The sequence below is a fragment of the Bacillus sp. GMa5/1 genome, assembly GCF_050172015.1.
In the GTDB taxonomy this organism is placed as follows: domain Bacteria; phylum Bacillota; class Bacilli; order Bacillales; family Bacillaceae_G; genus Bacillus_A; species Bacillus_A cereus.
This window is the reverse complement of the sequence record NZ_JBNLYC010000016.1, coordinates 1-56,053: the sequence shown is the minus strand read 5'-3', so window position 1 is coordinate 56,053 and position 56,053 is coordinate 1. Positions and strand designations below refer to the sequence as shown.

Genomic DNA, 56,053 nt, shown 5'->3' with positions numbered 1-56,053 from the left:
CAGAAATGAAGAGAAATAAAGATACATTATATAAAACTTTAGGAGGTTAATAGTTATGAATGTAGATAGAAAAATAGTAGGTGTTTTTAGAACAATTGATGATGCGGCACTCGTTATTAATGAATTAAATGAAAAAGGATACTCAGCAGATAACATTTCAGCTATTGCGAAAGATCAAAAGGAAATTGAACATCTGGAAGAAAAATCGGGTGAAAAAGTGAATAGCGAAACTGCACATAAAGCAGATATCTTTTCAGCGACAGGGCTTGTAGCTGGAGGAGTAGCAGGCGGACTCGGTGGTTTATTAACAGGTCTTGGTATACTTGCCGTTTCTGGAATGGGTCCAATTGTAGCAGCAGGACCAATCGCAGCAGCTATTGGAGGAGCTGGTATTGGCGGAGGAGCTGGAAGTTTAATAGGAGCATTTATCGGCTTAGGAATCCCTGAAGACCATGCTAAAAAGTATGAAGAATATATTTACGATGGAAATATATTAATTTTAGTAGATGCAAAATTAGATGATAAGTTAGAAATCTATAAAATATTTGATAAGCATAATGCCTATAACTCTGATTTCTTTAAATAAAATGTAAACAAAGTGAATATCGTTTTTGATCTTACAACTTTGGCGCGGCCGAGGAGTCGTATGACTATAAGAGAGGAAGGGCTTATAGTAAAAGATCAAGTCCTATTATGATATTGAGAAGGGAAGAGGTGTCTATTCGTGATTGTAAAAATATTAAAGGATAGTAGTAATAGTTTCCTTTGCACAGTTCAAAGTAAAAATGGAGATCGGTATGTGAAAAAATGGTTTAGTAAACATGAAAATAATAAAGAATTAGGGCGACCAACTTTTAAAGAAGTAGAAAAGGATTGGAAAGAAAATAGAGACTCGTTTATGTATCCCAATATTAAAGCGCTTTAGTGAACTACTCACAACTTAACGTCCTTACGGACTGTTTGAAGTGGGAGCTTCTTGGGAAGTAGATACTTTTATTAGCTATCTATATTTACCAAGCTATAAGGGTAGTACCTACCCCTAAAGAAAATACCAATTACATGGATAATTTTAGTAAGTTTATACTTGCATTTACATCTCTATCATGATGGCTATTGCATTCAGGGCAAGTCCACTCTCTAAGGCTTAGATTCTTGACTTCCTTATTTTTATAACCACAGCAAGAACACAATTGGCTACTCGCATAATTCTTAGGTGCGATTATCAAATCGCGACCTTTCCATATTGCTTTATAGTCAAGGAGCTCTCTGAATGTGGCCCAAGATACTTCACTGATTGCTTTTGCTAATTTGTAATTCTTTTGCATGTTCTTCACTTTCAAGTCCTCAATCACAATTACTTGGTTTTCGTTTGTGATTTCATTGCTTATCTTGTGAAGAAAATCATTGCGTTGATTCGCAATCTTCTCATGAAGTCTTGCAACTTGTAACCTGGCCTTGTTTCTATTGTTTGAACCTTTCTTTTTACGCGACAAAGAGCGCTGCAGAAGAGCTAATCTTCTTTCGGCTTTTCTCAACCATTTAGGGTTCTCATATTTCTTGCCATTAGACAATATTGCAAAGTCTTTTAGCCCAACATCAATACCAACTTTTGTATCAATTTTAGGAAACAATTGCTCATTTTCTTCTACTAAAATCGATACAAAGTATTTACCAGTAGGTGTTTGAGACACTGTAGTAGACTTAATTAACCCAAAGAATTGTCTGTGCTGTTTAATCTTTACTAAGGTCTTTAGTTTTGGCAGCTTGATATAACCACTCTCAATGTAAACCGTGCCTTTTTGGTTATTTGTTGTATAACTACGATGGTTATCTTTCTTACTTTTGAATTTCGGGAATCCAATAGATTTATCCCGGAAAAAGTTAGCGTATGCTTTATTCAAATTCATTTGAGCATTCGCCAACGCAAGACTATCAACTTCCTTTAGGAATGGAAATTCAGCCTTATATTGTGCGGGCGTAGGATATGTAACAGATATATCAAGTGTATCCTGTGATTCTTGATAAGATTTGATTCTATCTGCAAGCATCTTGTTGTATACAAATCGAACACATCCAAATGTTTTTGAGAAAAACATTTGTTGTTCTTTATTTGGATAGATACGATATTTGTATGATTTTAACATTTCCTACACCTCACTTTTTCCTTGATGTTCAATATATTTCTTTACTACATCTATCGGTGAACCACCCGTAGTAATCAAGCAAAAGCTTCTTGACCAAAACATTTCTTTCCAAAGTTTCTTTCTCACATGGGGAAAGTCTCTCTTGATTAGTCGAGAACTTGCACTTTTATAAGCATTAATGAACTTTGTCATTTCTGTATTCGGATGTGCCTTGAATAAGATATGCACATGGTCTACATCATGATTCCATTCAACTAATGTGATGTTATAGGTTTCAGATAGTCGGACAAAAATGTCTTTTGCATAGTCCGACATATCATCATCAAATACATTTCTTCTGTATTTCACGACCAATACAAGGTGACAATAAAAGGCAAAGCCTTTTGGCTACGCCAAACCGAAATTCATCTCCCACCTATCGTTGGGCTATTCCCTTCACACACTTGAGGAAGGAGAATTCTTACGGGGAATTCGTTAAATAGAATAGGCGTTTCATTCTTACAAAATTGTCACACTCCTGTAAGGTAATTCAATAGATTAGATATTTTTTCTGTGTCATAATAAAGACATAAGAAAGCGCATTAAAAAACTACAACTTATTAGGAGAGTGTCAGTCATGATTGTAACAACAACGTCTGGAATTCAAGGTAAAGAAATTATTGAGTATATCGATATTGTAAATGGTGAAGCTATTATGGGTGCAAATATTGTCCGCGATTTATTCGCTTCCGTTCGTGATGTTGTCGGTGGTCGTGCTGGTTCTTACGAAAGCAAGCTAAAAGAAGCTCGTGATATCGCAATGGATGAAATGAAAGAACTTGCAAAACAAAAAGGTGCGAACGCTATCGTTGGTATTGACGTAGATTACGAAGTTGTTCGTGATGGAATGTTAATGGTTGCTGTAAGTGGTACAGCTGTACGTATATAAGTAAATAAAAAACAGGCTCCCCCTTAAAGTTCATGCTTTGAGGGGATTTTTTTGTTTCATGATTAAAGTTAAAATGAAGAAGAGTTGATGGCGTATTATAAGTACAAAAAATAAGCAAAACGTTATTGTAAAAGATGCTAGGATTGGGGGTATTGCACGGGAATTTAGATACTAAGCAGACGCACCCGCTTATTTCAAATATAGTATATATCGTTTTCAAGGAGAAAAGTAAGAAATACAGCAATCTTTATATTTGTTTAACGAGAGTGTTAACTTTATGATAAATAAAAAATTTGTTATTTGAGGTAAGGGGAGAAATAATGGTATGAATAACGAGAGTGTATAGTTTATAGAAATAAACGATTGAGCATGTAAAGGGTTGTATTACATAAAATTTATAATGAATAGAGGCGGTTACATTATGTTTTGGTTAGGGTGTTTTTTAGGATATATTGTAGGTTCAGTTATTACATGTGCTCTACTTTACTATGGGTATAGATCCAATGAAAATAAAAAAGTGGATATACAAAAGAGGGAGGAGAGGAAAGTCAATAAAAAAGGTGTATAGGATGTGGAAGGTAAGGTGATAATGTTGATGCAACAATAAAGGACAGTACATATTTTATATGACGATTATGTACTGTTCCGCTTATTCTTTTTGGATTATGAAAAATTGTTGCCTGTCTTGCTATAAATTTCATAGGCGAAATAACCAAATAAATAGCCTATTCCAGACCCTAAACTAATGGAAAACAGTGAGAAATCTGGGGAAAACATACCGGAAATCAAACCAATCATACAGCCGACAAGCATTCCCATAGGTATGAAACTATCTAATAACAGTTGAGCTTTTTGAGATTTTTTCTTACCTAATTTTCCGTTCTTATATTTATGTTCCAATCTTTTAATTACAAATACTACAATTCCACCAACTATTACAACAGGCGCGATTGCCGTGATTAGCCACATGTGAAAATCTCCTTTCACCTTTTAATAGGGTTATACCAGATACTTACAATTAGGTGTTCCTAAACGTACTATCTAGTCTATTTAAATGGCCAATCAAAAAGACTCCTTCAATTGTAGTCAGTAACCCGTCAAAAAAACTTTCCCTTTCGTTTTCTCCGCAGATTGCACAACATCAACCGCCGTTTTCACATCCGCTAAGTCATATGTAGAATGTACTTTCATAAAACGTAATTGCTCATTTTCTACTAGACGAATTAAGTGACGAAACGTCTCCTGCCATTTATATGCTGACACATTTTTATTCCAATGTCGTAAATGAAATATGTTTGCGTGTACTTTTGCTTTTGTGACAATCTCGGCCCAGTTCACTTGTATTCCTGATAGAAGACCGATCGTTAAAAAATGCCCGTTTGGACGTAAGGAAAAAGCTAATTCATTTCCATCCGGTCCTCCGATAGAATCAATCGCAGCATCCGCACCAATCCCGTTTGTTAATTCCATAACAGTTTCATAAAGCGGGGCAGTGGAAGTATCAATTACATATGCAGCACCAAGGCGCAGTAATTCTTCTGTATGCTTATTATTTCTTGTAACGGCAATTAATCGGAAATTTAAAATTTGGGATAACTGCGCAAATAGATGTCCAATAGCGGACCCACAAGCATTCACTAATAAAACGTCATTACGCTGTAAGTTTAACGTTTCTGTACAAGTAACCCACGCCGTAAGGGGATTAATATACATTTGTGCCGCTGTGAAATCATCAATGGAATCAGGAATAGGGACTACAAAATCAGCTGATGTCTTCACATATTCTTGCCAAGTACCTTCCCCGCGTAAAGGTAACACTCGTTTACCGATAAGCTCTCGAGAAACAAAAGCGCCAACATTTTCTACAATACCAACACCTTCATAGCCAGGTATGTTAGGTAAAGGAATTCTATGAGCGTACGCTCCTGTGATGGGAATTAAGTCAGATGGATTAATAGGTCTAACTAGCATACGGACGAAAACTTCATTATCTTTCAGTGGTTCTATATTTTTATATTCAACTTGTAATACGTCTTTTGGATTGCCAAACTTATGAAATTGAATGCATGTTCCAAGCAAAGTAATTTGCCCCCTTAGTTTGATTGGGTTTATTATAGCATTTTTAGTTTGGTTGGTTACTTTGTTAGTGATAAATAGGGTTTTTAATTTACGAATTTATCAGAATTTTATAAAATGTGTATATAACTATAAAATGGGGGGATTTCTTCATGTGTACTAGTTTGACGTTACAAACTAAAAATTTCCAACATCTTTTTGCGAGAACAATGGATTTCACATTAGATATGAATCAGGAAGTAATAATCATTCCTCGGCGTTATCAGTGGAACAATATAACTGGTGAAACTATCCGAGCGAAAAAGGCTGTTGTCGGAATGGGAATTAATCATGAAGGAAGGGTCATTATGGCGGACGGAGTAAATGAAGCTGGTATGACGTGTGCCACTCTCTATTTCCCGGGATTCGCTACTTATAGTAACAGTATAGATAACTATAAAACGAATTTAGCGCCATTTGATTTTGTAGCTTGGAGCCTCACGCAATTTAATTCTGTTGAAGAGTTAAAAAAATCTGTTGATAACATTTCCCTTATAGATGTACCATTACCAATTTTAGGGATTACTCCGCCGCTACATTGGATTTTAGCAGATAAATGGGGAGATTGTATTGTACTTGAGCCGACAAATGATGGACTAAAAATGTATGACAATCCATTAGGAGTGATGACTAATAGTCCGGAGTTTAATTGGCATTTACAAAATTTAAGACAATATATTGGACTTAAATCGCAGCCATTTGCGCCAACGGAGTGGGGAGATGTACCATTAAGTGCTTTTGGCCAAGGTTCAGGAACGATGGGACTTCCTGGAGATTTTACCCCGCCATCAAGATTTGTGCGGGCAGCATATGGCAAACAAAACATTCAAGCTATAGAGAACGAAGAAGAGGGGATAGCGGCTATTTTTCATATCTTATCAAATTGTGAGGTCCCTAAAGGGGCAGTAATAACAGAAGAAGGAACATTAGATAATACCATCTATACGAGTGCGATGTGTATGGAGTCTGGAACATATTATTACCATACTTACGATTGTAGACAAATTATAGCCATTCATTTATTCCATGAAAATTTAGATACAGCTGAGATTAAAACTTATCCGTTTCAGCGGAAACAAAAAATATTTTATGAAAACTGAAGCGCCCCTGAAAAAGTGAAACTAATAAAAACACCTCCATTTAATTTGCATACTTAGTATGCGAATTTAGGAGGTGTTTTTTATCATTTATCAATATTCAGGTTTACTTCTTGCTATTCTATTAAGCCGAAGCTCTCTTCATTCTCTCAAGTAAACTAGATAACACATGCGTACGATAAGATTCTAGTTTTTTACCTTCATAAGTACGGATACCTAATTTTTTAAGTTCTTTTACATACCAACCTTTGCTTCCGAAATACATGTGATCGCTCCCCTTCAACTTTGTTTTATTTATTCTGATTGCATATGGAGGTACAGGTAATATAATGAAGGAAATGAATTTCGCGCGAAAATGGTTAACTTTGTTGCAAAAGACATATATACTAAGGATAGTATACAACGAGGTGGACAAGACGTGATTATAGAGAAGCACGAAATTCAAATTGACCAAATTACTAGCGGTAAAGTGAATATCTTTACTTTCTATCGAAATAGAAAGCAAATTGATGATCATTTTTTACGATTGCAAGAACCATCGCTTACAGCAAACTACTTCTTCCATTTTCATTTTGATGCAGAGAGCTTGCATCTACTGCAGAAAGAGTTTCCGAGCGTATATCCGTACGACGGTAGTGAAACGATTCACGACTGGACAGAAAAGATGAAAGCTGAATTGCAACATCAGATCCAAACAGGTAAATGGAATAAACGCGTACGTATCGGTAATCGCATTCTAGATGTGGTGTTTACGTGGTGTGACGAAGATATAGTAGAGTGAAAAAGAAGCGGATGACGCTTCTTTTTTTTAGCGCTGGAATAAAACGAGCTTACCTGCAGTAGATGTACAGCGATGTGTTTTTTCATACAGTCCTTTTTCTTGTAAGATAGATTCACCTTTTGCTTTTGCTTCTTTTTCAGTTGCCGCCTCGAATGATTCGTCTAATGCTTTTGAACCATCTTTTTCAAAGACTGTTAGAACGTATACTCCCATGAAAATTCCCTCCAATATTTAAAATCAGAATCTTATAATTATTTTGACATAAAATGCTACAATATGCAAAGAAATATATGACATTGCGTGGTAAAATAGAATGAAACTTTAATCATCGAGAATATTTTTATTCTCGATGATTATTAGTTTTCAGCGATTTAAATTTTGATAAAATGAAACTTTTGAAAGATAGAAAGGATCGTTATTTGTGAAACAAGTAAAGTTTATACATGCGGCTGATTTGCATTTGGATAGTCCGTTTAAAGGGATGGAGATGAATGTTACGCAGTCTGTGTGGGAGAGAATGAAGCAAAGTACGTTTGAATCATTTGAGCGTATTGTTGATAAAGCGATTCAAGAGCGCGTTGATTTCGTATTACTAGCTGGGGATTTGTATGATGCGGAGACGAGAAGTTTGAGGGCGCAAGTGTTTGTGCGTGAGCAAATGAAGAGACTTTCGCAATACGATATCCCTGTTTTTATTATTCACGGTAACCATGATCATTTAGGGGGAAGCTGGGCAGCAATTGAGTTTTCGGAAAATGTTCATGTATTTACTGAGCCTTATGTAGAAGAGAAATCATTTTATAAAAATGGTGAGCTATTAGCTTCTATTTATGGTTTTAGTTATTTGCAGCAAGCGGTAACGGATAATATGACAGCGCAGTATACGAAAATGAGTGATGCGCCTTTTCATATTGGTATGCTTCACGGAAGTGTGGAAGGAGATGCAGAGCATAATCGCTATGCACCGTTTCAAATTCGTGAGTTGAAAGAAAAACAGTTTGATTATTGGGCTCTTGGCCATATACATAAACGTGAAATTTTATCAGAAGAACCATACATTATTTATCCAGGGAACATACAAGGTCGTCATCGTAAGGAAACAGGCGAGAAGGGTGCGTACCTTATTGAACTTACGAAAAAAGGATCGCAGTGTTCATTTTTCCATACGGCAGATGTTGTATGGGACGAAATCGAGGTTGGTATTGATGGACTTGAAACTGTTGATGAACTTATGACAAGCATATCTACTGCGATGAATGAATGCCGAAGAGAAGAGGAAGGTACGCTATTAACTGTCGTATTTACAGGACAAGGCCCACTTTCACCTTATTTGCGCGACGAAAAGCGTGTGGAAGAGATTTTTCACATTTTAGCATCTGGAGAAGAGCGAAAAGATTTCGTATATGCAATGAAGTGGAAAAATGAGACGGTTTCTTTTGCGGAAATCGAACGTTTGAAAGCGGAAAATCATTTCGTCGGTAGTGTGCTAAAGGAGTTAGAAGCTTTCACTAATATGGACGGAGTATTGCGCACTATTTGGACATCTCCTGTAGCGCGTAATAGTATTGAATCTTTTACAGAAGAAGAGAAGAAAGAGATTCAAAAGGAAGCAGAAAATATTATTTTAGAACAATTATTCCAGCAAGAGAGGGATAAAAAATGAGAATTGAAAAACTCCATATTTATGGGTACGGAAAATTAGAAAATGTGGAAATGGATCTTTCTTTGCTGACAGTGTTATACGGTGAAAATGAAGCGGGGAAATCGACAATTCGCTCATTTATGAAAAGTATTTTATTCGGTTTTCCGACGAGAGGACAGCGCCGTTATGAGCCGAAAGAAGGCGGGAAGTATGGCGGTGCGATCACTGTGCAAACAGAGCAGTACGGTCGTTTGAAAATTGAGCGATTGCCAAAGACGGCAGCTGGCGAGGTGACCGTTTATTTTGAAGACGGGAAAACGGGCGGAGAAGAAATTTTAAACGATATATTAAGCGGGATGAATGAAAATTTATTTGAATCTGTCTTTTCATTTGATATGCATGGCCTTCAAAACATTCATCAGCTTGGCGAAGCAGATATTGGCAATTATTTATTTTCGGCAAGTGCAGTCGGAAGTGATGCGCTATTGCAGTTAGATAAAAAGCTAGAAAAAGAAATGGACCAGCGCTTCAAGCCGAGTGGTCGTAAACCAGAAATTAACGTGTCATTGCAAGAGATGAAGAAACTTGAAGAGAAGATGAAAGAGTGGCAAGGGAAAATTGGCACGTATGAAAAGCAAGTGGAGCAGTTAAAAGAAAGTGAAGAGAAACTTGCTTCTGTTCGCGTGGAAAAAGAGAATGCAGAAAAGCGGAAGCAAGATTATGAAATATTAGCAGCGCTTGAGCCTCTCGTTATTGAAAAGCGTGCGCACGAGAAAGTGTTAGAGAACGAGAGCGGGCAGTTTCCTGTAAACGGAATGGCGCGTTATGAAGCAATTAAGGCGAAGATGGAGCCGCTTCAATTACAAGTTGATTCGCTCCACAAGAAAATTGAGACAGTGCAATCGGAAATTGCCTCGATTCAAATAGATGAAGAGTTTTTACAAAAAGAAAGTTATGTAGAAGAACTTCGTATGCAGCATATGTCTTACGAAAATGCACGCCAAGAAATGCGTGATTTGACAGGAAGTATTACGAATATAAAAGAAGAACTGGCAGAACTAGAGCAACAAATTGGTGCTACTTTTGAAAAGGAAACAGTTCTGTCGTTTGATATGAGTTTGGCAACGAAAGAGTTAATTACGCAAACAGTGCAAAAGGCGCGTGAATTAGAAACGCAAAAAGCACAGCTTGATGATCGTTTTAAAGTAGCGCAGGAGCAATTAGAAGAACAAGAAGAGAATATAAGACAGATTAAGCAACAAATGTTAGCGGATGAAGAGCGAAATGCGTTAGCTGAGAAAGAGAAGTCGTTCCAAGATGCGGCGTTTATCGGTATGGGCGCAGAGAGAATGAAGCGCAAGTATGAGGAAAAAGCAGGAGCGGCTATGCAAAAGAAAAAGCAGTGGCAAAGAGTTTGTCTTCTGTTACTTCTTATTAACACAGGCATTTTATTCACAAGCTTATTTATAGACAATCGACCGCTCTTATTTATTAGTGTCATTGTTTTTGTAGGGATTGTTCTCGCCCTTGTTTTATATAAAGATCCATCAAGTGGATTACAAGAAGAGCTCCTTACACTTCAGCAAAGTGCTGGCGGGAGACAAAGTGAAGAAGCGATGTCTGTTCGTTATCAGTTAGAAAAAGATGAAGAGATTCGGAAGTTATTTGAGCGCGAGTCTTATAAGTTACAGCAGTTGGAACGAGCGTATGATAAAGTCGTTTCATCGTATGAGGAATGGGAGAGAGAAACGTTCCAGGCGGGAGAACAAGTCGATGCATATAAAACGCGCTATATGTTTCCTGAATTTTATACGTATGCACACATATTGCCGGCGTTTGAGCGTATTGAAAAAATGCAGCAATTATATCGAGAGTTAGAGAAGCAAGGTACGCGAAAATCTTCATTATATGAAATGATTTCGCAATTTGAACATAAACTAGAAACTGTTATCGGTAGTGCGGAGTATAGTAAGCTACACGAGGCACAAAGCCGTATGCAAAATGAGAAAGAGAAGCGCCAAACTTGTAAGCAGTTAAAAGAAAAACTGGCGGAATGGCAAGAAGAATATGAGTTTATGCAAGAACAATTAAAGCAATTACTAATAGAACGAGATGGTTTATGGCATATTGCAGAGTCTACAGATGAAGAGATGTTTTTAGAAGCAGGTAAACTGGCGGAAAAACGTGAGGATGCAGAGAAACAAGTGGGGCGTTTATTACCGCAAATTGATCTGTTGGAACAGCGTTTAACGAGTTTATCATTAGATGAACATTATGAAGCTGACGGGTATGAAGGAAAATTAAAGCAAGAAATTACAACTGTCCAAAACTGTCTTACGAAAGAGAAAGAACTGACAGAGCGTATTGCGAAACATCGTATGGAAATTGCGAATTTAGAAGAAGGTAGTACGTACGGCGATTTAATGCATGAATGGGAAATGAAAAAAGCGCAAGTGCGTGAACAAGTGAAGAAGTGGGCTGCTTATGCGGCCGCAAAGACAGTGTTAACGAAAACGAAGCACTATTATCATGAAGTTCATCTTCCTCGTATTTTACAAAAATCAGAAGAGTATTTCGTCTATTTAACAGGCGGACGCTATAGTAAAATCTTTTCACCGTCAGAGGCAGAACCGTTTATCGTTGAACGTAACGATGGTATGCGTTTTTACAGTCATGAACTAAGCCAAGCGACAGCGGAGCAGTTATATTTATCGCTGAGATTTGCACTCGCGAAAACATTCGAACATGATTATCCATTTATTATTGATGATAGTTTCGTGCATTTTGATGCGGTAAGGACGAATCGTACGATTGAACTTATAAAGGAAATTGCAAAGGATAGACAAGTCATATTCTTTACATGTCATGCGCATTTACTTGCGTATTTTCCAGAAAAACAGATTATAAAATTAACACATATGCGTAAAGAAAATGAGTTGTAGTGTGCTATACTAAAAGTAACTGATTTGGTGGAGGAATTCGAATGAAAAAGAAAATTGCAGAGTATGAAGTTGGTGAACAAGTCGATATTTTCTTGTTAATTAAAACAGCGACAAAAGGTATCGCAAGCAATGGAAAGCCATTTTTAACAGTAATCTTACAAGATCCAAGTGGAGATATTGAAGCGAAATTGTGGGACGTATCACCAGAAGTTGAGAAACAATATGTAGCGGAAACAATCGTGAAAGTAGCTGGTGATATTTTAAACTACAAAGGACGTATTCAATTACGTGTGAAACAAATTCGTGTTGCGAATGAAAATGAAGTAACAGACATCTCAGACTTCGTAGAAAAAGCACCAGTGAAAAAAGAAGATATGGTTGAGAAAATTACGCAATACATATTTGAAATGAGAAACCCGAACATTCAGCGTCTAACAAGACATTTATTAAATAAGCATCAAAACGAATTTTTAGACTATCCAGCAGCGACAAAGAACCATCACGAGTTCGTATCTGGACTAGCTTATCACGTCGTATCAATGCTTGATTTAGCGAAAGCTATTTCAAATCTATACCCATCTTTAGATAAAGACTTACTATATGCAGGCGTTATTTTACATGACCTTGGTAAAGTAATCGAACTATCTGGCCCAATTTCTACAACGTATACGTTAGAAGGAAATTTACTAGGCCACATTTCTATTATGGTGAACGAAATTGGTAAAGCAGCAGACGAATTGCAAATCGATGCAGAAGAAGTATTAATTCTTCAACACATCGTCCTTTCGCACCACGGAAAAGCGGAATGGGGTAGCCCAAAACCACCATTAGTAAAAGAAGCAGAAATTCTGCACTACATCGATAACTTAGATGCAAAAATGAACATGATGGACCGCGCATTAGGACGCACAAAACCAGGCGAATACACAGAGCGTGTCTTCGCACTTGATAATCGTTCGTTCTATAAGCCGACGTTCCATAATTAATAATGTGAATCAAATGGCCTCATTAAGTGGTAATAAGCTTAGTGGGGCTGTTGTATAATGATAATAAAGTTATTGAATTTTGATTATTAAAAAGCTAAGAGCCTTACTACATTCTACGTAGCAAGGCTCTTTAAAGTTGTTTCAAATTACATCCATCTGTTCGTTCAAGTGTAACTATTCGTAATTATTTGATATTATATAGGTGAATAGAAAGATACATTAAAAATTAGTTTCGTAGTTGTAAAAGGAGGTTATTTATATTATTCTTTTATAATTTTCCAAAAGGGAGAGTTTATGAAAAAGATTATTGTTTTTGTATTAACGATATTTATATTATTCTCAGGATTCGCAACACAAAGTTATGCGTTGTCAGATTCGCAATCTGCGGCAATACAAGCGTTGCTAGATGATGCCTGTCGTATATCAGGTGTGCCGGGAATGTCAATCTCAATACTTGCTGATGATGAAGTGTTCTACTTTTCTTCAGGGTATGCAGACCGTGAAAAGGGGTTGTCTGCAAGTGAAAATACACTCTATGAGTTAGCCTCGGTCAGTAAAGCTTTTACCGGTATGGGTATTATGCTATTGGAAGAGCAAGGGCTGCTCTCAATGACTGACCCTGTCCAAAAATATTTACCTTGGTTTACATTAAAGTATCAAGGGAAACCTGTTGATATGCAAAGTCTTACACTAAATAACTTTCTTCACCATACCAGTGGTCTAACAAATATTAGGCATACTCAAAATATTCCACAAGGCAATACACCGGATATGTTGCAAAAGACTGTGGAAATGCTCGTTGATGCTGAATTGGCGTTCCCTCCCGGTGAACAGTATAACTATGGAACCGTTAATTATGACGTATTGGGTTTGGTTATTGAGATTGTGTCGCGACAAAGCTACGAAGACTTTATGAAGGAACAGGTATTTCAGCCGTTAGGTCTTCACCAGACATATGTTTATAAAGAAGATGCTCAAGCCACTGGACAGTTGGCACAGGGCTACCGTTCTGCCTTTTTTATGACAACTCCATTTAAAGCTCCAGATTATGCTGGGAATAAACCCGCAGGCTACATCATTTCTAATACAAAAGATATGGCGCGTTGGATGGGCATACAGATGGGTATCGTGCAGGACATACCCGAAATATTTCACACGGTTATCGAAAAATCACATAGGGGTGATATGTCTGTTTCGGCTGTCAACGGTATGTATTATGCGGCAGGCTGGTCCGTAAACGCCGAACAAACGATTATAGAACACACTGGGGGCAATCCAAATTTCAGAACCGAAGTAGTCATACTGCTAAATGAACGAACAGCCGTCTCCTTGCTGAGCAACGGCGCAAATACCAATACAAACATGGTACTAAAAGTTAAAGATATATTAGAAGGCAATCTAACTCAGTCATATGAAATAAGCGGTACACAGCTTTTGGATATCATTTTGTCGTCTATCACAATTATTCTTTGTCTATTGGCCGTTTTGCTATTTCTCTTAGGATTACGCAGAAGGAAAACGAATGATCAGCAGCCAATGACAAAAAAGAGAATAACCGTAACAGTTATTTTCCTGACCGCTACGATTGCCCTGAGTATACTGTGCTGTGCTTTCGATTGGTCAACAATACTTATTTGGCAAACATATAGTGTTCTTACAGCTTTGATTTCGTCAGCATTATTAACAGCAAGCATTACATGGTTTGTGTACACTCACCGATAAAATACCTCGCTCCTAAGATAAGCATAATGTTAAGTCATTAAAGTCCGATTGGTGAGGGCTGATAATCAGTGGGGGGTGAAGAAAACCCCCACTGATTAAAGTTTCACTTTATTAAAAATGAAATAAAATAGTTAAGAAGTACGCATGGGTGTAACGAAGAACTAATAAAACATATCTTGCCACTAGAATGGGGGCATATCAACTTTTAAATTGAGTACCGCCAGCATTTCAGAAAAAATATGCTAAGCAAAAAATACAATAAGCTGTCCATATGGGCAGCTTATTTACATAATTCTCGATATTGGAAGTTGATTAATATCAGTTCATTTGTTTTTCGAAAGGAGTTATTTTGTTCGTTCAAAGATAATATCAAAGTAATTCGCGTACCCCATAGTTGGTGACGCAAATAGTTGATTTTATAGGGGGAAAACCTGTAACTAAAGCCTAACATAGGTGTTTTTGTTTAAATTTTGCTTAATTCTCACTAGTAATTAACTAAAAATTTAGAAATCGTTATATAATGAATTTAATTTAAAATTAGGAGTGATTAAATTGCCAGATATGATAAACCTCGTTCTTTTCATCATTATAGCGAGGTGTTAAAACTTCTAATAGAAAGCATATTCGATTAAGAAAGAAGGGGTAGTTATGAAAACTAGTGAAGAAACGCATTGGCAAAGGTTTAAACGTAAGAGTAAATCCCCGAAAGAGTGGTTAAAGAAAGTATACGAATTTTTTATTAATGAACACGTATGGGATGCTATCTTTAAAGTGTTCCTTAAACTAGTATGGGCAGTAAAAGGTATGGGGAAAAGCTTGAAACGGGTAATAGAAAACATATTCAATTAAATTCTATTCTTTCATAATTTCCTCATACGATCGATAATTTCCAATAAATTTGTTTTATATAATGGAGTGTGAATACGACAGTTGATACAGCAATGGCTATAATACCTATATGTGCGTAAAAATTGAAGTAATCATATTTCTGGAAGAAAAATTCAAGGACAGGAAATAAAAGAGTAAGACTAGCAATTAATATTAATTGTTCTTTTTTCATTATCATGCCTCCTTCTTTGTATAATTCAGCATTGATAGAAACAATTCCTATATGAATATCCTATACATGATCAGTTAACATAACGTCCTATTATCGGTAGCAAGGACAAGGAGGAACCCTGCTCTCACAAGGGAACCTCCTTTTTACGTTCTATGGATCTATGCAATTTTTTATACATTCCTATTCTGGTGCGGTTTTAGGGTGCTTGTCTGTTATTGGATTAACGAAAAAACTGTATAAAATCTCGCATACTCTTAGCGTGTTTTTTTCAAAAATGCTGGCGAAATCTCACATCCATCAACTTATGAATTTTATAATGTCCTCAAACCAAGAATTTCTCGTGTTTTTAGTCCAAAATGTTATTTAATAAAAAAATATCTCGAATTTGAGATAAATCACTTGCTTTTTAATCACTTGAGTTGTAAAGTGATAGTAACGAAAGCGATTGAGTCATATGAAAAACATATACTCAGTTGCTTTCGATTAAAAAAACGAAGTAACTTATTCAGTAAAAACTAAGATGAATTTACAAAAACATAATGAGAATAAATTGAAAAGCTAAGAAGCATATTATTTTTTAGGTATCACTTGACTAGTAAAATGAAACGGAGGAATTATCAATGTATGAAATTAAAGGGCATCATCACATTTCAATGGTTACAAAAAACGGAAGTGAGAATAACCATTTTTATAAAAACATGCTTGGTTTACGCCGTGTGAAAATGACGGTAAACCAAGATGATCCATCGATGTATCACTTATTTTACGGAGATAGAACAGGGAGCCCAGGTACGGAACTATCATTTTTTGAAATGCCTTTAGTAGGAAAAACGTACCGTGGTACGAATGCAATTACGCGAATTGGCTTACTCGTTCCGTCAGAGGAAAGTTTACATTACTGGAAAGAACGATTTGAGAAATTTGGTGTAAAACATAGTGAAATAACAACATATGCAAATCGTCCTGCTTTGCAATTTGAGGATGCGGAAGGTCTTCGTCTCGTGCTACTCGTTTCAAATGGAGAAAAAGTGGAGCACTGGGAAACGTGGGAGAAATCAGAAGTTCCTGCACAGCATCAAATTCAAGGAATGGGTTCAGTGGAAATGACAGTGTGTAGACTTGATAAACTGGCGAGTACATTAACAGATATATTTGGTTATACAGAAGTTAGCCGAAGTGACGAAGAAGCGATTTTCCAGTCTATTAAAGGAGAAGCCTTCGGAGAAATCGTTGTGAAATATTTGGATGGTCCTACTGAAAAGCCAGGCCGTGGTAGCATTCATCATTTAGCAATTCGTGTAAAAAACGATGCAGAGCTAGCTTATTGGGAAGAACAGGTGATACAAAAAGGTTTCCATTCTTCAGGGATTATCGACCGTTTCTACTTTAAAAGCTTATACTTCCGCGAATCAAACGGAATCCTATTTGAAATTGCGACAGATGGACCAGGATTTACAGTTGATGGCGATGTAGAGCATTTAGGAGAAAAACTGGATTTACCGCCGTTCTTAGAAGAAAAGCGAGCAGAAATTGAAGCGAAATTAGCACCTATTGAAGAGAAATAATAGAAGAAAAAATAAAACTTTAAAAACAACTGGAGGAATATAAAATGAACCAATTAAAAGGAATTCACCACGTTACAGCAATTACAAGTAGTGCAGAAAAGAACTATGAGTTTTTCACTCACGTTTTAGGAATGCGTTTAGTTAAGAAAACAGTAAACCAAGATGACATTCAAACGTATCATTTATTCTTTGCAGATGATAAAGGTAGTGCAGGAACAGATATGACATTCTTTGACTTCCCAGGTATTCCAAAAGGAGTACACGGTACGAATGAAATTTCAAAAACTTCATTCCGAGTGCCAACTGATGCAGCATTAGCATATTGGGTGAAACGTTTTGACCGTCTTGAAGTAGAACATACAGGAATTAAAGAGCAATTTGGTAAGAAAACTCTTTCTTTCGTTGACTTTGATGACCAACACTATCAATTAATCTCAGATGAACTTGATAAAGGGATCGAATCAGGTACACCGTGGCAAAACGGTCCAGTTCCATTAGAATATGCGATTACTGGCTTAGGACCTGTATTTATCCGCATTGCAAACTTTAGTTTCTTCAAAGAAGTGTTAGAAAAAGTTTTATTATTTAAAGAGGTTGCGCAAGAAGGAGAATTCTATTTATTTGAAGTGAATAAAGGTGGAAACGGTGCTTCTGTCATTGTAGAACATAATACGGTTCTTCCAGAAGCACGACAAGGTTTTGGTACGGTTCACCATGCTGCATTCCGCGTAGAAGATCGCGCTGTATTAGAAGAATGGATTGAGAGAATCAGTAGCGTTGGACTTCCTTCATCTGGTTATGTAGACCGTCATTTCTTTGAATCATTATACGCAAGAGTTGCACCACAAATCTTATTTGAATTTGCAACAGATGGCCCAGGATTTATGGGAGATGAGCCATACGAAACACTTGGCGAAAAATTATCTTTACCTCCATTCCTAGAGCCAAAACGTGAAGAAATTGAAAAATTAGTTCGTCCAATTGATACAGTGAGAAGTACGAAGGAATTCATTAAAGAGTAAAAATAGAAATAGTAAGTAGGAGAGCAAGTAGTTTTAGCGGAGTGCTGGAACTGCTTGCTCTTTTATTTGTCCTGTTAAGTTTTCTGACATTTTTTTCTCAAGTTATTAAAAAGGAAAAGTTTGGTATAATTAATTAAAATATTTAATTTTCTGATAATTATTTTTCAATACATAGAAAAGGAGTGGTAATATACAATTTTAATAATTGTATAAAAATCCTAATTTTGTAATTTTGGAGAAAAGGAGATGCGAGTGTATGGGAGCAGATGTAGTAACGCGGGAGCAAATGAGACACTTATTGGATGATTGGTATCATTCAATGTTAAAACAAGATGTGGTTAAAGCGAAAGTACTAAATGAGGAAATAGAGTCCAAGGTTATTTATATTAAAGAAGATCAGTATGCGGCATTTTATCACGCATTATTAAAATTCCGTTATCATGTGCTAATTGATAGTTTGAGTATTACAGAGAATAGTTTTGATGAAATTAATACCTTTATAATTCCTGATGACGCACTTTTAACACATTATTATCACTTATTTAAAGGTATTCATGCAATGTATATATCAAATTACATTGAGTCACAAAATCACTTTGAAGAGGCTGGGAAATTACTTAAATATATAACATCTTCGTTGGAACATGCTGAATTCAATTATAGATTTGCATATTTGTCTTATCAAACGTATAAACCATTGATGGCGATTGATCAAATACGTTTAGCAAAAGATGAATATGAAAAACATCCTGGCTATGAAGTTTGTATTGCTTTGTGTGAGAATATTTTTGCAATGGCTTGTATTGATTTAAAGCAATATGAACAAGCCGAAGAGAAGTTGAATTTGGCATTAGATGTATTTCAAAAGATAGATAATGAAAGATTTATTACAATGGTTCGTCATAATTTAGCATGGTTATATGCAAGTCAAAACCTTTCGAGTTTAGCAATTCGACATTTAGTAGAAGTAATAAAAAGTAATCCCAAACATTTCAAAGCAATGTTTGTATTAGCACGTGAATATTACAAAATTGGAAAAATCGATACTGCCGCTGAATTAATTGAAAAAGGATTAGATATATGTAATAAGATACAAAATAAAGAATTTCAGCACCGTTTTGTAATTTTAAAGGAAATGAATCAAAAGACGTCTAGTGTATTATTAGAATCCACTATTTTAAATGGGATTTTATATTTTGAGAAAGAAGGTTTGTTGGATTGTATTCAAGAATATACTGAGATTTTAGCTATGCAATTTTATAAAGAAGAAAACCATGTAAAGGCAAGTAAATATTTTTATATAAATAATCAAGCACAGAAAAAACATTTAGAAAAAGGGGCGTTGAAATAATGAAAAAAGTAGGCGTAATAGCAAAAGGATTAATTTTTGTAGGGATTCTTTCATTGGGACTTAATTTTTCTTCTACTACACAGCAAGCAGTTAATATTGGTGACGGAGGAGCACCAGCAAGACCAGACTACGTTAACATTGGTGACACAGGCGGAGCACCCGCAGATAATAAAGACGACGGCGGAGTAAGCCAACTATAATAACAAAGAAAGGGACTTCAACATGAAGTCCCTTTTTCTATTTTCAGGCCATGTAGAGAAAAGAATTGACTTACTTTAAATATGTAACTATAATAGTTACAGAATAACCATTAGTAATAGAAGTGAGTTATATTTTTTTAGTATAATTGTAACTGTTTTAGTTACAATTAAAAAGAGAACATAAAACAACCAAAAAATGTAAAAACTTTAAATAGCAACTCAAGAAAGGAGACGGGAACTTTGAAACGGTTTAAGTTTTATTTGATTAGCGGTATTGTGCTTGTTTTGCTTATCGTATGTAACTTCGTTGATAAGCCGATTGCGAAGGTTGAAGAAGTGAAAGATACTGTTATGATGAAGCTGAATACGAAAGAGAGTATGGCGCAAATTGATGGACAGACGATTTATTTTAAGCAAATTGGTGAGGGAAAACCGCCTTTACTTATGCTTCACGGGTTTGGTGGTTCATCTGATGGATTTAGTGATATTTATCCGGAACTTGTACGAGATCACACGATTATAGCGGTTGATATTTTAGGGTTTGGACGTTCTTCTAAGCCAGTTGATTTTCAGTATTCGTTTCCTGCGCAAGTTAATTTATATTATAAGTTAATGAAGAAGCTCGGGTATGATCAATTCGCAGTACTTGGTCATTCGATGGGCGGAGAGATGTCTCTCAATTTAGCGTATTTATATCCGGATGCAGTGACGCATCTCATCTTGGCGGATTCTACAGGAATTGAGTCTTTCCAGCAAAAAGAAAGTTATGAAGTACCACCGCTATCGACGGACTTACAAACTGTAACTGAGATTACGAAGTATAATAAAAATGAAGTAAAAAATAGTCGTGATGATAAAGAGCATTATGATCAGCTTACGAAAATGCGAGAGCGCCGCATTGCGATGGAAGCTGATAAAATTAAGGCACCGACTTTAATTATATGGGGACGACATGATAAGAGTGTTTCGTGGAAAAATGGTGAACTGTATCATGGGCTATTTGCAAATAGTACGTTTCATATTATTGAAAAAGGATACCACGCACCGTTTCGTCAGGAACCAATTGAGTTTATGGAATATGTACAAGCATTTTTCGCGAAGCATCCACAATAAAAATTTTAAGCATAAATCCACTTCTTTCCTCATAGAGTGAAACTAATAAGGCTTGTCTAAGGAAAGGAATGAAGTAGAGTGGAAACTTTACCATGGTGGGTTTATCTTGTAATTGTTGGGATTGTATTAAGTGGCTACATGGTTTTATATACTTCGAAAAAAGAGCAAGATATGGATAATGAGTTTATCGAAAAAGAAGGCGAAGTATATATGAAGCGTTTAGAAGAAGAGCGTGAGAAACGTAATCAGGATAGTGATAAAGATTCGGTATTGCTTTAATAGAAATTTTGAAAGGTTACCACTTAGTAGGATTTTACATCTAGGTGGTAGCTTTTTTTCTTCTGCGGGAGCAGTATATGTTCATCAAGCTAAGGTTATATTAGTTTAATTTTACATGTATAAGAGAGTCATCATAAACTTTTATTGATGGTATTTATATATTTTTTTACTCATAAGAATGGAACTAGTGGGGATTTTACTGGGGGGGATTAACAATGCATAGGGATGAAACTTCATTACATCCGGATACAGGTGTTACATCTGTAATGTTTGTTGAGCGTTCATTAAATGAAATTCGTTTTTGGTCTAGAATCATGAAGGAGCATTCTTTTTTTCTTCGTTTAGGATTTAGATGCGAGGATACTCAACTAATCGAAGAGGCGAATCAATTTTATCGATTGTTTGAACATATTGAACAAATAGCGCATTCCTATACAAATGAAACAGATCCTGAGCAAATAAAAAGATTTAATGCAGAAGTACAACAAGCTGCAACTAATATTTGGGGATTTAAACGAAAAATTTTAGGATTAATTCTCACATGTAAATTGCCAGGACAAAATAACTTTCCACTTTTAGTTGACCATACAAGTAGGGAAGCTGATTATTTTAGAAAACGTTTAATACAATTAAATGAAGGTAAATTAGATGCTCTTCCTGATGCTATTATTAAAGAAAATGTTTTCTTTTTACGGATTATGGCAGACCATGCTAAATTTATTGGCCATCTTCTTGATCCATCGGAAAGAAAGCTTGTAGATACAGCGCGGAATTTTAGCAATGATTTTGATGAATTGATGTATCAAGCAATTGACTTAGAATCTATGAAACCACAATCCCAAACAGCCCCTCTTTTAGATCAATTTTTAGATCAAAATCGTGTGTCGGTTGCATCTCTTCGGGATTTTAAGAAAACAGCACGTGATTTAATTGAGCAATGTAAAATAAAGAGTATCATTCATCCATTATTAGCAGACCATGTTTTCCGTGAAGCTGATAGATTTCTTGAAATCATTGATATGTATGATGTTCATCTTACAAATATTCAATCACAACCTAGATATTAGAAGATAAGGAAAGATACTATTTTTTCCTTAAGGCGAGAAGTTAACAATTTATTGTTAGCTTCTTTTCTTTGGGATTAAAATTTTCTTTTAAGGACTACATAAATCCCTTTGACCAAATATGTAATTCTTTGTAAAATGATATATATGGAAAGATTATGAATATACAGGAAATCTATGGATAGTAGATTTTAATAAATTATTCGGGGGAAATTTATTAGTTAAGTATATTAACTTGTTTGCACTACATTTTACAAATAAAGGGGTATTAGTAATCATGAAAGCAAAGAAATTAGTAAGTTTAGCATTACCAGTTATGTTATTGAGTGGTTGTATTACAATTGAAACTGATGGTAAGAAAGCTGAACCAAAGAAAGAAGAAACGCAAAAGGTAGAGAAAGAGAATAAGACTTCTGAAAAAGAGAGTAAGTCAACTGATGGCAAGAAAGAGGATAGCTTATCTGTAGCGAAAGGTGAAGGTACAAACAGTAGTTCATCAAGTAGTCAACCAAGTTCTTCTTCAAATAATTCAACTTCTTCTAGTTCTTCAACTGGTAAGGTAACTGGTTCAGATGTTGAAAGGTACAAGGCAGATATCATAAATAGTGCTACTCAAATTGAAAATACAATGAAATTAATTGAAGGAATAGCAGATTCAGACGTAAAATCATACAAACAAAAGAAAAGTGAAGTACAACTGAGTTTAGGTGGAGCAAAGGCAACTGCAACGAAACTGAAGAATCTACAAGCGCCTCCTGAGTTACAGGGAGAACAGGCGAAGATAAAGCAGTCGATGGAACTGTATGCGGATTGTTTTCAACTTCTCTTTGATGCATTAGATCAAGAAGACGAAAGTAAAATGCATCAATCAGTAAGTAAAGCACAAGAAGGTTCGAAACTGTTTGAAGAGGCAGCGAAGAGTATCGGTAGTAAAACCAACTAAGAATAAATTATTTTAAGAGGTACTTGTGGGTGCAGTTGGTGCAAGTGAAGAGTTAGGAATTAGTTATGGGAACACATTACAAATTTATCAAATGGACGATAATGTTCGTATTCGATATATAAAACAATAAATAATTGGTGAAAAACTCTGTAATAAATTTTACAGGGTTTTTTGTTAGTTCTAGTTTATTTTTTGTCTTCCTAAGCGCTAAGCATACTAGTATAAGTTGAGAAATGAACAAAACGATAATGATAGGCAGATGATGTAACTCCATAGTAACTGTAACCATCTAAAGCCCAATTCATACACTATGATGGAGGCTTTTTACTTACTAATCGGATGAAAAAGGAGTGTAATCATGAAGAAACGTACTGTTAATGAAGCGGGAGGGAATGTGCCACAACCAATCCGCAGCGACGGAGCAGGTGCGATTGATTCTGGACCTCGTAATGTTATGCGGGATATTCAAAATCCGAATATGTTTGTTCCGCCTATAACGGATGCAGGGTTAGTTCCTAACTTGAAGTTTTCATTCTCGGACACTTCTATGATTTTGAAACAAGGCGGGTGGTCTCGGGAGATTACTGCTCGGGAACTACCGGTTTCGACGACGATTGCGGGAGTAAATATGAGTTTAACGGCCGGTGGAGTACGAGAACTACATTGGCATAAAGAAGCGGAATGGGCGTATATGCTTTTAGGACGGGCGCGCATAACGGCTGTTGATCAAAATGGGCGTAATTTTATTGCTGATGTTGGACCAGGTGATCTTTGGTATTTTCCGCCTGGTATTCCGCATTCCATTCAAGGATTGGAACATTGTGAATTTCTACTCGTTTTCGATGATGGGCATTTTTCTGATTTATCTACTTTAGCTATTTCTGATTGGTTTGCGCGTACGCCAAAAGAAGTGTTGTCGGCTAATTTCGGAGTACCTGAGAGTGCTTTTCGTTCTATCCCTTCAGATCAAGTTTATATTTATCAAGGAGAGGTGCCAGGTTCGCTTGAAAGTCAGGAAATTCAATCACCGAAAGGAGAAGTTCCTTTAACATTTAAACATGAATTGTTAAAACAAAAGCCGATTAAGACGCCTGGTGGTAGCGTTCGAATTGTAGATTCTACAAATTTTCCTATTTCCAAAACAATCGCAGCAGCGCTCGTTGAGGTTGAGCCTGGTGGAATGAGAGAACTTCATTGGCACCCGAATAATGATGAATGGCAATATTATTTGACAGGGGAAGCGAGAATGACTGTGTTTCTTGGAAATGGTACCGCTCGTACATTTGATTATAGAGCTGGCGATGTCGGATATGTACCGTTTGCGACGGGGCATTATATTCAAAATACAGGTACCGAAACATTATGGTTTTTAGAGATGTTCAGAAGTAATCGTTTTGAAGATGTATCGTTAAATCAATGGATGGCACTGACTCCTAAAGAAATAGTGGAGAGTAATATACATGTTGGCCCGCAAGTAATGGATTCCCTGCGTAAGGAGAAGAGGCCTGTTGTGAAATATCCGGGGTTTTCATATAGTCCGAAAAATGATGAGTAAAAATGAAAATTTGCGTTATTCTTTCTGGAGACTGATAAGAAGGGATGGCGTATTTTTTATGCCTAATCTAGTCTTTATCCCGCTATTTGCCGGGCAGTAAGACCCCACCTCAAAATTCAGCGGAATCAAAGAAGTTAGGTGGGGGACGGGCTGTCCGTAAAAGCCCGATTAGTGAGGGTTGATTAAAGTTTCACTTTATTAGTATCCGTCCCTTGTATTATTGTTCGGGAAATTATTATTGGAGCATAGTATAGGGAAGATACATATAAAAGAGCGCCATTATAAGCTGTAACGTATAAGTTGCGCAGGAAATGCAACGATAACTCGCTTTACTCTTCATCATCTATTTGAACATAATGGGCATAGAGAGGTGATAAACACAGTATGATTTTTAGTGAGCGTTTAAAAGAAGAAAGGGAAAAAAGAAATTGGTCGCAAAATGATTTGGCTGAAAAACTTTATGTGAGCAGGCAATCTGTTTCGAAATGGGAGACGGGAAAGAACTATCCGAGCATTGAAATTATTATTCATTTAAGTGACCTGTTCGGTATTACAATTGATGAATTGCTAAGGGGTGATGAAGAATTGACGCAGAAAGTAATTGAAGATAGTAAGCAATTGGCGTATCCAAAATGGAAGGTGTTTTTTGATAGTCTATTTATGATAGGAGTATTTTTGTTTATTGCAAAAATCGTTGTATGGATGCTAAATAAGTTTGCAGGAGCAAGTATTACAATTGTAGCAGATGCGCCATATGTAATGAATCTTTTACCCCTTGCATTCATGATTATAGGTGGTATGGGATCGGATAAGTTGAAGAAAATATATAGATAGAGGAAAGATTTGAAAGAAATCCCCTACACTAGCTGTTCTTTTCACTTAAATTGTGTACTATAAAGGATAGGATGACATAAAGAAGGGGATATAGAGAATGGAATTTCATGAACAGAAGATTTTGCCGGCAGTGAGGCAAATTAAAGATTTGGAAAAGCTATTACATAGTTCGTATGAATATATCGTTATTTTAGATATTCATGTCGGTCAATTAAAGAGTGTTATATCACTTGCGAAGCAATATTGTAAAAAGGTATTTTTACATGTGGATTTAATTCATGGTTTGCAGAGTGATGGGCATGCGACGGAATATTTATGTCAGGAGTTTAGACCGTACGGGTTACTTTCAACAAAGGCGAGCGTTATTATGAAGGCGAAGCAAAAAGGTGTTGTGGCAATACAACGCATCTTTTTAATCGATTCGAGTGCGATGGAGAAGAGCTGCAATCTTTTAGATAAGACGAAACCGGATTATATTGAGGTACTTCCTGGAGCAATGACGGATATTATCGCTGAAGTGAAAGAGCGTACTGGTGTACCGATTTTAGCGGGTGGTTTTATTCGTACTGTAGAAGATGTGGAAAGAGCTTTAAACGCTGGTGCGACAGCAATTACGACATCAAAACGCGAACTATGGAAACATTACCAAAAAAAGTGACGAAAATGTGAATTTTTTCGTTGACACCGCTTTCATTTGCGGTTAACATTATAGACAAGTTAATAAACGTGACGGAGAAAAGTAGAGATCCACATTTCATTGTTTCTATATAAATTTATATAGAAGCGTGCAAGCTGTGGGTCTTTTTCTTTTGACAAAAACGAATGGCCATTCATTTTACCTCTATCACATTTGGAAGCGTTTAAATTGATTGTGGAGGGATACTATGTCAGCATTTTTAGGAGAGTTAATAGGGACTGCGTTGTTAATCGTACTTGGTGGCGGCGTTTGTGCTGGTGTAAGTTTAAAGAAGTCGTTTGCGAAAGATTCTGGTTGGATTGTAATTACAATGGGCTGGGGCTTAGCGGTAGCGGTTGCAGCATATGCGGTTGGATCAATTAGTGGGGCACATTTGAATCCAGCTTTAACAATAGGATTAGCATTTAAGGGAGCGTTCCCATGGAGTGATGTACCAGGTTATATCGCAGCACAAATGATTGGGGCAATTATCGGGGCAGTTATCGTATATTTACATTACTTACCACACTGGAAAGAAACAGAAGATCCAGGAACAAAGTTAGGTGTATTTGCAACAGGTCCAGCAATTCCGAACACATTTGCAAACCTTTTAAGTGAAATGATTGGAACATTCGTTTTAGTATTTGGTATATTAGCAATTGGTGCAAATAAGTTTGCAGATGGATTAAATCCATTTATCGTAGGTTTCTTAATTGTAAGTATTGGTTTATCATTAGGTGGGACAACAGGATACGCAATTAACCCAGCACGTGATTTAGGTCCGCGTATCGCACACTTCTTCCTTCCGATTGCAGGAAAAGGCGGTTCAAACTGGAAGTATGCATGGATTCCAGTAGTTGGTCCAATTTTAGGTGGATCACTTGCAGGTTTATTCCATCAAGTTGTATTTGAAGGAAAACAAAATTCAGCACTTATTTATGTGATTATCGCAACTGTGATTGTACTAGCAATCTCTTATATGACAAGTAAAAAAAGTGGAAGCAATACAAATAGTAGAAAAGTAGCATAAGGGGGAAACCGATATGAAAAAATATATTCTTTCATTAGACCAAGGAACAACAAGCTCACGCGCAATTCTTTTCAATAAAAAAGGTGAAATTGTTCATTCAGCTCAAAAAGAGTTTACACAACATTTTCCAAAGCCGGGCTGGGTAGAGCATAATGCACAAGAAATTTGGGGATCTATTTTAGCAGTTATCGCAACTTGCTTAAGCGAAGCAGATGTAAAACCAGAACAAATCGCTGGTATCGGTATTACGAACCAACGTGAAACAACGGTTGTCTGGGATAAAACAACTAGTAAACCAATTTACAACGCAATCGTATGGCAATCTCGCCAAACAGCTGAAATTTGTGATGAGTTAAAAGAAAAAGGTTATAGCGAAATGGTTCGCGAAAAAACAGGTCTTTTAATTGATGCATACTTCTCTGGTACGAAAGTAAAATGGATTTTAGATAATGTTGAAGGTGCAAGAGAAAAAGCAGAAAACGGCGATCTATTATTCGGAACAATTGATTCGTGGCTTGTATGGAAACTATCTGGTGGTAAATCACACGTAACAGATTACTCAAACGCATCACGTACGTTAATGTTTAACATTCACGACTTACAGTGGGATGATGAGCTTCTAGAAATGTTAACAGTACCAAAGAGCATGCTTCCAGAAGTACGTCCATCATCTGAAATTTACGGAGAAACAATTGATTACCACTTCTTCGGTCAAAATGTACCGATTGCAGGTGTAGCTGGTGACCAACAAGCAGCATTATTTGGACAAGCTTGTTTCGGTGAAGGTATGGCGAAAAATACTTACGGAACTGGTTGCTTCATGTTAATGAACACAGGTGAAAAAGCAGTAGCTTCTGAGCATGGTCTATTAACAACAATTGCATGGGGAATAGATGGTAAAGTAAACTACGCATTAGAAGGAAGTATTTTCGTAGCAGGTTCTGCAATTCAGTGGTTACGTGACGGAATGCGCATGTTTAAAGATGCAAGTGAGAGTGAAGTGTATGCGAGTCGCGTTGAATCAACTGATGGTGTATACGTTGTACCAGCATTCGTTGGACTAGGAACACCTTATTGGGATAGTGAAGTACGCGGCGCTATGTTTGGTGTAACACGCGGTACGACGAAAGAGCACTTCATTCGTGCAACGCTAGAATCTTTAGCTTACCAAACGAAAGATGTATTATGCGCAATGGAAGCAGATTCAGGTATTGAACTGAAAACATTACGCGTTGATGGCGGAGCAGTTAAAAATAACTTCTTAATGAAGTTCCAAAGTGATATTTTAGATGTTCCTGTAGAGCGTCCAGTGATCAACGAAACAACGGCTCTAGGTGCAGCATACTTAGCTGGTCTTGCGGTTGGATATTGGAAAAACCAAGATGAAATTAAAGAACAGTGGCATATGGACAAACGCTTTGAACCAACGATGGAAGCGAAAACAAGCGAAGAGCTATATGCTGGATGGAAAAAAGCAATTGAAGCAACAAAAGCTTTCAAATAATCATAAACAGTGTTATAATGGTGACAAGTTAATAATTCGGTAGGAGATTTGGAGAGACCACAACGCGCTATAGAGGCGAAATCTATAGCGGAGTTTGTGGTCTCTTTTTTCGTTATCAAAGGGAGGAATTACCATGAAATTTTCAAGTAAACAACGTAAAGACGTATTAAACGGAGTAAATAAACAAGAGTTAGATGTGATCGTAATTGGTGGAGGTATTACTGGTTCTGGTATTGCATTAGATGGAGCAACACGCGGGTTATCAACAATTGTGTTTGAAATGCAGGACTTTGCAGCAGGTACATCAAGTCGTTCAACGAAGCTTGTACACGGTGGTCTACGTTATTTAAAACAACTTGAAGTGAAAATGGTAGCAGAGGTGGGTAAAGAGCGTGCGATCGTATATGAGAACGGTCCCCATGTAACAACACCAGAGTGGATGTTACTTCCGTTCCATACAGGTGGTACGTTCGGATCATTTAGTACATCAATTGGTCTTCGTGTATACGACTTCTTAGCAGGTGTAAAACGAAGTGAGCGCAGAAAGATGTTTAACCGTGAAGAAACATTAAACAAAGAGCCTCTTGTAAAAAAAGAAGGATTAAAAGGCGGCGGTTACTACGTAGAATATCGTACAGATGATGCGCGTCTTACAATTGAAGTAATGAAAGAAGCAATTGAGCACGGCGCAAAAGCTGTTAACTATGCAAAAGTAGACAGTTTCTTATATAAAGATGGAAAAGTATGCGGTGTACGTGTAATCGATTTACTAGACGGAGAAGTATACGAAGTTTACGGTAAGAAAATTGTAAACGCAGCTGGCCCTTGGGTAGATACACTTCGTGAAAAAGATAACTCGAAAAAAGGAAAAGTACTTCAGTTATCAAAAGGTGTTCACTTAGTAATTGACCAAAAACGTTTCCCATTAGGTCAAGCGATTTACTTCGATACACCAGATAAACGTATGGTGTTCGCGATTCCTCGCGGCGGAAAAACTTATGTAGGTACAACAGATACGTTCTACGATAAAGACGCAGCTGTACCACAAATGACAACAGAAGATCGCACATACATCATTAATGCGATTAACTACATGTTCCCAAGCGTGAAAATTACAGAGAAAGACATTGAATCAAGCTGGGCTGGTGTACGTCCGTTAATTTATGAAGAGGGTAAGAGTGCATCTGAAATTTCTCGTAAAGACGAAATTTGGACTTCTGAATCTGGTTTAATTACAATCGCAGGTGGTAAATTAACAGGATACCGCAAAATGGCTGAAATGGTAGTAGACTACGTAACGAACTTACTACAAAAAGAAGGTCATAGCGCATATCCGAAGAGCGACACGAAACATATGCCAATCTCTGGTGGACATGTAGATGGTTCACACGGATTCCCAGCATTCGTTGCGAAAAAAGCTGGCGAAGGTACGAAATATGGTTTAACAACAGCACAAGCAGAAGAATTCGCGAAATTCTATGGTTCTAACGTTGACGTACTATTTGACTTAGCGAAAAAACATAAAGACGAAGCGAAAGAATACAACATGCCGCTTGACGTTCTAATCCCGCTTGTATACGCAATGGATTACGAAATGACAGCAAAACCAGTTGACTTCTTCGTACGCCGCAGAGGCGCTGTATTCTTCAACATCCACTGGGTATATGAGTGGAAAGAAGCAGTAATCAACTACATGGCTGCGAAACTAGGCTGGAGCAAAGAAGAACAAATGAAATATACAGCAGAACTAGAAAAAGCACTAACAGACGCTGTTATTCCTGTAGATCAACAAGAACAGGCAGCTGCGTTAGCATAAAATAGAGAACCACCTGAAGGGGAGCCTTTAGGTGGTTCTTTTTTTATGGAATATTCTTCTAACTATATTGCATAACGACATATGTTGTTATACGATGTATATAAGGTGGTGGTATTGTTGGACAAAGAAATCTTGAAGGGAAGTATAGATATTTTATTACTTTCTATCATTGCAAAACGTGATACATATGGATATGAAATAGCTCAAAGTTTAAAGGATGCAAGTGAAGATTTGTATAGTATGGGGCAGGGAACTTTGTATCCTGCTTTAAAGAGATTAGAGAAAAAGGAGTTTCTTGAATCTTATTGGAATGAATCTGAGAATGGGATGAAAAGGAAATTCTATACTATTACAGATAAAGGGAAAAAAGAATTGCAGAAGAAAGTGAATTCTTGGGAGAGTGTAACAGCATTAATTCAAGCTTGTCAGAAAGGAGTTATTTATGAGTGAATTTGATGAGTATATTAAGTCTATTTTAGCCTATTCAGAACTTAGTGATATTGAACAGGATGAGTTATTTCTAGAAATGTATGATCACTTGAACAGCTTGAAAGAAGAATATATGGAACAAGGTATGAATGAAAAAGAAGCGATTTATAAAGCGATTCAAAGTTTTGGAGAATCAAAAGTTATTGGCGTAGAGATTAATAAATCGGTATACGAAGTTCCTAGACCATTAAAGGTATTATCAAAAATTTTATGTATTCCTTATATAATCATTTGTTTTATTGTCTTTTTAGGAACGTTTATTTCAACTTCTACATTTGACTCTGTTCGCAGTTTGACAGGTGGGACTGTCTATCATCCCATTGAATTTTGGCAGCAATTTTTACATATATCTGATTTAGAAACGTTATTACAACTTTTTGGAATAACACTTTGGCAAGTTAAAGATTTTATTGCACATCCAGGTCCTTGGGGAAACTCAACTTATTGGTTAAGTGTTTTACAACATATAATATTAGTAGTTCCATTTGGATTTTTCGTTCCAGTGCTGATTAATAAAGTGACTAACTATAAGAAAGCTCGTAAGTGGTATGTTATGACCTTTCTTGTTTGGGAGATATTACATTTACTAACTTTGTCTGATGTTTTTGATGTGTGGCGGATTGCTATAAATATGCTCGGTGCGTCGGTAGGATATCTTTTATTTATAAGCATGATACAAATAGATAATAAATTTAGGATAATGCGCAAGAAGATATTTGAAAATTAGCTTGCTATTCTGTAGTTTAAATTATACAAATTTAGTTTGATGGTAATAGAGTATTGCTGAAAACATAGGTGCTATATAGTGAGAGGATTTTTTATATTCGTAATAGGTGTTGTTCCTTGTTTACTCATACTGTTATGAAGCGGGTACATAATCCGTCTTTATTGGTGCTATAAATGATGAGAGCGGCACAGCTGAACTTGAAAAAGTCTAGCTGCGTTAGCGTAAAATAGAGAACTACCTGAAGGGGAGCCCTTTAGGTAGTTTTTCTCTTGACTAAAAATAAATAAAATGTGTTACAATAATGATAGAGTATGTAGTGTGAATTTTGCATAAAATAAAAAAGACAGAAGCCTGAGAAACTTCTGCCTTGTGTAACCTAACTTGCTATTGTGGTGGTAGTAGGTGCGGTTATAAGACAATTACATTAACGTTTTAGCCGAGAACCGCCCTTACCTTTTCCACGAAGCAGGGTGGTTCTCGCTTTTTTGTATACAGAAATTAGCCACGGACCGACGTATCTTCTACCGATGACAACGCCAGCTCCGGTTAGGATACCATACACTAATTTAATTATAAACATCGCGATTATATTATCACCTCCCCCCTTTTTTCAAAATGGAAGAGATGATTGCCACACCTACTAGTTATAGCTTATTAAGTTACGTATTCATTGTATTATGTTTTAAAATAGGGAACAAGATATATGGATGAAAATTCCTGTTTTTAAGCAGAACATTAGTGTCAGGGGACAAGAAGTAAATAAATATTCATAAAAAAACGGTATGGACATTACCATCCGTATTTTTTTATGTATTTATAAAACTTTTCCATGCAGTGCGTCGTCTAATATATGGGAAGGAGGAAATGATGTGGATGAATTAACGATAGAAGCGTTTGAAATAGAAGATAAGGAGGAACTTATCGACGAAATAATGAACAAGTATGGACAAGAAGTCCTGCAGCTTGTGTATTCATATGTGAATAATAAAGAGGTTGCGGAGGATGTAACGCAAGATATATTTGTGAAATGTTATAAATCTCTTCATACATATAAAGGGAAATCGAATGTGAAAACGTGGTTATGGAGAATTGCGATTAATCAATGTAAGGACTATATAAAAAGTTGGTATAACAACAAGGTGATCGTGACAGAGGATGAAGCTGCTTATATGGGGGTTCAAAATGGTAGTGTCGAACAAACTGTCATTCAAAATGCGGAGGACCGTGAACTGGCTTCTGCAGTAATGAATTTACCGATAAAATATCGAGAAGTCATTTATCTATTTTATTATGAAGAGTTATCAATTAAAGAGATTGCTATAGTAATAGACGTAAAGGAAAATACGATAAAAACGAGACTGAAAAAAGCGAAGGAGCTTTTGAAGAAAGGATTGGAGGAATAATCAAATGGAAGATCAATTAAAAGGCCTGCGAAAATCAATGGAGAATACAACGTTTAAACATTTGAGTTTTTCTGATCAACATCGAAAGCAGGTGCGCGAAAAAATCAATGCTTCAAACGAGAAGGAAGAGGACATCTCTTTAGCGATTTTACAACTCCTCAGTAATGAAAAAACAGGGTACGAATTGTCACAGCTACTACGAGGGAGAGGGATTCGGAAATTCGAAGGAAATGAAGGGTTTTTATATACCGTATTACATCGTCTGGAACAGAACCGTTTGATCCAATCTAGCTGGGATCATGCAGGAGCGAAATATTATCAATTAAACGATAAAGGAAGAAAGATGCTGCGAAAGGCAGAAAAAAATGCTACGAAGGTACAATTTATATTAAAAGGCTTAGTACAGGAGTGAGGAGAAATTGAATAAAAAAGGGGAGCGTTTTGTAAGCGAAGTTACGAATTATATTAAATCAAAAGAAGCGAAAGATTTTGTAGCAACGGAACTAGATTTTCACCTAAAACAGGCGAAGAACACATGGATAGAAAAAGGTTTGAGCGAGGAAGTCGCTGAAAATAAAGCGGTGGAACAAATGGGAAGTCCGATTAAACTAGGGCAAGAACTTAATAAACTTCATAAGCCAAAGGTGGATTGGTTTTTACTTATTTTATTAGTAGCTGCTATGGGATTAGGTTTTTTACCAATAATCGCTTTTGGGCATACGGATGATTTACTAATGAACAAAGTAATTTTTGTAATTCTTGGGATTGCAACAGCCATTGGGATGATGTTGCTTGATTACCGGAAGCTAGAGAGGTTTGGATGGCTGTTTTATACAATTGGAATACTTATCTTGTTAGCTATAAAATGTTTTCCGACTATTTCTATAAATGGGGAAGCGTTAATGAAAATTGGTCCCATCAAAATTGACTGTCTAATGACAATACCATTCTTCCTTCTAGCCTGGGCTTCTTTTTTCAATAACAGTAGATTAAAGTTTATACATCTTCTCATGTTGTATTTATTTTCTTTATATTTATTTCTAACTACATCAACTCTTTTACCACTGTTCATCTATATCACGATGGTATTTGTTATGCTTTGGTGGAGTAAGCTAGGAAAGAAAACGGCCTGGCTCATTACAATGTTACCGATTTGTTTCTTTATTATTAGGGATTTATTTTCCTGGTCTGCCGTAAAAGAATACCGGATAGCTAGAATTTTAGGGTTTTTAAACCCAGAGCATGATCAATGGTATTTACGTTTAAAAGAGGCAATGGCATCGGCAGGTTGGTTTGGTACATATGGAAATATAAAGTCTATCCCTGCTACTCATACTGATTTTGTATTTGCAAGTTTGACTTACTATTATGGATATGTGCTTGCGCTAGTTCTTGTCTTGATTTTGTCTCTTTTTGCAGTAAGAATAATGAATATAGCTTATAAAATAAATGATGGTTATGGTAAATTACTCCTCGTTGGTGGAGTAACTCTTTTTGTATTCCATTTCGTTTATAACGTTGGCATGATTCTTGGGATATTACCACGTGTCTCTATATCATTACCCTTTATTAGTTACGGCTTGATACCAACTCTATTTCACGCATTTATAATGGGAATCGTGCTAAGTGTATATCGACGTAAAGATATTCCTTTTAGAATGAGAAAAACACCTTGAATTATCAAGGTGTTTTCATTATAAGCTTAAAACTCTCCGAATCAGCTCCAAGTATAAAAGGACTAACCTCGCCAACGCTATAAAGTTGCAATTCATGCATTGCGCGTGTGCAAGCAGTGTAGAACAATCTACGAACGCTCTCATCGCTGTACACATCTTTAGAAGCATTGTAAATAATAACAGCATCAAATTCAATACCTTTCGCTAAGTAAGCAGGGATTACGACAATGCCTTGCTCATACTCGGCTGAGTTACTCTTCACGAGTTTAATATTATCGATATGATTAAGTGCTTCGTATGCAGCTGCGCTTTCAGCTGCAGATTTACATATAATTGCGATCGTATTGTGCTGCTCTTTTTGTAGTTCAGCAACTTTGGCAGTAATACGTTCGTGCAGTTCGTTGACATTCGATACTTTCGTCACTGTAGGTTTCTCGCCGTCACGTTCAAAGGCGTGAATGTTCTTGCCTTCCGGTACGAGAGCACGTGTAAATTCAATAATCGGTTTTGTTGAGCGGTAGCTACGAGTTAAGTTAATGCCGTTTGTTTCGTCTGGACCGTATAAATTTGTAAGTGTATCGAAATTAACCGTTTCACTCGCATGAGCAAATATCGCTTGGTTAAAGTCTCCGAGTACAGTCATTCTTGCAGCAGGGAAGAGACGTTTTAAAAACTCGAACTGAAACGGCGAATAATCTTGCGCTTCGTCTACGAGTACGTGTTTAATCGATCTGTTCGTTTGGAAGCCTTCAATTAATTCTTTTAAAAGTAAGAATGGAGTCGCATCCTCGTAATATAGTTTTCCTTCATCAAGCATGTTTACTGTTAAGGAGCAAATGTCATCCCACTCTTTCGGTTTTTTCTCAGTAACCCATGATGCATCTGTGAAAAGTTGTTTATATATGCCTGTGAAATTGATAAAGCGTAATGTTTGAACGCCTTTACGCAGTGGCTTCAATTTTTTACGGACAATCATACGTCCAAGTACTCTCGTTTCTTTTTCAAAATCATTAAAGGAGTTGTCGTCAAACTCGCCTTTTTTCTGTAAATATTTATAAGCTTTTTGGTATTCATCTTTACTAAGTAATTCAATTTCTTCTTCTACCCAAGGCTTTTTCAGTTCTGCTTTTTCAAGTGCATCTATTTGCTTATTTAGCCAATCCGTTAACTTCTCAATTCGACTATGGAAGCGGAGGGAGGAGTCGGTATTGTAAAATTGTTCTGTAATTTCTTTCGCAGAAACAATCAGTTTTCCTCTAAATTTCATTCCTCTAAATAGCATGCCTGAAGATTCAAGAGATTGTCTGTACGCTCTAATCATCTCGAAAAATTGAGTGGATGCTTTAAATCGGATGCTCGCATTTCTCGTTTTATAGGTAGGATTATTCGTTTCAGTTAACATATATTCTAATTGTTCATAAGGATCTTCAACTTCAAATGACTTACTTAGTCTATGATTTAAATATTCTTGGAATGTAACTTGCTGCATATTTTCTTCGCCGAGTTCAGGTAGTACGTTAGAAACGTAGCTATTGAACATAGAGTTAGGAGAGAAGAGAATAATTTGATCTGCTTTTAGCCATTCGCGATATTTATATAGTAAGTAGGCGATTCGTTGCAATGCAGCTGATGTTTTACCACTACCAGCGGCTCCTTGCACGATAAGGAGTCGGCCTTCATCGTGACGGATAATTTCATTTTGCTCGCGCTGAATCGTAGCAACGATGCTTTGCATATGTTTGTTCGTGCCTTTTCCAAGCGCTTGTTGCAAGATTTCATCACCAATTGTAAGGCTCGTATCGAACATAGAATCAATCTCGCCATTTTGAATAATGTATTGTAATTTTTTCTCCACATTACCGTGGATTACGCCGCCTGGTGTACTGTATTCAGCAGGTCCTGGTGGATAATCATAGTACACACTCGAAATAGGTGCGCGCCAGTCATATATAAGGAAGTTTTCTCCGCTTGCATCAGTAAGTGTAGCGACGCCGATATAAATTTGATCCGCGGCAGATTCTCCTTCTTCTTTGAAATCAATTCGTCCGAAATAAGGTGCTTTATGCATGCGTCTTAATGCGGCAAGTCGATTAAAGGTGTGCTTATGGGTAATTTGTGTGACAGCTAGTGACTGAGCTTGTTGTCTTAAGTTGATAACTGTTTCAAGATAATCATCGAAAGTATCAGTATTCACTTTCACATCATCCCAAAAGTGTTTACGAATATTGATTACTTCTGCTCGGCGTCTGCCAGTTTCGTTTTCCAGTTTATCAATTTGCTCCGTAATTGTTTCAATTACGGTATCCAATCTTTTTTGCTCTAGATCAAGTTTTTTGTTCATACGGTAAGCACTCCTTTAAAAGTGAAAAATAGAGGTTGACTGAAGATGTGTTTTGGTGTACAATTAAGATACGGATAAATACGTTCCTTTTGTTTTGTAAAACGTGTTTCTGTTCTAATTTAACATAGTTTTTTCATTTAATCAATGATAATAAGATAAACCTTGGTTCTACGTGGCGTGGATCAAGGTTTTTTTGTGTTTGAAGAGGGAGTCACGCTTGTTGTCGTTTTTTGTCGGTAAGTCGATATATTTCGAAAATCGCTGATATAATTTCATTTACCGAATCTAGATTAACTACTGGGAGAAGAGGGGATAAAAAAAGCTCGGGCTAATCCCGAGCTTTTCATTATTTCTTTTCGTCTTTCTTAGCGTCAGTTTTCTTCTCTTCGAAAAGATCTTTTAAATCTTTATCGTCAACTTTTACGTCAGCTTTTTTGATTTCTTTCATCATAAGATCGTTCATAAATTGAGCATCTTGTGTTTTTTCTTGAACTAGTGATTTTTTAATATCAGCTTTTGCTTTATCGAAAGTTGCATCTGCGTGATTATCAGTTACTTTAATAATATGGTAACCAAATTGTGTTTTTACAGGTTCGCTTACTTCACCTTTTTTCAACTTTTGAGCTGCTTCTTCAAATTCTTTTACCATTTTCCCTGGTCCGAAGAATCCTAAGTCGCCACCTTTTTCTTTTGAGCCTGTATCTTCAGAGTATTGTTTTGCTAATTCTTCGAAAGATTTACCTTGAGCAAGTTCATCTTTCACCTTTTTAGCAGTTTCTTCATCTTTTACAAGGATATGACTTGCTTTAATTTCTTTTTTATAATCCTCGAATTTTGCTTTTACATCTTTATCAGTAATCGATTGTTCAACCGCTTTTTCTTGAGCTAATTGAGCACGCACACTATTTTTAATAGTTTCTTCTTTAATACCTTGTTGTTTCATTAGTGTATCGAATTGATCACCGTATTGTTTTTTCATTTCATCGAACTTTTTGTCTACATCTTTGTCTTCAACTTTGTAGTTTTTAATAAGTACTTTTTCCATAACCATGTTGTTTAGTACTTGTTTACCAGCTTGTGTCTTCATTTGATCGTAGAATTCTTCTTTTGTAATGTCACCAGCTTTAGATGTAACAATTTTGTCTGATGATGATGTTCCACATGCTGATAATGCGATTACACTTGTTGCGGCTAAGGCAAGCATAGCTTTCTTCATTCGATAAACACTCCTACTATTATGTATTTTTAATTTATCCTACACCAATGAATTTTGATTCATAAGAGCCCGATTAAGTCTCACTGATACTTTTGCTTTTTTATATTGGTAAAGCGCGCTTAACAGGGCTTACCGTGGCTGAGGATAAAGTTTTGATGAATGTTTTGTTCTATAGTATAAGCAATATGTACAAAATTTAATATATCATATTTCGACGCGTTTTCATATTGATAAAGAAAAATTAACCAGCACGTGTCAGATTTTGAAAGTGTGCCATATTGGGCGTATGCCGCATATACAGAATAGAGGAGGGGATGGGGATGAATTCTCAACTTATTTTATTACTTGTACTGTTTATTTTATTGGTTATTGTAGGTATAATTTGCTTATAGAGGAAAAAAGTGAGGAAGGGGCTTTCCTTCCTCACTTTCCATGAAATATAATTTCTATATAACTAGAAATTAATAAAATTGTTATACATACATTAATAACCCGAAAGACACCGGGCTGGCGGCTCGCAGCTATTTGTTTTCGTTCACACAGTGTATGTGTCATGAAATTCGTGTAAAATATAACAAGAAGTGCGAATGCGACAAAAACAACTGTTATAAGTGTCATGAGGCGAGACCTCCTTTTGGCTAAAATACATATACATATATTGTATCACACGATATTTTGTTCGTGTTACAAAATTCAGAAATAGAAGACTTTGTGTTAGAAAGTGAGGGAGAAAATGGACGTTGTTAGAAGATTAGAACAAGCTGAATACTATGTAGACTTATTATTTAAAATGATTGATGAAGAGAAGTGTCCATTTTATTCTTTGATCATAAAGAAAAAAGCTCGTAAAAAAGATATTGAACGTATACTAAATCTTTGTGAAAAACTGAACGAGCAATATGTAGTGGAGAAAGCAGAAGGACTTCTTTTGTTCGATGCGCTGTTAGATCAATTTGAAAAAGCGCTTCCACATCAGCTCGAAGTACACGAAACTGCGGAAGCGCTAGCAAAACAAGGTTTATTTAAGCCGCTTATGAATGAATTCTTAAGCATGATTGCGAAAAAATAAATAGATTATTTCTTAACTAACTTTTGATCGGATTCTGTAAAGTTCTCTTCAATATCTTCTAATGATTTCTCAAAAATATCGATAAAGTCTTGTCCGTAAATGTTACGCAGGATTGCAATCAGTTCGATATTTTCTGGGAACTTCCCATAAAAATTACGAAGTGCAAGAGCCCCATTAAACACTGAATTATTTTCAGGATCATACTCTTCCATTAAGCGAAGTAGTAATTCTTCCCCTTTGTCTGTAATTTCAATGTACGTATTTCGTTTATCATCTTCCTTTTTTGAGAATACAAGATAGCCGCGTTCTTCCAGCTTTTTCGAGAAGTTAAACGCTGTTGATACGTGCATAACTCCAAACTTAGCAATCTCAGAAATAGAAGCCCCTTTTAAATGATAAGCGATTGTTAAAATATGATGTTCATTAATATTTAAATCGTAAGGTTTAATCCACTGCTGCCAATCTTTCTCTACACATTTCCATAACGCTTTCGATAATTGAGCAATGCGTTGGCTGAAAATCATCGCTTCTTTTACCGAGTAATCTTTTTCTCCACTTTTCATTTACTCACCCACTTTAACATTCTTTTTTCATTACTATCTATTATGCCAGTAAAATAAAAATTAATAAAGTCTTTTTGTGAGAATTGTGAAAATTTTTCGGAAAAATGACATTCTATACAAATCATGCATAACTATGGAAGCGTTTTATGAGTCGTGAATACATACGTTGTCCTTACATGTTAAGTGATAACATATATTGTAAATGCATAAAAACACGGCATATCTATACGATATGCCGTGTCAAGGTCAATTTATATAAAAAATATTTGTTATATGCAAAAAACTAAGCAGGAATTTGTTTACGCTTTTTCTGGAACAGCTTCTTGTAGTTTCTCAATTGACTTTTGGATGTCCAAAATTTCTTTCTCAATATGGCGCTTGTTTTGAGAAATATCTTGCTTCCAGTTAGAAAGCGTGTCTTGCATGTCATCTTTTAATTCTTGAAACACTTCTTTACCTTCTGAAGCAGTTTCAACAATTTGACGCTTTAATAATTTCGTATCGGCTGTAATATCAGCTAAAGTCTTTTTAATATCATTTCCTTTTTCTTTTAACTTGCCGCGCATGTCTTTACCAGAAGAAGGAGTTGAGAAAAGAACAGCTAGTCCAGCAACTGCTCCGCCGCAAATAACACCTGTAATAAAGGATTTAGCTTTTGACATAAAAGGAGACCTCCTTATTTTTTGTTCGTATTCATGATGGGAAAAATATGCATATCTTTCTTATATGTGCTATGCACAAACAATCATCCCTGAGCATTTTAAGTAAAGAAACAAGCCATGCGGAATTTGATGACTTCAGGGAAGTGGCTTGTTATGTATTACGCCTTCTTATAGTGTCATTATTTCACACTATTTGCAATTGTACTTGCGATGTTTTGTAAATTTTCCATAGTGTATTCATTTTGATGTGATTTCCAAACAGCACCGAAACCATCTTTTTCACCGTAGCGTGGAATTAAATGAAGGTGGAAGTGGAACACAGTTTGTCCAGCTTTTTCACCGTTATTGTTAAGTAGGTTAAAGCCAACTGGATTAAACTCTGCTTTAATCGCATTTGCGATTTTTGGAACGACAGAAAAAATGTGTGATGCGATTTCTGGCGTTAACGCAAAAATGTCTTGTTTGTGAACTTTCGGAATAACAAGAGTATGTCCTTTTGTTACTTGACTAATATCTAAAAATGCAAGCACATGTTCATCTTCGTATACTTTTGAGCAAGGGATTTGCCCGTCAATGATTTTACAAAAAATACAATTGTCTGCTGTATGATTCATTGATCTCATCCTTTCAAATATCCTTAGCCGTATTTTACCATAATTACATAAGAGAACAAACACGAAAAACAGGAAGCTGACTCAGCTTCCTGTTTTCTGAAGAGGGATTGAAAAAGCATTATCGTAATTTACGTTTCGCAGACACCTCATTTATTTAAGAAATGCACGGTAAATCGGCTAAAGTTTCTGCCGTAGACACCCCATTTTCAAGTGAAATGAATTGCAATCTTTTTTAAAATGAAATTGTTTATTTTTTAAAACAGTATATGCTCTTTCAGAGACACCCCGTTTCGAAAATGAAACAAATGATCTGGTTATGTGTAAATTTCATTGTCCAACTTGGACACCCCATTTCATGATGACTTCACTATGTTGTTGTACTCATCAATTGGTGGTTGCTTTTTCAATGTGTTCCTTCTTCAATAATTATGATGTCCGCTTTCGGAAAAATATATGCTAATAAATTTAAAAATTTTTTTTGAGTACATGGATACTATGTAGTACAGCATAATTTTTGGTAAGATGAATATAGAATGAATACTAATGAAGAAAGTGGTGTCGTATGAGCGAGTTATTGCGTGTAGAAAATGTTACAGGAGGATATACGAAACGACCTGTATTAAAAGACGTTTCGTTCTCTGTTAATAAAGGCGAACTTGTCGGCTTAATCGGTTTAAATGGAGCTGGTAAAAGTACGACGATTAAACATATTATCGGTTTAATGGAACCGAAAAAAGGAACTGTCACAATTAATGGGAAAACAATTCGTGATGATATGACAGCGTACCGTTCTAGCTTTTCATTCATTCCGGAAACGCCGGTATTATATGATGAATTAACGTTAGAAGAGCATTTGAAATTAACAGCTATGGCGTATGGGGTTGATGAAAAACAATATGAAGAACGTGTAGGACAACTACTACAAGAGTTTCGTATGAAAAATCGTTTAAAATGGTTTCCATCTCATTTCTCAAAAGGAATGAAACAAAAAGTAATGATTATGAGCGCATTTTTAGTGGAGCCATCTCTTTACATAGTAGATGAACCTTTCGTTGGATTAGATCCGTTAGCGATTCAATCCCTTCTTCAAATGATGGACCAAATGAAAAAGAGTGGTGCCGGTATTTTAATGAGCACACATATTTTAGCGACGGCAGAGCGTTATTGTGATTCGTTCATTATTTTGCATCAAGGTGAAGTAAGAGCGAAGGGAACGCTATCTGAACTGCAATCACAGTTTAATATGCCAGGTGCAACGTTAGATGATATTTACATCGCGCTAACAAAGGAAGAAGATTATGAATAGCACAGCGTTATGGAAAGAACGATTTCGTCACTTTCTAAAAGAAGTTCGTACATATAGTAAATACGTATTTAATGATCATTTGAAATTTATTTTCGTGTTCATCATTGGTGCGGGAGCGTATTATTACCAGCAATGGTTACAAACGTTAACACCTTCGTTTCCGGCGGCGCTCGTAATGGCAGTATTAATTGGACTCGTGTTAACGGCTGGATCCATTCAAACATTATTAAAAGAAGCGGATCTCGTTTACTTACTGCCAGTTGAAGAAAAGTTAAAACCTTACTTCACAAAGGCATTTCTTTTTACATTTATGATTCAGTTATACATAATCGCAATCGTAGCAGCTGCGCTTGCTCCGTTATACTTCCAACAAATGAAGCAAACAGGAGCTGGCTACATATGGATCGTACTTGCATTTGTCATTGTAAAAGCGTGGAATTTATTTGTAGCGTGGGAAAAGTCATTTTTAACAGATCAAAATATACAAAGAGCGGATTGGTTCATTCGTTTTATCCTAAACGGTTTATTTGTATATTTCCTTGTAGAACGTACTTCAGTTCTTTTCATTGGTGGAATCGTCCTTCTCATGGTGTTATACCTTGCTATCATGCATCAAATGGTAAAGGGAAAGCCACTAAACTGGGAGTATTTAATTTCTGAAGAAGGTAAGAAGATGATGCTGCTATACCGCATCGCGAACATGTTCGTTGATGTACCAGCATTAAAAGAAAGAGTAGCACGCAGAAAATGGCTCGATTTCATTCTTTCGATGATTGGTGAAAAGCGTACATATTTATACTTATATACGAGAACGTTTTTAAGATCAGGTAACTATTTTGGATTATATGTGCGTTTGCTTGCTCTTGGAGGAGTTATTCTTTACTTCATTCCATTTTTATACGGGCGATTTATCGTAAGTTTTATCTTCCTATATTTAATCGGCTATCAGCTATTAACTTTATGGAAACATCACCGCATGAAGATTTGGCTTGATTTGTATCCGGTAGGGGGAGAAGAGAAGAAGAAAGATTTTCTTACTTTATTAAACGCGATTCTAATCATCGGGAGCGTAATCTTTACAGTTATATTTGCACTAGCAACGAAAGATTTCATGATGACAGGAATTTTACTTATCGTAAGCATATTATTTAGTATCGGTTTCGTTTACCAATACGGGGCGAAGCGCATTGAGCGTTTAAATTGAAGGGAATGAACCTATGATTACATATGAAGAAAAGGTTATAAAAGAACTGGAGCAGTGGAAAGCTACATTTATGAAAGATTCTTCTATGATGACACGGTTCTCAAAGAAAGTGCAGACGAAGGTGCAACAGCTCATTCCGGCGAAAGTACAAAAGGTACTAACAGAGACGATTCGTATGATGGTGCAAACAATCAGCGCCGGGTCAAACTTTATAAAGCCGAAGCTAAAAGAGACGACATGGTCACTGCAAAGACGTGACGATGAAGTTCGTAAAAAAATGGATGAGTATAAAAAAATAGCAGCGGCAGAAGGGGCAGGGACGGGGGCTGGCGGTATTCTCCTCGGTCTTGCTGACTTTCCGCTTTTACTCGGCATTAAAATTAAATTTTTATTCGATGCAGCGACATTGTACGGATTTGATACGAGCAACAAAGAAGAGCGCCTTTTTATCCTTCATGTTTTTCAGCTTGCCTTTTCAAGTGACGATCACCGAAAAGAAATATGGAAAGCAATCGAAACGTGGGATACAGAAGAAGAAAATCATATGGACTGGGAAAAGTTCCAAACAGAGTACCGAGACTATATCGATTTAGCCAAAATGCTGCAGCTCGTACCAATAATCGGTGCCCCGGTAGGCGCATATGCGAACTATCAACTACTGCAAAGACTCGGAGAAGTGACGATGAATTGTTATCGTATGCGATTGCTGAATAGGGATTAAAAAGAAGGCGTCCTACATGTGTAACGTAGGACGCCTTTTCTTAGAAGCCAAGTCCGATATAGCTAACTCCAACTATAATCAATACGATAAAAAGTACAATGATTAATGAAAATCCGCTCTTACCAGCTTGTCCTGCTTCACCGCCGCCATTACCACCACTACCGCCATTACCACCAAGTCCCATATGATATCCTCCTTATTGTTATATGTTGCTTTTACTGTATAACTTTCTGTAATTTCCAATAAACACCTTCTAGAACGCTAACTAAATTGAAAATCATTTCGTTTTATTTTATAATTTACTTACCGACCGGTAAGTAAAAACAAGTGAGGTACAGTATGACGAAGAATTTACAAACATCGCAAAACATTGTAGAGGCATCATTTAAACTTATGGCAGAACACGGCATTGAGAAGATGAGTCTTTCCATGATTGCGAAAGAGGTAGGTATTTCAAAACCGGCTATTTATTATCATTTTTCTTCTAAAGAAGCGTTAATCGATTTTTTATTTGAAGAAATTTTCTCTGGATATCATTTCGTGAGTTATTTCGATAAAGAGCAATATACGAAAGAAAACTTTGCAGAAAAGTTAATTGCTGATGGTTTACATATGCTCTCTGAATATGAAGGGCAAGAAGGGATATTACGCGTTATCAATGAATTTATCGTAACTGCATCGCGAAATGAAAAGTATCAGAAACGCTTATTTGAAATACAAGAAGATTTCTTAAATGGTTTCCACGATTTATTGAAGAAAGGCGTAGAACTTGACGTAGTGTCACAACATGAAACGGAAGAAAATGCTCATACGCTAGCACTCGTGATTGATAATATGAGCAACTATATGCTCATGGGATTCCAGTTAAAGTATAAAGAAATTTGGATTCGAAATGTGAAAAACGTCATGAAGGAGGAGTAAAGATGAAAATGCAAAAAAACTGGTGGCTCGGTTTTCTTGGATTTATTGGGGTTTATAAAATACCAGGTATGATTGAAGCTTTTCAAGCGGATGGAAATTGGATGAAGTTAATCGGTTTCATTTGGCTACTTTGGTTCGGATATTTTATTCCTGAGAAGAAAGAAGATTGAATTTCAATTTTCTGTAAAGTTACGTAAAATATAGATTGAGAGTATTTATATATTAGATTACTAGATTTGGAGTGGTTACATGGATCCATTGAAAAATGAAATTCACCCTGACATGGTCAAGGTGTGGAAAGCGCGTTCTTTAATTGAGCTAGGAATCAGTATTATAGTCATTTTAGCATATCTTTTCTTTATGATTAAGTTTAATTGGTGGGCTTGGATTTTCTATGTGCTCATCGGATTAACAATTGTATATACACCGTTTGATTACTTTACGTTTCCGAAACTACGTCAACGTTATTACAGCTACCAACTAAATGAAGAAGAACTTGAAATTCAGCATGGTCTTTTCGTCGTAAAGCGCGTATTAGTACCGATGATTCGTGTGCAGCACGTTACGATTGAACAAGGGCCAATTATGAGAAAATACGGATTAGCAGAATTACACATTTCAACAGCGGCAACTTCTCATAGCATCCCAGGTTTAACGATGTATGAAGCTGAAATGTTGAAAACGAAAATCGCAGAATTAGCGAAAGTGAGTGATGAGGATGTATAAGAGGCAGCATCCAATCACGATGTTATTAGAATTAAAAATAACAGATTTTATACCACTCATTATTTTTCTTTTTAGCTTAAGGGGAAAGTTTCCATTTTGGTATTTAGTTCCTATTGGTTTTGCGTTGATCACAATTATTTCAGCTATCGTAGGCTGGTATTACAAAGTATACTGGGTCGAAAATAACGTATTACATGTGAAACAAGGTCTCTTTGTGAAAAAGGAGAGCTACTTAAATAAAGAACGTGTTCAAACAATTAATACAAGTTCTAACGTACTATACCAAATGCTCGGTTTGAAAAAAATTCAGATTGAAACAGCTGGCGGGGGCGATGAAGCAGAAGTTAGCTTAGCTGGAATTACGGTAGAAGAGGCGACGGAGCTTATTACTTTGCTAAATGAGCCAACTCCAGAAGTGAAAGCAGAAAAAACGTTAGACGAAGCAGCAGAAAATACAGTAGAAAAAGCAATTGTTACAGAGGAAAAACAAACGACAGAGTACAAGTTAACGTGGAAAGAGATTTTAATAGCGTCTGTTACATCTGGTCAATTTGGAGTATTGTTCTCTTTAATCTTTTTCGTTTATCACCAAGTAGATGAGTATATTCCGAAATGGATAAAAAATAGTGTGACGTCATATGTAATGGACCACGATATATATGGCTGGATTTACATGGTAGCTATTTTACTTGTCGTTTCTTGGATGATATCTACAATTGGCTACGCGTTAAAACACGGTAACTTCACAGTGAATCGAAAAAATGATGAAGTCCGTATTTCGCAAGGGTTACTGGAGAGAAAAGAACTCGTACTAAAATTGCACCGTATTCAAGGGATTACGATAAAAGAAGGCATTTTACGCCAACCGTTCGGTTATTGTGCTGTGCAAGTAGAAGTCATTCAAAGTGAAGGGAAAGAAGAAAAAGTTACACTGCATCCTATCATTCGAAAAGATCGAGTGCAACAATTACTCGCGCATTTACAATTACCATACGAACTGAATGCAAGTATTACTTCGTTACCAAAAGCAGCATTGCGCCGCTATCTCATTGATAGTTTTATCTTTTTCGCTATGCTCGCAATCCCGCTTACTGGAATAAGCATATACTTTGAAAAGTATTACATCATGTGGGCATTACTACCGCTCGCAATCCTTATCTTTACACTTGGATACGCAACATTTAAAACAAATGGCTACAGTGTTAACGGAGAACAAATTACACTTGTCTATCGTAGCGTCGGAAAATATACAGGACTTATTAGAAGAAGACACGTCCAATCAATGGAGAAGACACAATCATATTTCCAGCGCCGTGCGGATTTATGTACGTATAAGTTTTCGAGTGCATCATCTAGTTATAAAATAGAGCATACGAGAGTAGAAGATGCGGAGAGAATGCAGGATTGGTATAAGAAGAAAATAAATGAGATGTAACTTGAGAAAGCTTGCCTATTATGAAAGGCAGGCTTTTTTGTTATAGGGAAAAGAGTCGTTTAATCCATATATTAGTACAACTACAGCACACATGTATCAATACGTATGAAAAAAGGTAATATGCTTCTGTTTTAGGAAAATATGTGGGATTTTTGATATAAATGGTATAATAAAATGGAAATAGTATTAGGAGGTTATATATGATAAGTCAGTTGAAAAGAGAAGCACTTGATGCATTAAAAGGAAGATGGGGACTAGCGGTAGGGGCAACCTTATTAATTGGAATCCTTATTGGAGCTGTTGAAATGCTAACAACAGGTATTTTCTCGATATTTTGGGGTTGGGAAGAAGCAAGTGATTCACTTACAGTAAGTATTATAGTAATGCTTGTTATTGGTCCATTAACAATAGGTGCCTATTATCTTGTTTTAAATGCAATTCGTGGGACTGATGCTCGCATTGGTCATATATTTAGATGGTTTAGCGATGGAAGTAAGTTGATGAAGTCGTTTTTAACATATTTACTAATGTATGTATACTTGACTCTATGGACATTACTTCTTATTATTCCAGGTATTATTAAATCATTTTCTTATTCTATGACATATTTTATTTTGAATGATCATCCAGAATATACAGCGAATCAAGCGATTACTGAGAGTCGTCATATGATGAATGGACATAAAATGGATTACTTTTTACTATGCTTAAGTTTCTTAGGTTGGTTCATTTTAAGTATTCTTACTGTAGGAATCGGTTTCTTATGGTTAGCACCTTATTTCTACGCGACATCAGCCGCATTTTATGAAGAGATTTCAAAAGAATATTATAAAAAAGAAGGCACTACTTTCTAATAAAACATATAAACTATCTACCCTAAAGAATGTAGGGAGCAGATAGCAGATGGTTTAGGTGTTTTGATATTTGTCCTATTTTCGGGATTCACTTCAGGATAAGGTATAGATTTTTATATAGAAATGCTACCCTCTATGTTTTATCATAGAGGGTTATTTTTTTATGTAAAAATGATAGGAAATAATGAATAATATATGTAAAGAAAAAAGCGAGGTGAATGAGAGTGAGCAAATTTTTAATACCGTATTCATTTTCTATATTAAGTTTCTTTATTTCAGCAACAGCACTTGATTTATATGATAGGATGGGAAACGATAGTGAGCTGGTTTCGCCGAACATAATTGGAAAGATAATTCAATCTACTGCGCAAATGGGAGTCCTTACATTGTATTTCGGAGTACCTATTATTTTAGGTGGCTGTCTACTTGGTGAGCTATTGTTTAGAGGTATCATTTTACGATTTAAACTAAGCTATATTATATCTTTATTATTATATCTATTTTTAGCTTTTAGTATTGTTTTCGTAACGGTAGGCATTCCAACTACATATGAAGATTCTAATACATTTTTCATGGGGATAACTATGATTTGTGCTGTTACATTCTTTGTGAGTCGGAATATATGGGAAAACAAGTTAATAATGGAGTGACAAAATGAAATACACCTGTCCATGTTGCGGATATAAAGTTTCACTTTATTGGATCAGTTAGAAAACCGACTAGTGAAGATGTGAAGGATGCTAGTTGGCAGCGAATTTGTTAAGTAGAATGTTATTACTCAATTTAATGGGAGTAATAACATTTTTTATTTAGTACTGAAAGAATTACTGCTGTCTTAAAGTAATAAGAAGGAATAAATCGGTAAATTTTATTAATGGATATATTTTCAATAAATACAAAAGTATAGATGTATAGTCAGCTTTGTGTATTTAATGTTATCATATTGAATGATATGGAAATTTTTAATAGAATAAGTAACTAAAAATTCAAAGGTAATGAAGCTTTTGTTGTATAAAGAAAATACTTAGTAGTAATCAACAATATTAAAAATAAGATTCGTATTTATATAAATTTAGTAGAAATGGGGTTTTAAAAAGGAATGAGTATAAGCATAACGCGGCAAAAGATTTTGGCGGCCGCTTCTCAAATTGTACAATGTAAAGGGGTTGCTAAATTAACTTTAGAAGCAGTGGCAAAAGAGGCGGGTTTAAGCAAAGGTGGATTATTGTATCACTTTTCAAATAAAGAAGCTTTAATAGAAGGTATGATAGTCCGAGGGGTAGAGGATTATGAAGGGGCCATTTACAATAAAGTAGCGCAAGACTCAGAGAGGAAAGGGAGATGGGTTCGCTCTTTTGTAGAGGAAAGATTAAGTAATGAGAGAAGAACAGAAGAGTTGTCTAGCAGTATGATGGCAGCACTCATGTTAAAACCTGAATTACTTGAGCCATTACAACAATCATTTCAGCAACTGCAAAAAAATATAGAAAATGATGAGATAGATTCAGTTTGTGCAACAATTATTAGATTAGCAGCAGATGGATTATGGTATTCGGAATATTTAGGGGTTGGAAGACTAAGCCCCGAGTTAAGAGAAAAAGTGATTCAAGCTCTTATTAGTAATTCATATAAATAGAATATACGAACTATATAATGAGAAAATAATTCACCATTGCTTCTTTAATGTAGTGGTGAATTATTTTTTTTATTAGAAAAATAGAACAATTTTATAGAGTATTGAATTATAACCGTCCAGACGGTATAGTAATATTTGGTTTAAGAGGAAAATGAAACAAAAAAAGAATAAAAGATATTTTTAGCACACTATTCGAAAGGATAGGCCGCAAAGCTTAGAGTCTACGGTAATACATATTGGTTACTAAGATCGTCTGGTTGCACATTTTTGATGCAACCGGACGATCTTTTTTTGTTATATAAATATAAAAATTTAGGAGGGAACTATGCAAATGAAAAGTACTAAAAGACATATTTCAATGGTTTCATTAGTTTTTCTAGTATTATTTTCAGTGCTGAATGTGTGGGCTCCAGTTATTCAAGCTGCTGTTATGAAAAGTCCAGTGGACGAAATTAATATTTCCCGTACTGATGGCACGACATCTGAACCATATCAAGCCTCAGATGGTATGAAAGTAGAAGTGAAGTGGTCAGCTAAAGAAAAAATAAAAAGTGGAGATCAATTCACAATTGATATGCCAAAAGAGTTTCGAAAAGACCTTATGAATATGAGTTTTCCTTTAAAAGATGCTGAAGGAAAAACAGTTGGTACATGTGAGATGAAAAAGGGTCTATTAACGTGTACTATGGGTGATTACGTAGAAGGAAAGAACAACATTAAAGGTTCTTTATTCGTAGAATTCTACTTTGGTCTAGAAGCATATGATGGTGTTAAAGAAATTCCATTAGAATTTAACGTTGATGGTCAAATCGTAAATAAAGAAGTAAATGTAAGTAATACGACAGAGAGACCGAAGCCACAACCCAATACGGAAAATCTATTGAAATGGGGTTCTTATAATCAAGAAGATCCGTCTATTGCTGATTGGCTTGTATATGTAAATGCAACTGGAACAGAAATGCAAGATCTTAAATTAACAGATACATTAGGACCTGGGCATGAGTTAATTACAGACAGCGTAGTATTAGAAGAGGCTGTATTTGAAGATGGTTATGCACCAACAAATATTAAGCCAGCAAATTTATCTAACATTAAAATAAATGCAACAAAGACTGGATTTACAATTGAATTTCCAGACAGTTCAAAAGGCTATATTTTAAGATATAAAACAAAGGTTACAAATCCTGCTGCAAAACCTCATAAAAATACTGTGAAATTAGAAGGTAAAAATATTAAAACTGAAGAAAAAGTAGGACAAGTATTTGTGAGTGGTGGGGGAGGATCTGGTTCAGGTGACAATAATCCACCTAGCATTGAAAAAAATATAGTTGATGAGAATGGCAAGCTTGTAGAGAATGAGCAGCTAACACAAATGGATCAAGTTATTCAATACCAAGTTGGTACACATATACCGAACGATCCTTCTAAATACACATCTATGGTAATTAGTGATGATTTAGAAGATGTTTTAGAAGTATTAGAGGCAAAAGTGTATGATAAAAATGGCCAAGATATTACTTCTAAAGGGACGTTAAATATAGATAAACAAAGAAGTGAAGTAACATTTACGTTTGGTGAGAATTTTGATTATAAGTCATATGAAGACCAGATAATTAATCTTAGTATCAAGGCGAAAATTAAAAATAATGCAGACTTATCTTCTTACGTAGATAAGAAGATTCCTAATAAAGCGGAATTACATTTTGATGATAAAACATTAACATCAAAAGAAGTAACTATTACACCGCCTGAAGCTCCAAAAGATGGTACAGTATCGCTTCATAAAATAGATTCTGAGAATCCGAACAAAGGGTTAAAAGGTGCCGAATTTGAAGTTCGAAATAGTGCAAATGAAGTTGTTGCAAAACTGACAACGGACGAAAAAGGTTTTTCAGTACCTCAAACTTTAGCTCCTGGGACGTATAAAGTTTATGAAACAGTAGCACCAGAAGGATATCAAAAATTAACAAGCCCAGTAGAGGTTACACTTCAAGCTGGAGAAACAAAAACAATTGAAATTAAAAATACTATGCAAAAGGGTCAAATTGAAATAAAGAAAATTGATTCGGAAAATGGTGAAAAACCATTAGCAAATGCAGAGTTTGATATAGTAAAAGACGGTGTAGTAGTCGAACATATTGTTACAGATAAAGATGGTAAGGCAATCTCTAAACCGTTAGCACTAGGAAAATATATTTTAAAAGAAACGAAAGCGCCTGAAGGCTACCAATTAAAAGAAACAGAGTTCGAAGTAAGTGTAACAGGGGACGGCATATTCCCAATACAAGTGGAAAATGCAATGGTAGACAAAGGTAATATAGAAATTACAAAAGTGGACAAAGAAAACGGAGCAGTATTAGCGGGTGTCGAATTTGAAGTCCAAGATGAGAAAGATGAAGTAGTAAGAAAAGTAGTAACAGATAAAGATGGAAAAGCAAATGTTTCAGATCTATCAGTAGGAAAGTACAAATTAGTAGAGACGAAAAGCTTACCAGGTTATAAAAAGCTAACAGAACCAGTACCATTTGAAATAAAAAAAGGTATGACAAAAGCTTTAGCAATAAAAGTAGAAAACGAGCAGTTAGACAAAGGCTCAGTAGAAATTACAAAAATAGATAAAGATAGTCAAAAAGTATTAGAAGGCGTAGTCTTCGAAGTGCAAGATGAGCAAGGAAAAGTAGTAACAGAAGTAAAAACAGATAAAGATGGTAAAGCAAAAATCTCTGATTTATCAGTAGGGAAGTACAAATTAGTAGAGACGAAAAGTTTACCAGGCTACAAAAAGCTAACAGATTCAGTATCATTCGAAATAAAAAAAGGTATGACAACAGTCCTATCGTTGAAAGTAGAAAATGAACAGTTAGATAAAGGTTCAGTAGAAATTACAAAAATAGATAAAGACAGCAAAAAAGCATTAAAAGGCGTAGTTTTTGAAGTGCAAGATGAAGCTGGAACAGTAGTAAAGGAAGTAAAAACAGATAAAGATGGTAAAGCAAAAATCTCAGATCTATCAGTAGGAAAGTACAAATTAGTAGAGAAAGAAAGTTTACCAGGCTATAAGAAACTAACAGATCCAGTATCATTTGAAATCAAAAAAGGCATGACCGAAGTTCTATCATTAAAAATAGAAAATGAAATGGTAGATACGGGAAATATAGAGATAACAAAGATAGATAAAGATAATAAAGCACCGTTAGCGGGAGTAACATTCATCGTCCAAGATGAAAAGGGTAATGAAGTTACAAAAGTAACGACAGATAAAGATGGAAAAGCAAATGTTTCAGATTTACTTGTAGGAAAGTATGAATTAGTAGAGGTAGAAAGTTTACCTGGTTATAAAAAATTAGAAAAACCAATATCATTTGAAATCAAAAAAGGCATGACCGAAGTCCTATCATTAAAAGTAGAAAATGAAATGGTGGATACAGGGAATGTCGAGATAACAAAAATAGATAAAGATAGTAAAGCACCATTAGAAAATGTTGTATTTGAAGTACGTGATTTAAAAGGAAAAGTAGTTGCGAAAGTAACAACGGATAAAGAAGGAAAAGCAAACGTTTCAGATTTATCTATCGGGAAGTATGAGTTGGTAGAAGTAGAAACACCGGCAGGATACAAACCACTAGAAAAGCCAATTTCATTTGAAATTGAAAAGGGTAGAGTAACAGCGCTAAAGCTAACAGTAGAAAATGAATTAGTGGATACAGGAAATGTAGAAATTACAAAAGTAGATAAAGAAAATAAAGATGCTTTAGCTGATGCAGTCTTTGAAATTCAAGATGAAGCAGGGCAAGTAGTCGCTAAAATAACGACAGATAAAAAAGGACAAGTACAAGTTACTAATTTATCAGTCGGCACATACAAGTTAGTAGAAGTAAAAGCACCAAAAGGATATAAACAATTAGTAGATCCGATTACTTTCCAAATTGAAAAAGGCATGACAAAATCTCTTGCTTTAACAGTAGAAAACGAAATGTTAGACAAGGGAAATGTGGAAGTAACAAAAGTAGATAAAGATAGTCAAAAAGCATTAGCAAGTGTAGTCTTCGAAGTACAAGACGAACAAGGCAAAGTAGTAACAGAAGTAACGACAGATAAAGAAGGGAAAGCAAAAATCTCAGACTTATCTGTAGGAAAGTACAAATTAGTAGAGAAAAAAAGCTTACCAGGTTACAAAAAACTAACAGAGCCAGTATCATTCGAAATCAAAAAAGGTATGACAGAAGTCTTATCATTAAAAGTAGAGAATGAACAGTTAGACAAAGGCTCAGTAGAGATTACAAAAGTAGATAAAGATAGTCAAAAAGCATTAGCAGGTGTAGTCTTCGAAGTACAAGATGAAAAAGGCAAAGTAGTAACAAAAGTAACGACAGATAAAGAAGGAAAAGCAAAGATTGCTGATTTATCAGTAGGAAAATATAAGCTAGTAGAGGTAGAGAGCTTACCAGGATATAAAAAACTAGCGAAACCAGTATCATTTGAAATCAAAAAAGGTATGACAGAAGTCTTATCACTAAAAGTAGAGAATGAACTAGTAGACAAAGGCTCAGTAGAAATCACAAAAGTGAATAAAGATAGTCAAAAAGTATTAGAAGACGTAGTCTTCGAAGTGCAAGACGAACAAGGAAAAGTAGTAACGGAAGTAAAAACAGATAAAAATGGTAAAGCAAAAATCTCAGACTTATCTGTAGGAAAGTACAAATTAGTAGAGAAAGAGAGCTTACCAGGCTACAAAAAACTAACAGAGCCAGTATCATTCGAAATTAAAAAGGGTATGACAGAAGTTCTATCATTAAACATAGAAAATGAAATGGTAGATACGGGAAATGTAGAAATTAAAAAAATAGATAAAGATAATAAGGCACCGTTAGCAGGTGTAGTCTTTGAAGTTCAAGACGACAAAGGCAAGGTAGTAACGAAAGTAACGACAGATAAAGCTGGAAAAGCAACAGTTGCAGATTTATCAGTAGGAAAGTACAAGTTAGTAGAAGTAGAGAGTTTACCAGGCTACAAAAAATTAGAAAAGCCTGTACTATTTGAAATTACAAAAGGTATGACAAAATCTTTAGCGTTCACTGTAGAAAATGAAATGGTAGATACGGGGAATGTAGAAATCACAAAAATAGATAAAGACAGTAAAGCACCATTAGAAAATGTTGTATTTGAAGTACGTGACTCAAAAGGCAAAGTAGTTGCGAAAGTAACAACGGATAAAGAAGGAAAAGCAGACATTTCAGATTTATCTATTGGAAAGTATGAGTTAGTAGAAGTAGAAACACCAGCAGGCTACAAACCACTAGAAAAGTCAGTTTCATTCGAAATTACAAAAGGTATGACGAAAGTCTTATCATTGCAAGTAGAGAATGAACAGTTAGACAAAGGTTCAGTGGAGATTACAAAAATGGCCGCTGAAAGCAAGGAAGTCTTATCAGGAGCTGTGTTTGAGGTTCATGATGAAAAGGGAAAAGTAGTAGTGAAAGTAACAACAGATAAAGATGGAAAGGCAAAAATCACAGATCTATCTGTAGGTAACTACACACTAGTAGAAGTAGAAGCACCAAAAGGATATGAAAAATTAACTAATCCAATTCCATTTGAAATTACAAATGGAATGATAAATGCAGTTCAATTAGAAGTATTAAACAAATTGAATCATTTAGCGCCACCAGGCCCAGAAACACCAGATCCAGAAAAACCTGGAACACCAGATCCAGAAAAGCCTGGAACACCGAATCCGGAGAAACCTGGAACACCGAATCCAGAAAAGCCTGGAACACCAAATCCAGAAAAGCCTGGAACACCGAATCCAGAAAAGCCTGGAACACCGAATCCAGAAAAACCTGGGACACCAGATCCAGAAAAGCCTGGGACACCGAATCCAGAGAAACCTGAAAAAGAATTACCGAAGACAGGGCAGAAAATGCCTGTGGAACCATATATGGGAGCACTTCTTGTAATGATGAGTTTTGGATTACTCATATTAGGTAGAAAACAGCAGAGATAATAAAGGTGAAAAGGTATCCTCAAAGTATTTGAGGATACCTTTTTTAGCATAAAAAAAAGCATCTAGCAAAAGTACTAGATGCAAATAAAAACACAAGGGAAGACAAAGTTCTTCCCT

The 56,053-nt window shown here is 35.8% G+C and carries 54 protein-coding genes, 1 pseudogene and 1 riboswitch; of the genes and pseudogenes, 41 read left to right on the top strand and 14 right to left on the bottom strand.

The annotated features are described in order from the left end of the window. Nucleotides 1-55: 55 nt before the first annotated feature. Together ACQGSG_RS06750 and ACQGSG_RS06745 are read left to right on the top strand one after the other, a co-directional pair. Nucleotides 56-586: a general stress protein gene (locus ACQGSG_RS06750; protein ID WP_001100100.1), complete on the top strand. Its 531-nt coding sequence runs from the start codon at nt 56-58 to the stop codon at nt 584-586. Between the two features lie 138 nt (nt 587-724). Further along, nucleotides 725-925, top strand: a complete 201-nt coding sequence (locus ACQGSG_RS06745; RefSeq protein WP_142330199.1) for a DUF4028 family protein — start codon at nt 725-727, stop codon at nt 923-925. Between the two features lie 130 nt (nt 926-1,055). Here ACQGSG_RS06745 and tnpB read toward each other — a convergent pair whose 3' ends face one another. Both tnpB and tnpA read right to left on the bottom strand, forming a co-directional pair. Then, nucleotides 1,056-2,144 carry an IS200/IS605 family element RNA-guided endonuclease TnpB gene (tnpB, locus tag ACQGSG_RS06740; RefSeq protein ID WP_098605077.1) on the bottom strand — a complete coding sequence of 363 codons (1,089 nt, stop codon included), beginning with the start codon at nt 2,142-2,144 and terminating at the stop codon, nt 1,056-1,058. Between the two features lie 3 nt (nt 2,145-2,147). Continuing rightward, nucleotides 2,148-2,522 (bottom strand): annotated as a pseudogene (gene tnpA, locus ACQGSG_RS06735) (IS200/IS605 family transposase); the annotation flags it as partial. Between the two features lie 238 nt (nt 2,523-2,760). Between tnpA and ACQGSG_RS06730 the strand changes: the two are divergent. Continuing rightward, on the top strand, nt 2,761-3,072 hold the full coding sequence (locus ACQGSG_RS06730) for a YbjQ family protein (RefSeq protein WP_000637510.1): 312 nt from the start codon (nt 2,761-2,763) through the stop codon (nt 3,070-3,072). Nucleotides 3,073-3,735: 663 nt separating this feature from the next. Here ACQGSG_RS06730 and ACQGSG_RS06725 read toward each other — a convergent pair. After that, the gene (locus tag ACQGSG_RS06725; RefSeq protein ID WP_000266269.1) at nt 3,736-4,041 is read right to left on the bottom strand and encodes a hypothetical protein; all 306 of its coding nucleotides are present in this window, start codon (nt 4,039-4,041) and stop codon (nt 3,736-3,738) included. A 117-nt stretch (nt 4,042-4,158) separates the two neighbouring features. Further along, nucleotides 4,159-5,151: a zinc-dependent alcohol dehydrogenase family protein gene (locus tag ACQGSG_RS06720; protein ID WP_000901746.1), complete on the bottom strand. Its 993-nt coding sequence runs from the start codon at nt 5,149-5,151 to the stop codon at nt 4,159-4,161. Nucleotides 5,152-5,300: 149 nt separating this feature from the next. Here ACQGSG_RS06720 and ACQGSG_RS06715 point away from each other — a divergent pair, with 149 nt between their 5' ends. Further along, nucleotides 5,301-6,287: a choloylglycine hydrolase family protein gene (locus ACQGSG_RS06715; RefSeq protein ID WP_325842731.1), complete on the top strand. Its 987-nt coding sequence runs from the start codon at nt 5,301-5,303 to the stop codon at nt 6,285-6,287. A gap of 121 nt (nt 6,288-6,408) precedes the next feature. Here the strand turns inward: ACQGSG_RS06715 and ACQGSG_RS06710 are convergent, their stop codons facing one another. Continuing rightward, complete coding sequence (locus ACQGSG_RS06710; protein ID WP_000273537.1) at nt 6,409-6,549, bottom strand: YflJ family protein; 141 nt, start codon at nt 6,547-6,549, stop codon at nt 6,409-6,411. A gap of 153 nt (nt 6,550-6,702) precedes the next feature. Between ACQGSG_RS06710 and ACQGSG_RS06705 the strand changes: the two genes are divergently transcribed. After that, nucleotides 6,703-7,065: a hypothetical protein gene (locus tag ACQGSG_RS06705; RefSeq protein ID WP_000582785.1), complete on the top strand. Its 363-nt coding sequence runs from the start codon at nt 6,703-6,705 to the stop codon at nt 7,063-7,065. 27 nt (nt 7,066-7,092) lie between these two features. Here the strand turns inward: ACQGSG_RS06705 and ACQGSG_RS06700 are convergent, their stop codons facing one another. Then, nucleotides 7,093-7,278, bottom strand: coding sequence for a YhzD family protein (locus tag ACQGSG_RS06700; RefSeq protein WP_000539552.1), 186 nt, complete (start codon nt 7,276-7,278; stop codon nt 7,093-7,095). A 208-nt stretch (nt 7,279-7,486) separates the two neighbouring features. Here ACQGSG_RS06700 and ACQGSG_RS06695 point away from each other — a divergent pair, with 208 nt between their 5' ends. The 5 genes from ACQGSG_RS06695 (at nt 7,487) to ACQGSG_RS06675 (ending at nt 15,206) form a co-directional block, all read left to right on the top strand. Continuing rightward, nucleotides 7,487-8,728 (top strand): metallophosphoesterase family protein, encoded by a 1,242-nt coding sequence (locus ACQGSG_RS06695; RefSeq protein ID WP_097856635.1) that lies wholly within the window; start codon nt 7,487-7,489, stop codon nt 8,726-8,728. Then, complete coding sequence (locus tag ACQGSG_RS06690; RefSeq protein ID WP_325842730.1) at nt 8,725-11,649, top strand: AAA family ATPase; 2,925 nt, start codon at nt 8,725-8,727, stop codon at nt 11,647-11,649. Before ACQGSG_RS06695 ends, ACQGSG_RS06690 begins: the two co-directional genes overlap by 4 nt. Nucleotides 11,650-11,690: 41 nt before the next feature. Further along, entirely contained in the window at nt 11,691-12,635 is a 945-nt protein-coding gene (gene yhaM / locus ACQGSG_RS06685) for a 3'-5' exoribonuclease YhaM (protein ID WP_000726639.1), read from the top strand. Between the two features lie 294 nt (nt 12,636-12,929). After that, on the top strand, nt 12,930-14,357 hold the full coding sequence (locus tag ACQGSG_RS06680; RefSeq protein ID WP_214631933.1) for a serine hydrolase domain-containing protein: 1,428 nt from the start codon (nt 12,930-12,932) through the stop codon (nt 14,355-14,357). 648 nt (nt 14,358-15,005) lie between these two features. Then, complete coding sequence (locus ACQGSG_RS06675) at nt 15,006-15,206, top strand: hypothetical protein (protein ID WP_000858032.1); 201 nt, start codon at nt 15,006-15,008, stop codon at nt 15,204-15,206. A gap of 22 nt (nt 15,207-15,228) precedes the next feature. Here the strand turns inward: ACQGSG_RS06675 and ACQGSG_RS06670 are convergent, their stop codons facing one another. Next, nucleotides 15,229-15,423 carry a hypothetical protein gene (locus ACQGSG_RS06670; protein WP_002060880.1) on the bottom strand — a complete coding sequence of 65 codons (195 nt, stop codon included), beginning with the start codon at nt 15,421-15,423 and terminating at the stop codon, nt 15,229-15,231. 614 nt (nt 15,424-16,037) lie between these two features. On the opposite strand from ACQGSG_RS06670, the gene ACQGSG_RS06665 reads away from it, so the two are divergent. The 19 genes from ACQGSG_RS06665 to ACQGSG_RS06575 all read left to right on the top strand — a co-directional run bounded on the left by ACQGSG_RS06665 (nt 16,038) and on the right by ACQGSG_RS06575 (nt 34,664). Then, on the top strand, nt 16,038-16,982 hold the full coding sequence (locus tag ACQGSG_RS06665) for a ring-cleaving dioxygenase (protein ID WP_214631932.1): 945 nt from the start codon (nt 16,038-16,040) through the stop codon (nt 16,980-16,982). 44 nt (nt 16,983-17,026) lie between these two features. Continuing rightward, a complete protein-coding gene (locus tag ACQGSG_RS06660; protein WP_001072541.1) occupies nt 17,027-18,004 on the top strand; it encodes a ring-cleaving dioxygenase in 978 nt (325 codons plus the stop codon). Nucleotides 18,005-18,260: 256 nt separating this feature from the next. Then, on the top strand, nt 18,261-19,355 hold the full coding sequence (locus tag ACQGSG_RS06655; protein WP_098567547.1) for a hypothetical protein: 1,095 nt from the start codon (nt 18,261-18,263) through the stop codon (nt 19,353-19,355). Then, nucleotides 19,355-19,555 (top strand): Phr family secreted Rap phosphatase inhibitor, encoded by a 201-nt coding sequence (locus tag ACQGSG_RS06650; protein WP_214631931.1) that lies wholly within the window; start codon nt 19,355-19,357, stop codon nt 19,553-19,555. Before ACQGSG_RS06655 ends, ACQGSG_RS06650 begins: the two co-directional genes overlap by 1 nt. A gap of 240 nt (nt 19,556-19,795) precedes the next feature. Beyond that, entirely contained in the window at nt 19,796-20,668 is an 873-nt protein-coding gene (locus ACQGSG_RS06645) for an alpha/beta fold hydrolase (RefSeq protein ID WP_016109445.1), read from the top strand. A 78-nt stretch (nt 20,669-20,746) separates the two neighbouring features. Continuing rightward, entirely contained in the window at nt 20,747-20,947 is a 201-nt protein-coding gene (locus ACQGSG_RS06640) for a sporulation YhaL family protein (protein WP_000449223.1), read from the top strand. Between the two features lie 215 nt (nt 20,948-21,162). Next, nucleotides 21,163-22,014, top strand: coding sequence for a DUF2935 domain-containing protein (locus ACQGSG_RS06635; RefSeq protein ID WP_000554479.1), 852 nt, complete (start codon nt 21,163-21,165; stop codon nt 22,012-22,014). Between the two features lie 274 nt (nt 22,015-22,288). Beyond that, the gene (locus ACQGSG_RS06630; RefSeq protein WP_000644831.1) at nt 22,289-22,954 is read left to right on the top strand and encodes a DUF7018 domain-containing (lipo)protein; all 666 of its coding nucleotides are present in this window, start codon (nt 22,289-22,291) and stop codon (nt 22,952-22,954) included. 358 nt (nt 22,955-23,312) lie between these two features. Beyond that, nucleotides 23,313-24,509, top strand: coding sequence for an oxalate decarboxylase family bicupin (locus ACQGSG_RS06625; RefSeq protein ID WP_098605063.1), 1,197 nt, complete (start codon nt 23,313-23,315; stop codon nt 24,507-24,509). 384 nt (nt 24,510-24,893) lie between these two features. After that, nucleotides 24,894-25,343: a helix-turn-helix domain-containing protein gene (locus ACQGSG_RS06620; RefSeq protein ID WP_098219337.1), complete on the top strand. Its 450-nt coding sequence runs from the start codon at nt 24,894-24,896 to the stop codon at nt 25,341-25,343. A 97-nt stretch (nt 25,344-25,440) separates the two neighbouring features. Continuing rightward, on the top strand, nt 25,441-26,001 hold the full coding sequence (gene glpP / locus ACQGSG_RS06615) for a glycerol uptake operon antiterminator GlpP (RefSeq protein ID WP_000394286.1): 561 nt from the start codon (nt 25,441-25,443) through the stop codon (nt 25,999-26,001). A gap of 226 nt (nt 26,002-26,227) precedes the next feature. Then, nucleotides 26,228-27,049, top strand: a complete 822-nt coding sequence (gene glpF, locus ACQGSG_RS06610) for a glycerol uptake facilitator protein GlpF (RefSeq protein WP_001272195.1) — start codon at nt 26,228-26,230, stop codon at nt 27,047-27,049. Nucleotides 27,050-27,062: 13 nt separating this feature from the next. Next, nucleotides 27,063-28,553, top strand: a complete 1,491-nt coding sequence (gene glpK / locus ACQGSG_RS06605; RefSeq protein ID WP_000760015.1) for a glycerol kinase GlpK — start codon at nt 27,063-27,065, stop codon at nt 28,551-28,553. A 133-nt stretch (nt 28,554-28,686) separates the two neighbouring features. Beyond that, nucleotides 28,687-30,369 (top strand): aerobic glycerol-3-phosphate dehydrogenase, encoded by a 1,683-nt coding sequence (gene glpD / locus ACQGSG_RS06600; protein ID WP_000672831.1) that lies wholly within the window; start codon nt 28,687-28,689, stop codon nt 30,367-30,369. Nucleotides 30,370-30,486: 117 nt separating this feature from the next. Beyond that, entirely contained in the window at nt 30,487-30,819 is a 333-nt protein-coding gene (locus tag ACQGSG_RS06595) for a PadR family transcriptional regulator (RefSeq protein ID WP_000356630.1), read from the top strand. Then, the gene (locus ACQGSG_RS06590; protein ID WP_001288383.1) at nt 30,812-31,585 is read left to right on the top strand and encodes a VanZ family protein; all 774 of its coding nucleotides are present in this window, start codon (nt 30,812-30,814) and stop codon (nt 31,583-31,585) included. The genes ACQGSG_RS06595 and ACQGSG_RS06590 overlap by 8 nt, the downstream gene beginning before the upstream one ends. Nucleotides 31,586-32,454: 869 nt before the next feature. Continuing rightward, complete coding sequence (locus ACQGSG_RS06585) at nt 32,455-32,988, top strand: sigma-70 family RNA polymerase sigma factor (RefSeq protein ID WP_000344011.1); 534 nt, start codon at nt 32,455-32,457, stop codon at nt 32,986-32,988. A 4-nt stretch (nt 32,989-32,992) separates the two neighbouring features. Beyond that, complete coding sequence (locus ACQGSG_RS06580) at nt 32,993-33,400, top strand: PadR family transcriptional regulator (RefSeq protein WP_000390089.1); 408 nt, start codon at nt 32,993-32,995, stop codon at nt 33,398-33,400. Nucleotides 33,401-33,407: 7 nt separating this feature from the next. Continuing rightward, on the top strand, nt 33,408-34,664 hold the full coding sequence (locus ACQGSG_RS06575; RefSeq protein WP_098605058.1) for an FtsW/RodA/SpoVE family cell cycle protein: 1,257 nt from the start codon (nt 33,408-33,410) through the stop codon (nt 34,662-34,664). Nucleotides 34,665-34,668: 4 nt separating this feature from the next. Here ACQGSG_RS06575 and helD read toward each other — a convergent pair whose 3' ends face one another. The 3 genes from helD to ACQGSG_RS06560 all read right to left on the bottom strand — a co-directional run bounded on the left by helD (nt 34,669) and on the right by ACQGSG_RS06560 (nt 38,839). After that, nucleotides 34,669-37,005 carry an RNA polymerase recycling motor HelD gene (gene helD, locus ACQGSG_RS06570; protein ID WP_214631930.1) on the bottom strand — a complete coding sequence of 779 codons (2,337 nt, stop codon included), beginning with the start codon at nt 37,003-37,005 and terminating at the stop codon, nt 34,669-34,671. A 346-nt stretch (nt 37,006-37,351) separates the two neighbouring features. After that, complete coding sequence (gene prsA, locus ACQGSG_RS06565) at nt 37,352-38,221, bottom strand: peptidylprolyl isomerase PrsA (RefSeq protein WP_069605164.1); 870 nt, start codon at nt 38,219-38,221, stop codon at nt 37,352-37,354. Nucleotides 38,222-38,644: 423 nt separating this feature from the next. Next, entirely contained in the window at nt 38,645-38,839 is a 195-nt protein-coding gene (locus tag ACQGSG_RS06560; protein WP_000172690.1) for a hypothetical protein, read from the bottom strand. Between the two features lie 115 nt (nt 38,840-38,954). Here ACQGSG_RS06560 and ACQGSG_RS06555 point away from each other — a divergent pair, with 115 nt between their 5' ends. Further along, entirely contained in the window at nt 38,955-39,290 is a 336-nt protein-coding gene (locus ACQGSG_RS06555; protein ID WP_000383655.1) for a DUF1878 family protein, read from the top strand. Between the two features lie 5 nt (nt 39,291-39,295). On the opposite strand, the gene ACQGSG_RS06550 is transcribed toward ACQGSG_RS06555, so the two are convergent. The 3 genes from ACQGSG_RS06550 to ACQGSG_RS06540 form a co-directional block, all read right to left on the bottom strand. Continuing rightward, a complete protein-coding gene (locus ACQGSG_RS06550; RefSeq protein WP_000834924.1) occupies nt 39,296-39,853 on the bottom strand; it encodes an HTH-type transcriptional regulator Hpr in 558 nt (185 codons plus the stop codon). A gap of 299 nt (nt 39,854-40,152) precedes the next feature. After that, a complete protein-coding gene (locus ACQGSG_RS06545; RefSeq protein WP_000030302.1) occupies nt 40,153-40,515 on the bottom strand; it encodes a YtxH domain-containing protein in 363 nt (120 codons plus the stop codon). Nucleotides 40,516-40,694: 179 nt separating this feature from the next. Further along, nucleotides 40,695-41,129, bottom strand: a complete 435-nt coding sequence (locus ACQGSG_RS06540; protein WP_001016835.1) for an HIT family protein — start codon at nt 41,127-41,129, stop codon at nt 40,695-40,697. A gap of 562 nt (nt 41,130-41,691) precedes the next feature. On the opposite strand from ACQGSG_RS06540, the gene ecsA reads away from it, so the two are divergent. From ecsA to ecsC, 3 genes are read left to right on the top strand one after another with little or no spacing between them, the layout of a single operon-like run. Continuing rightward, nucleotides 41,692-42,435: an ABC transporter ATP-binding protein EcsA gene (gene ecsA / locus ACQGSG_RS06535; protein WP_001292603.1), complete on the top strand. Its 744-nt coding sequence runs from the start codon at nt 41,692-41,694 to the stop codon at nt 42,433-42,435. Continuing rightward, on the top strand, nt 42,428-43,639 hold the full coding sequence (gene ecsB / locus ACQGSG_RS06530) for an ABC transporter permease EcsB (RefSeq protein WP_001089101.1): 1,212 nt from the start codon (nt 42,428-42,430) through the stop codon (nt 43,637-43,639). Before ecsA ends, ecsB begins: the two co-directional genes overlap by 8 nt. Before the next feature lie 13 nt (nt 43,640-43,652). After that, on the top strand, nt 43,653-44,360 hold the full coding sequence (ecsC, locus tag ACQGSG_RS06525; RefSeq protein WP_000634139.1) for an ecs operon protein EcsC: 708 nt from the start codon (nt 43,653-43,655) through the stop codon (nt 44,358-44,360). A gap of 40 nt (nt 44,361-44,400) precedes the next feature. Here ecsC and ACQGSG_RS06520 read toward each other — a convergent pair whose 3' ends face one another. Further along, nucleotides 44,401-44,544, bottom strand: a complete 144-nt coding sequence (locus ACQGSG_RS06520; RefSeq protein WP_000522760.1) for a YjcZ family sporulation protein — start codon at nt 44,542-44,544, stop codon at nt 44,401-44,403. 155 nt (nt 44,545-44,699) lie between these two features. On the opposite strand from ACQGSG_RS06520, the gene ACQGSG_RS06515 reads away from it, so the two are divergent. From ACQGSG_RS06515 to ACQGSG_RS06480, 8 genes are all read left to right on the top strand, one after another. Next, nucleotides 44,700-45,281 (top strand): TetR/AcrR family transcriptional regulator, encoded by a 582-nt coding sequence (locus ACQGSG_RS06515; RefSeq protein WP_000164831.1) that lies wholly within the window; start codon nt 44,700-44,702, stop codon nt 45,279-45,281. Nucleotides 45,282-45,283: 2 nt separating this feature from the next. Continuing rightward, nucleotides 45,284-45,451: a hypothetical protein gene (locus tag ACQGSG_RS06510; RefSeq protein WP_000783813.1), complete on the top strand. Its 168-nt coding sequence runs from the start codon at nt 45,284-45,286 to the stop codon at nt 45,449-45,451. Between the two features lie 79 nt (nt 45,452-45,530). Beyond that, the gene (locus ACQGSG_RS06505; RefSeq protein WP_000371346.1) at nt 45,531-46,007 is read left to right on the top strand and encodes a PH domain-containing protein; all 477 of its coding nucleotides are present in this window, start codon (nt 45,531-45,533) and stop codon (nt 46,005-46,007) included. Next, nucleotides 46,000-47,442, top strand: coding sequence for a PH domain-containing protein (locus ACQGSG_RS06500; protein ID WP_000278202.1), 1,443 nt, complete (start codon nt 46,000-46,002; stop codon nt 47,440-47,442). The genes ACQGSG_RS06505 and ACQGSG_RS06500 overlap by 8 nt, the downstream gene beginning before the upstream one ends. A gap of 200 nt (nt 47,443-47,642) precedes the next feature. Then, nucleotides 47,643-48,296 carry a DUF975 family protein gene (locus ACQGSG_RS06495; protein WP_000625400.1) on the top strand — a complete coding sequence of 218 codons (654 nt, stop codon included), beginning with the start codon at nt 47,643-47,645 and terminating at the stop codon, nt 48,294-48,296. 224 nt (nt 48,297-48,520) lie between these two features. After that, nucleotides 48,521-48,946 carry a hypothetical protein gene (locus ACQGSG_RS06490; protein ID WP_002098741.1) on the top strand — a complete coding sequence of 142 codons (426 nt, stop codon included), beginning with the start codon at nt 48,521-48,523 and terminating at the stop codon, nt 48,944-48,946. Between the two features lie 449 nt (nt 48,947-49,395). Next, complete coding sequence (locus tag ACQGSG_RS06485) at nt 49,396-49,932, top strand: TetR/AcrR family transcriptional regulator (RefSeq protein ID WP_325842728.1); 537 nt, start codon at nt 49,396-49,398, stop codon at nt 49,930-49,932. A 172-nt stretch (nt 49,933-50,104) separates the two neighbouring features. Further along, nucleotides 50,105-50,197: riboswitch (cyclic di-GMP riboswitch) on the top strand. Between the two features lie 60 nt (nt 50,198-50,257). Further along, nucleotides 50,258-55,936 (top strand): SpaA isopeptide-forming pilin-related protein, encoded by a 5,679-nt coding sequence (locus tag ACQGSG_RS06480; RefSeq protein ID WP_426947109.1) that lies wholly within the window; start codon nt 50,258-50,260, stop codon nt 55,934-55,936. Nucleotides 55,937-56,053: the final 117 nt, after the last annotated feature.

Excerpts from the sequence above, each read along its gene's own strand:
- ACQGSG_RS06500 (WP_000278202.1), top strand. The coding sequence starts at position 46,000 with ATGTATAAGAGGCAGCATCCAATCACGATGTTATTAGAATTAAAAATA.
- ACQGSG_RS06710 (WP_000273537.1), bottom strand. The coding sequence starts at position 6,549 with ATGTATTTCGGAAGCAAAGGTTGGTATGTAAAAGAACTTAAAAAATTA.
- ACQGSG_RS06655 (WP_098567547.1), top strand. The coding sequence starts at position 18,261 with ATGGGAGCAGATGTAGTAACGCGGGAGCAAATGAGACACTTATTGGAT.
- ACQGSG_RS06620 (WP_098219337.1), top strand. The coding sequence starts at position 24,894 with ATGATTTTTAGTGAGCGTTTAAAAGAAGAAAGGGAAAAAAGAAATTGG.
- ecsB (WP_001089101.1), top strand. The coding sequence starts at position 42,428 with ATGAATAGCACAGCGTTATGGAAAGAACGATTTCGTCACTTTCTAAAA.
- ACQGSG_RS06660 (WP_001072541.1), top strand. The coding sequence starts at position 17,027 with ATGAACCAATTAAAAGGAATTCACCACGTTACAGCAATTACAAGTAGT.
- glpK (WP_000760015.1), top strand. The coding sequence starts at position 27,063 with ATGAAAAAATATATTCTTTCATTAGACCAAGGAACAACAAGCTCACGC.
- prsA (WP_069605164.1), bottom strand. The coding sequence starts at position 38,221 with ATGAAGAAAGCTATGCTTGCCTTAGCCGCAACAAGTGTAATCGCATTA.
- ACQGSG_RS06505 (WP_000371346.1), top strand. The coding sequence starts at position 45,531 with ATGGATCCATTGAAAAATGAAATTCACCCTGACATGGTCAAGGTGTGG.
- ACQGSG_RS06510 (WP_000783813.1), top strand. The coding sequence starts at position 45,284 with ATGAAAATGCAAAAAAACTGGTGGCTCGGTTTTCTTGGATTTATTGGG.
- ACQGSG_RS06635 (WP_000554479.1), top strand. The coding sequence starts at position 21,163 with ATGCATAGGGATGAAACTTCATTACATCCGGATACAGGTGTTACATCT.
- yhaM (WP_000726639.1), top strand. The coding sequence starts at position 11,691 with ATGAAAAAGAAAATTGCAGAGTATGAAGTTGGTGAACAAGTCGATATT.
- glpD (WP_000672831.1), top strand. The coding sequence starts at position 28,687 with ATGAAATTTTCAAGTAAACAACGTAAAGACGTATTAAACGGAGTAAAT.
- glpP (WP_000394286.1), top strand. The coding sequence starts at position 25,441 with ATGGAATTTCATGAACAGAAGATTTTGCCGGCAGTGAGGCAAATTAAA.
- ACQGSG_RS06715 (WP_325842731.1), top strand. The coding sequence starts at position 5,301 with ATGTGTACTAGTTTGACGTTACAAACTAAAAATTTCCAACATCTTTTT.
- ACQGSG_RS06630 (WP_000644831.1), top strand. The coding sequence starts at position 22,289 with ATGAAAGCAAAGAAATTAGTAAGTTTAGCATTACCAGTTATGTTATTG.
- ACQGSG_RS06675 (WP_000858032.1), top strand. The coding sequence starts at position 15,006 with ATGAAAACTAGTGAAGAAACGCATTGGCAAAGGTTTAAACGTAAGAGT.
- ACQGSG_RS06495 (WP_000625400.1), top strand. The coding sequence starts at position 47,643 with ATGATAAGTCAGTTGAAAAGAGAAGCACTTGATGCATTAAAAGGAAGA.
- ACQGSG_RS06485 (WP_325842728.1), top strand. The coding sequence starts at position 49,396 with ATGAGTATAAGCATAACGCGGCAAAAGATTTTGGCGGCCGCTTCTCAA.
- ACQGSG_RS06625 (WP_098605063.1), top strand. The coding sequence starts at position 23,313 with ATGAAGAAACGTACTGTTAATGAAGCGGGAGGGAATGTGCCACAACCA.
- ACQGSG_RS06665 (WP_214631932.1), top strand. The coding sequence starts at position 16,038 with ATGTATGAAATTAAAGGGCATCATCACATTTCAATGGTTACAAAAAAC.
- ACQGSG_RS06550 (WP_000834924.1), bottom strand. The coding sequence starts at position 39,853 with ATGAAAAGTGGAGAAAAAGATTACTCGGTAAAAGAAGCGATGATTTTC.
- ACQGSG_RS06730 (WP_000637510.1), top strand. The coding sequence starts at position 2,761 with ATGATTGTAACAACAACGTCTGGAATTCAAGGTAAAGAAATTATTGAG.
- ACQGSG_RS06540 (WP_001016835.1), bottom strand. The coding sequence starts at position 41,129 with ATGAATCATACAGCAGACAATTGTATTTTTTGTAAAATCATTGACGGG.
- helD (WP_214631930.1), bottom strand. The coding sequence starts at position 37,005 with ATGAACAAAAAACTTGATCTAGAGCAAAAAAGATTGGATACCGTAATT.
- ecsC (WP_000634139.1), top strand. The coding sequence starts at position 43,653 with ATGATTACATATGAAGAAAAGGTTATAAAAGAACTGGAGCAGTGGAAA.
- ACQGSG_RS06650 (WP_214631931.1), top strand. The coding sequence starts at position 19,355 with ATGAAAAAAGTAGGCGTAATAGCAAAAGGATTAATTTTTGTAGGGATT.
- ACQGSG_RS06515 (WP_000164831.1), top strand. The coding sequence starts at position 44,700 with ATGACGAAGAATTTACAAACATCGCAAAACATTGTAGAGGCATCATTT.
- ACQGSG_RS06480 (WP_426947109.1), top strand. The coding sequence starts at position 50,258 with ATGCAAATGAAAAGTACTAAAAGACATATTTCAATGGTTTCATTAGTT.
- ecsA (WP_001292603.1), top strand. The coding sequence starts at position 41,692 with ATGAGCGAGTTATTGCGTGTAGAAAATGTTACAGGAGGATATACGAAA.
- ACQGSG_RS06680 (WP_214631933.1), top strand. The coding sequence starts at position 12,930 with ATGAAAAAGATTATTGTTTTTGTATTAACGATATTTATATTATTCTCA.
- ACQGSG_RS06700 (WP_000539552.1), bottom strand. The coding sequence starts at position 7,278 with ATGGGAGTATACGTTCTAACAGTCTTTGAAAAAGATGGTTCAAAAGCA.
- glpF (WP_001272195.1), top strand. The coding sequence starts at position 26,228 with ATGTCAGCATTTTTAGGAGAGTTAATAGGGACTGCGTTGTTAATCGTA.
- ACQGSG_RS06560 (WP_000172690.1), bottom strand. The coding sequence starts at position 38,839 with ATGACACTTATAACAGTTGTTTTTGTCGCATTCGCACTTCTTGTTATA.
- ACQGSG_RS06520 (WP_000522760.1), bottom strand. The coding sequence starts at position 44,544 with ATGGGACTTGGTGGTAATGGCGGTAGTGGTGGTAATGGCGGCGGTGAA.
- tnpB (WP_098605077.1), bottom strand. The coding sequence starts at position 2,144 with ATGTTAAAATCATACAAATATCGTATCTATCCAAATAAAGAACAACAA.
- ACQGSG_RS06590 (WP_001288383.1), top strand. The coding sequence starts at position 30,812 with ATGAGTGAATTTGATGAGTATATTAAGTCTATTTTAGCCTATTCAGAA.
- ACQGSG_RS06750 (WP_001100100.1), top strand. The coding sequence starts at position 56 with ATGAATGTAGATAGAAAAATAGTAGGTGTTTTTAGAACAATTGATGAT.
- ACQGSG_RS06555 (WP_000383655.1), top strand. The coding sequence starts at position 38,955 with ATGGACGTTGTTAGAAGATTAGAACAAGCTGAATACTATGTAGACTTA.
- ACQGSG_RS06725 (WP_000266269.1), bottom strand. The coding sequence starts at position 4,041 with ATGTGGCTAATCACGGCAATCGCGCCTGTTGTAATAGTTGGTGGAATT.
- ACQGSG_RS06670 (WP_002060880.1), bottom strand. The coding sequence starts at position 15,423 with ATGATAATGAAAAAAGAACAATTAATATTAATTGCTAGTCTTACTCTT.
- ACQGSG_RS06580 (WP_000390089.1), top strand. The coding sequence starts at position 32,993 with ATGGAAGATCAATTAAAAGGCCTGCGAAAATCAATGGAGAATACAACG.
- ACQGSG_RS06690 (WP_325842730.1), top strand. The coding sequence starts at position 8,725 with ATGAGAATTGAAAAACTCCATATTTATGGGTACGGAAAATTAGAAAAT.
- ACQGSG_RS06545 (WP_000030302.1), bottom strand. The coding sequence starts at position 40,515 with ATGTCAAAAGCTAAATCCTTTATTACAGGTGTTATTTGCGGCGGAGCA.